The sequence below is a fragment of the Microcoleus sp. CAWBG640 genome, assembly GCF_020883015.1.
Lineage (GTDB): Bacteria > Cyanobacteriota > Cyanobacteriia > Cyanobacteriales > Microcoleaceae > Microcoleus > Microcoleus anatoxicus.
Map to the genome: position 1 here is coordinate 4,923 of NZ_JAHRFC010000044.1, position 40,412 is coordinate 45,334.

The window sequence follows — 40,412 nt, forward strand, 5'->3', positions numbered from 1 at the left end:
ACTGATGTCGAGAGGCTCTGCCTCCCGTGGCCAAGGGTAACAAATTGGAGGCAGAGCCTCCGGATCTGCGTTACCAGGCAGAGCCTGGGAACAAGTGGAAAAAGGCTGTATACCTGGTTCCTAGGCTGTGCCTGGGAACTGATGTCGAGAGGCTCTGCCTCCCGTGGCCAAAGGTAACAAATTGGAGGCAGAGCCTCCGGATCTGCGTTACCAGGCAGAGCCTGGGAACAAGTGGAAAAAGGCTGTATACCTGGTTCCTAGGCTCTGCCTGGGAACTGATGTCGAGAGGCTCTGCCTCCCGTGGCCAAAGGTAACAAGTGGAATTGTTTCCTAATTATGACAAGATAGAAAAAAAATATAAAAATTCAGGAGTTTTGATTCTTGGTAACTATTAAATGTCGGGGTATTACGTTCTCTAATATTCAAGCCATTATCTTTGACAAAGATGGCACTCTAGAGGATTCTCAAGAATTTTTGAGACATTTAGGGCTGAAGCGATCGCGCTTGGTAGATGCCCAAATTCCCGGCGTTGGAGAGCCATTGCAAATGGCTTTCGGTATCGAAGCTGGTAAAATCGACCCCACGGGCTTGATGGCAGTGGGTAGCCGCCGGGAAAACGAAATTGTAGCTGCGGGATATATTGCCGAAACTGGCAGAGGATGGATAGAATCTTTAGCGATTGCCCAACGTGCTTTTGATGAAGCCGACGCAATGTTAAAAAATAGTCCGCCTTCTCCCTTATTTGTGGGCAGTTTAGAAGTTTTGAAATCTCTCTCAGATGCGGGTTTGAAACTGGGAATTCTTTCGGCTGCTACGACTCAAGCCGTGAAAAACTTTGTGAAAAGTTCCGAATTAGGCGCATACATTCAGTTAGAAATGGGTGTGGATTCTGTGCATCTCAATAAACCCGATCCTAAATTATTTTTGTTAGCTTGTGAGAGACTGGGAGTAGAACCCGCAGCAACTTTGATGGTGGGAGATTCAGCGGGGGATATTCAGATGGGCAAAAATGCTGGTGCGGCGGGCTGTATTGGGATTTGTTGGGGGAAGGCGGAGGCTAGTCATTTATCCAAGGCTGATGTGACGATCGCATCTTTGGATGAAATTACAATTTAGTTATTTGTTATTGGTTATTTGTTAGTTGTTGTTGGTTATATCCAATCCGGTAGCATCGTCCTGCATTCATCTCTCTTATCTCCCTCTGTGTCCTCTGTGTTCTCTGCGGTGAAATCATTTTAAAATCTTAATTCATACTCCACAGTTGCTCGATTATCTCCTTGAAAATCAGTGGAACCGCGTAGCAAAACTTCGTCACTCAAACGATAGCGCAAATTGAATTCTGTTGGTTGATTAGCAGACAACACCCGGATGATAGTAGCCGAAAGATTGCGGGTAATATCGCCTCCAATTTCCAATCCGACACCGAGGGAACCGGCACTACCATTTGTGGAACCCGCACTAGCCGTGCGCCCTTCTCCGCTACCAATCCTAGTGGGAAATAGCCGGAATTCCGTTAATCCCGTGGCATTTGTAATCACAGATTGAATGTTGCCAAATAAGCCAGCACCTGCTAAATTGGCGATCGCCAGGGTACTATCTCCCTTACCTAAAGTTTGGATAAAACTGCCACCTAACAGTGCGACAATTTCTATTTGCGATCGATTCGGAGAACTTCTCAACTCCAAACTATCCGCCAACTGAGAAGCTTTTCCCGTTACCAAGGCTTGAACTCGTACACTCCGCACATTCCCAAACAGATTCGGTTCGTCTGCTATTTCCGATGCGACAGAATTTCCCGGAGTCCGAAATCTCGTTACTTCCTGTACCGAAGTTGCTAATCTCACATCCAGGGTGGGGTCTAATCCTTGGGATGGTATAAAAGTAGCAGTTTGGGGATATCCTCGATCGAGCCTAAACTGGGTTGTAAACAAATTCACAGCACCGTTTGTCAATCTAATTGTACCCTCCGGGCGCAGATCGTCAAGAGTACCGTTGACAGTCAAACCCCCAGTCGCCCCAAAACTCAATAGGGGCGCGCTTTTAACTTGAATTCTACGCCCCAAGTTTAACTGCAAATCATTTAAACGGACTTCAAAGGAAGGAGAAGAGGAAGTCGCCGTTGGAGTCGCAACCGCAGGAGAAACCTCAATCGCAGCAGAAGGAGTTTCACCGGAAGCAGCAGCAGCAGAGACTAACTTTGTCGCACCACCTGCGCTAGGTAAAAACACCTCGCCCTCATACAGTTCAATTTTGCCACTCAACTGCGGCCGCAAAGCCGTGCCGATCGCCTGCACTTGACCAATTACCTTGCCACGGTACAATCCTTTAAGGTCCAAACCCAACTTATCTAAATTTACAGCCAAGGGACTAGCCGCATCCACATCACCCTCAGCAAAAGGTACTGACAGCGGAATCACACCTTGGGCGACAATTTCTCCCTGCGACCACTGTCCCCGAATTCCCTCTACCCGAATGCGATCGCCCTCAAAGCGCACCGCCCCAGTCAGCCCTGTGAGCGGTTCTGGGACGGCTTTGGCGCGGACGGTTGCATTTTCAAAATTTGCAATTCCTTGAGCTACAGGGCGTTCCAGGGTTCCTCCCACGCGAATTTGCACCTGTCCCTTGCCACTAACCCAAGTAAGTTGGGGAGTCAAGACATTAATAATGGCCAATCCTTCATTTTGCAAATTGGCCCGCAAATCGATTTGATTGCTATCAGGTTTGACAGTGGCAAAAGGCAACTCAAAGGGTAAACTTCCCTGAACTTCAATCGGTTCGGTTTGAGTCACCAAAGCGCTGCCCCCAAAATTCAGACGGGCGTTGCTGTAACTGAAACTGCCATCGGCTTTTTTAATTGGTTCTCTGTTGAGAGTACCGTCTTGCAAACTCAATTCTCCGGCTAGTTGCGGATTGGCTAAAGTGCCGGCCAAGTTTGCCCGCAGATTCAAATTGCCCGTGACATCGACAAAGGGCAATTCCACCAGTTTTGCTAACTCTTCGACTGGTAAATTTTCCACCCGCAACTGGCCGGATTGAGCTTTTTGGCCTAGTTGTCCAGAAAACCCGATCGCACTTTTGCCCGATCGAATTTCCAGAGGTAAGATAGTTAGAATCCCGTCCTGGAAACCTCCCTCAATGCTGAATTGTTGGGCGACATATTTACCCCAGCGCCAGTTATCACCTTTGACATTAAATTTAGCTTGAATTCCGGTTTGCAAAGAACCGGCTACGGCAATTTCTCCACCAAAAGTGCCTTGCAATTGATCCAAGGGAGGCAAGGGTTCCGATGCTGTGACTGCTTGCTGCTGTTTGAGAATTTCTTCAATTTCTACCAAGCGCTGCAACTGTTCGATTAAAGGGGCTTCGGGGACTCCCACTGCTACGGTTTGGACATCGGCGGCCCTACCGTAAACGGGAGGTTTTAAACCTCTGGCGAAATCTCCTAAATTGAAATATTGCAGGGCGGCTAAAACTTGTTGGAGGTTTCCCTGCTGGATGTTAACTTTTCCGGCAAATTCCGGGTTAGCCCCTGCTTTCACATTCCCAGAAATTAAGTATTGACCGCTGCCTTGGCGGAAAACGCCGTTGTTGAGAGTGGCGCTACCGTTAGCGTAGCTAAATTCTGCCTGGAAACTGTCACCTTTAATATAGCCGATCGCTGGTTGGGCGATCGCAATTTGTCCACTTGCTTGCAAAGTCGCCGGATTCAGTGGCATTTTCCAACCGGGCACGTTAACTTGTCCCGAAACCGTACCAGTTATCGGCCCCAAACCAGCATCTTTACCTGGTGACAGATTCAAAGCTGCGAGAGGGAAATCGCTTAAATTGACTCGCAGAGTTTCGCCCTCAGTTTGGCCGCTAGCCACGGATTCCCCGCGTTTGACTAAGAAAGATGTCGGTAGGAAAGATGGATTTAAAGCTACTTCGATTTTGTCGCTGACGCCGGCTAGACGCAAATCTACACTTTTGCCAGAACCTGCATTCACAGTACCCGCCAGTACGGGGTCAAAAGCTACCTGATTTACGGCTAAATCTCGCACAGCCACATCGCCAACTAAGCTGAGGGCGCTGAGGGTGCCGGTGAGGCGGCCGACAAAATCGACATTCCCGCGCAGGGGGAGATTATTCTCTGAAGACTTTTTGAGACCAATTGGTCTCAAAAATCCGAGTTGTTCTGCCGGTAAGGCTTCCAGGTTAAAGTTGGAGAGTTTGACATTCAAATCTAGATTAGAAATTGAAGGCAATCCTTTACCTGCAAGTTCGACGTTAACAATGCCATTTGCTGTCAAACCGGGAGTTGTAGCGTTCTCAATTTCCACCCGTTTGCCATCCCAATTAAATATAGCCTCAAGAGGTTGTTTGAGAAATGGCAATTCCGAGATGCGAAAACTGCCACCAGCGCGAACATCCTGTAGGGGCGGTGGATGGTGCGTGCCCGCCCGTGCCCCCGTGCTCGATGCGATCGGACCTGATAAATTTAGATTACCGTTAAATAGTCCTCGGAGTAGGGGCAGATTTTGGGCTTGGGAGACTAAACCGGGGGATTGCAAGTTTTGGCGCTGGGATTCAAAGGCTTTCTGGAAGCGACTTAGGGCAATTTGTCCGCCGTTAATTGATGCGCGCCAATTCCCCGATTCGGCTTGGGCTTTGGCATTGACAGTACCTCCACCGTTGGCCAGTCTAATTTGTCCTTCGCCCTGGGCGGTGATGCCGTTGGCGGTTAAGTTATCTACTGTTCCCAAAAGGCGGACTTTGCCGTCGAGATTGCCATCAATTTCTGGTGGTAAATCTGCTGTCAGTAAACCGGTTTGTTTGAGGGTTTGCTGGAGATTGGCTAGGGCGATGTCGTTGGTTTCGATGAATGCTTGCCAGTTGCCGTTTTCTAATTGGGCTGTAGTGTCGATCGCCCCAAGTCCATTGGCCAAAATCCGCGTTTCTCCCCTAGCACTAATTCCCTTTGCTGTCAAGTTATCTAAACTGCCGGCGGCTTGGAGTTGGCCGTTAATTCTGCCGTCAAATCCTGTGGGCAAAGTTGCCGTTAGGGGAAACAGTTGGAGATTGCGGACTGTTTGTTCTAAACGACTGAGAATAGGGCGATCGAGATTAGCGACAGCTTGCCACCGTCCGGCGGCTAATTTGGCCTTAAAATCTACCGTACCATCAGCAATATTTAATTTGCCACTGCTGTTGGCTGCAATCTCAACTGCGCTTGATTTCTCCAGACTGCCACTGACTTTGATTTGATTGGATACTTGTCCGTCAATGGATTTGAGATTACCTATTTTGGATTTGAGGTTGTTGAGATTTGCCGTTGGCTGAGGGTCAGTGTTAAACGCTGAGGCTACATCTAACAAGGGCAACCCTAAATCTACCAAGTTGCGGATGGCAGTGCGATCGGTTTCCGCAATTCCTTGCCAATTTCCCTCTACTAATTCTCCTTGGAAATTAACATTGCCTGAACCCAGATTCAGTTGGCCACGGCCTGCAACATTAATGCCCTTTGCCGTCAAATCGTCCAGACTACCTGTTGCTTTAAATTGACTTGATAGTTGTCCATCAATCGATTTGAGATTAGCTATTTTGGATTTGAGATTGTTGATATTTGCCGTGGGCTGGCTGTCAGTATTAAATGCTGAAGCTACATCTAACAGTGGCAATCCTAAATCTACTAAGCGACCGATAGCTACCCGTTCGGTTGCTGCAATTCCTTGCCATTTTCCCTCTACCAATTCTCCCTTGAAATTGAGATTACTCTCAGCAATATTGAGTTTACCACTACCTCTAACATTGATGCCTTTGGCGGTTAAATTGTCAATAGTTCCCCTAGCTTGAAATTCCCCTGCTAACTCTCCATCAAACGATTTTAGATTGGCAATTTTGGATTTGAGATTGTTGATATTATTGATATTTTCGGGGTTTGAAGTGTTAGGAGTACCTAGGTTCAGGAACGGCAATCCAATATCGATTATTCGATTCAAAGCCACTTTTTTCGTATTACCAAAAGCTTGCCAACTGCCCGATGCTAGTTCGCCATTAACATTCACAATACTGTCAGCTATATTTAATTGTCCTTTAGCTCTAGCATTTATCCCCTTTAAACTCAAATCGTCCAGAGTCCCCGCAGCTTCGGCAGTTCCGCTGAACAAACCTGCTAATTCAGGTGGTAAAGAAAGTCCAGGTACAACTTGCTGTAAACTATTGAGGTTAATGCGATCGCCTTTAATTAAAGCTTGCCATTGACGGCCGACGATGGCTGCATTCACATTCACAGTAGCCTCGCCAATTTTTATAACAGTATTTGGCAAATCCACCGCATTTCCGCCGGCGCGAACTTCGCCACTAGCCGGAAAGTTGCCCTGGGGTGCTTGCCATTGTACCCTAGCTTGAATGTTGTTTAAAGGGCCAAAAATTTGACTTTTAGCTGAGACGCTCCCAATTTTAACTGTAGCAGGAATTGGCAGACTGTAAATTTGGGCGATCGCGTCGGCGGGCAGGTTTTCGGCTTGCAAATCAAACACCAAACCCGATGGTGAATTGTTATTTGCCAAGGCGATATCAATTTGACCTTTACCGCCAATCTTACCACCAACAGCAGGCTCCACCAGAATATCGCTCAAAGTCAAAGCTAAGGATGAAAGTGGGGGAACTGAAGAGAGAGAATTGGGAGTTGGGGCTGGGGCTGTTCTACCTCGTTCTAGTTTAAAGTTGGTGCTAATATTTTTGAATTGTAGGCGATCGACTATAGCTGGTTTGGTGGATGCGATCGCACCTACCATAACTGGCTGTGAAACAGTCCCAGTCAATTTAGCATCTAGCTTGACTTCTCCCGCAGCCACCAAGGGCAATACTACTTTTTGACCTAATTCTTGTTCTAGGGTACTGATAATGTTTGTCGCTGTCACTGGTGGCACATTTGCTACCAGATCGAACTTAGATTGCTCCAGATTGAAATTAGCTCCCGTTGCCACTGTCCCTGCTACTTTTAGAGGTATCAAACCGTAATTAGCAGTCAGACTATCAACTATAATATTAGTCCCCTGAAACCGCACTTGACCGCTACTATTTAGGATTGGCTGTCTCAGCGCTTTAATGGCTAAATCAACTCCTTGAAAATCCGAAGTTCCGGTAATGCCAAATACTTTGTTGTCTCGTAATTGTACAGTTAAATTACCATTGGCTAGACCTCTACCTAAATACACATCAGGAATTCTTAGCAACTGGACTAGGTAAGACAAAGGCAATTTTTGACCTTGCATCTGTATGTTAGTCTGAGCTGTTGTCAACAAAGAATCAGCCTTAATAATAAAATTGTCACTATTGGTAAAATTACCATTTAATTCATAAATAACTCGCTGGTTTTGCTGCGAAAATTGAGCGCTACCTGTTTTAAGAATTACAGAAATGGGCAGAGGTTTTTTTAATCCCCTTGGTGGAGCAGGAGCCAAGACTGCACCGACATTTTCAACTCTAATTGCACCAATTTCGGTTTTAAATAAACTGGGAGATTTCGGCTTGTCGATAGTGGGAATATTAACCCAAACTCCTCGTTCGTCCTGTTCGATATAAGCGTTGGGTTTGACTAAGGTAATATCTAACTTGAGAGTGCGGTCCAACAACAGTTGCCAGAGTGAAAATTGCACTTCCACTGCTTCGGTAGAGGCATAATCGGGATCGGTAGCAGTTGCAGGTAGGCTCGATCGACCAAATCGCAAACTTGTCGGAGAAAATCTCTCCAAACTTCCAATGTGCACCGGGCGTTTCACTAGCTTAGTAACTTCAGTTTCCACCACAGGAGCTAACTTTTCGGGAATCCACCAAGCAGCAGCAGCGGCCGCCCCCACCAGGGCGAAAATTCCCAATCCCGTACCGCTAAGCAGTAGAGGACGCCACCAGCGAACAGTGCGAGGGGGTGCGTGTTGATTTTTGTCATCGGGAGAGTTAGTCATAGATTCGGAGAATTCAGGAAGTAAACTACCCGATGCTAATGCTATCGCATACAGCGCTGGCTTTCAGCAGCCCTAAAAGATGCCCCTCTCATCAGCAAGTAACTCGCCAACCACAGGGATGGTGAAAGCACTGCCCCATTCTGGGCCATATTCAACATTCTACAGTGCCACTTTCTCGCGGGAGTAAGTCTCAGGTCAAAAATCAAAAATCAAAAATCGACCGATCGATCCTAAGATAAAAAAACGCTGGTTAGGAAAGTTTGTAAACTTATGCGAGTGTTCGTCTTACTCTTCAATGCCCGCACGGAGAATGAAGGAATTCATACCATTCAACTCGGCGATCGCAACAAAGTTCTCATGTTTGAGTCAGAAGACGATGCCATCCGCTTTGGCTTGATGTTGGAAGCTCAGGATTTCCCCGAACCTACTGTCGAGGCGATCGACGAGGAAGAAATTAAGGATTTCTGCGATAGTGTCGATTATGACTGGGAACTGGTGCCGGCAGGGGCGCTGGAAATTCCGCCCGAAAACAATGTAACACAGATAGAATGGCAGTCACAGCCGGAACCTAAATCTGATACTGACGTTTCTCAAAGCGAACTAGACTCTATTCGTCGCCGACTCGAAGGACTTTTGTAATATTCACACTTGACACAAAATGAAGAATTTGGAAGAACGGGGGCATCTGCTGACGGAACAGGTGAATGCCAACAGTGAGAATTTAGATCGGCTAAGTTCGATCGAATTGGTGGACTTGTTCAACCGGGAAGATGCTCAAACTTTAAGCGCGATCGCCCAATCCCGCCAACATTTAGCCCAAACTATTGACATCGCCGCTGAGTCTCTGCGTCACGGAGGCCGCCTGTTTTACGTCGGTGCGGGTACTTCGGGGCGTTTGGGGGTACTTGATGCCGCCGAGTGTCCGCCCACCTTCTGCACGCCACCAGAGCTCGTACAGGGGATTATCGCTGGGGGTGCGGGAGCCCTGGTGCGGAGTTCCGAGGATTTGGAGGATCGGGCCCAAGATGGGGAAAGTGCGATCGCCCATCGTCAGATTACGAATCTCGATGTGGTCATCGGGATTACGGCTGGGGGTACAACGCCCTTTGTCGCCGGTGCTTTGCAGGCGGCCCGCCAGCGGGGTGCGAAGACGGTTTTTATGGCTTGTGTACCTGTCGAACAAGTTAGTTTTGAGGCTGATGTGAATATTCGCTTGTTGGTTGGCCCGGAGATAGTGGCGGGTTCGACGCGCTTAAAAGCGGGTACGGTGACAAAAATGGCTTTGAATATTATTTCGACTGGGGTAATGGTGAAGCTGGGTAAGGTTTACGGTAATCGCATGGTGGATGTGGCGGTGACAAACAAGAAGTTACGCGATCGGGCTTTAGGGATGCTGCAAGATTTGACTGATTTGAACCGGGATGAAGCGGGTTTTTTGCTCGAAAAAAGTGGCAAGTCTGTGAAGTTGGCTTTGATGATGCACTGGACTGGTTTGGAGAGGGAAGAGTGCGATCGCATTTTGGGTGAATTTCAAGGGAATTTGCGATCGGCTGTAGCGTCAATTAGTCATTAGTCATATCAATTCCGTTAGCATCGTCCTGTATTAATCTCTCTCTTCTCTTCCTTTGCGTCCTTTGCGCCTTCGCGGTTAAATCATTCCGATGCAACCGGAAACGATATCAGTTGTTAGTAGTCATTAGTCATATCAAATCCGGTAGCATCGGAATTATTAGTAGCCGAAATTAGGACACGGCAGTGCCCATTAGTGTCAACTTAAGCCTGAAAGCCCGCCAAGTCCGTTGGTCATCCCGCCAGTCCGCCAGGGGTTGAAACCCCTGTCTCAAAGCGCAAGTCCTCTCAAAGAGGACTGATGATGATGAGTTCTTGAGTCCTCTTTTAGAGGACTTTAGCTATTAGACAGGGGTTTCAACCCCGGTTGGACTAACGGGCGGACAGAAGGACTTGGTGGGCTAACAGCTTAAGTTGACACTCCTTGGGCACGCTTGAGTATCCTCTATAAATATCGGGAGCGCGATCGCAAATTCGGTACCCTTGCCCGGTGCTGAATTAACTGAAATCGCGCCGCCATGTTTCTCGGTGACAATCTGATAAGCGATCGCCAAACCCAACCCCGTACCTTTACCTACTTCCTTCGTAGTAAATAAATGGTCAAAAACCTTTGCTTTGACTTCTTCATTCATACCCTTACCGTTATCTGCGATCGCAATTTTAACGCTATTATTTTCCACTGAGGTTGTAATGGTAATACAGTTAGGCTTGGCTTGAATTTCCGCAAAACTACGTCCATGATTAGATTCATCCAAAGCATCGATCGCATTCCCTAAAATATTCATAAACACTTGGTTTAACTGTCCGGCATAACATTCTATTTTGGCTAAATTACCATAGTCTTTAATAACTTCAATTTCTGGGCGATTCTCATTAGCTTTGAGACGATGTTTGAGGATCATAATTGTACTATTAATCCCATCGTGAATATTGCAAGCTACGGGGCGATCAGTATCCGCACGGGAGAAAGTTCGCAAACTTGTGCTGATATCTCGAATTCGAGCTACTCCTTCCTTCATGGAAGCAATTAAATTAGGCAAATCTTCTCGAATATATTCAAGCTCAATGGTTTCTATTTCTTCTTGAATTTCTGGGTCTAGTTGTGGGTATTTTTGTTGAAATAGATCGATTAAGCCAAACAAATCGTTAATGTAATCTAGGGCGGGTTTAATATTACCCCCAAGGAAACCAACAGGGTTATTAATCTCATGGGCAACCCCCGCCACCAAGTTACCCAAGGCAGACATTTTTTCACTTTGCACCATTTGTAGTTGGGTTTGCTGGAGTTGTTGAAATGCCTGTTCAATCTGTTGTGATTTTTGCCGTAGCTCTATCTCTGACTCTTGCAAGGCTTTTTGGATATACTTACGTTTAATTGCTGAAGCAATTTCATCAGCAACTGAACTTAATACCTCTAAGATTTCATCATCTAGAGTATGACGCGCAAACATTGCCATTACGCCCATAATTTGATTTTCAACAATCAGCGGATAACCAGCAAAGGCAATCATCCCTTCCCGTTTTGCCCATTCTTTATCGCCAACTCGTGGATCATTTAATACATCATTAGTTAAATGGGGGCAACATTCTTCAGCAATCAGCCCGATCTTAAATTTTCCCACGGGAACACGAGCATGGGGACCATCTAAATGAATGTATTGTCCAGCACTAGCTTGGAGTTTTAAAACATTTTCAGCAGAATTCAAAGTCCAGATGCGGGCAAAGGCTGCATCTAGATGTTGCACAATTGCTTCTGTAGTGGATTGCAGCATATCAGAGAGATTTTCATGAGTTGTTAATCCGGCATCCACATCTGCCCGAAAAGCCAATTTTTTGTTTCGCAACTGAAGTATTGTCAGCATTTGCGCTAATTCTGTTGCTTTTTCATGCTCATTGGCTTCTGAGCGTTGCAGATTTTGGTAAAGTTGGGCATTTTCTAAGGAAATAGCAGCTTGGATACAGAGGAAATTAATTACTGTCAGGCGATCGCTCGTGAATACCCCCGCAGTCATTTCATTTCTTAGGTAAAGAATGCCCGCCAAATGTCCTTGATTGAGAATTGGCAAACACAGCACACTCTTAGGATTACGTTGAATCAGATAATCATCAATAACGGGTAAATCTGTTTGTAAGTTGTCGATTACCACCACAGATTGAGTGCGTTTAACATACTGAATTAATTTGATTGGCACATCAGGATTATCGTCTAAGGGTATTGAACAAAGTTCTGTGGTTTCGAGGGTAGAAATAGCCATCACCTGCCAAGTTTCATTTTGGGGCAGAACCAATATACACTTATTTCCTCCAGAGCTTTGGAGAATAATTTGGGTGAGTTGTCTCAAAAGATCGTCAAGTTCGATCGCACTGGAGAGAGATTGGGCGACTTGGATTACGGAGGCAAAATCTAAGGAATCAAAAATGCTGGTGCTAGAAATTTTAGTGGTTGAGTTCGTAAAATTTGTGAGGGTTTCTAAGGTATTAAAATTAGATTTGGGTGGTTGTAATATCGGCTGGAGCAGTTGGGGATAAAGGGTTTCTAAATTGAAAGTTTTAGCTTTTGCTCCCCATTTCGTATAGCAATAATACGCCTCTTGCATATAGCCAGCGGCAACTTTTTCTTTACCCCAATTGAGATAGAACTTGGCAGCTAGTTCATTAGCAAGGGCTTCATCTTGAATGAATTGGTTAGCTTTGGCGCTGGTAATGGCGCGATCATAAGCCTCGATCGCCTCGGTTTTGTTTCCCAATACCCGATATTGCTCGGCGGCGATCAATTCCCAGCGATGCTGATGATTTGTAGGAGCTAAATCTGCCCAATGCTGCAATTTGTCTTGATGCTGTTGGACTTGGAGCAGAATCGTCTGGCGCTCTTCTGGGGCTGCTGCTGCATACTGAGTTAATTGAATCAGTGCATCATAAAAGGAGTAGAGGGGAATCATAAACAACCCTACACCACCATCTAGGTATTGTGCAGTTTGAACAGAGGTTTGAGCCGCCTCTCGATCTTGTCCAAAGAGATAATAGAGAATAGTTTGGTTTATATACCACATGAACAACGCAAGGCGTTGATTGTTTGCTTGCAGTTGAGGCAGAGATTGTTTCTGGTTAAAAATTTCTCCAGTGAGGAGATAAGGAACCTCAGCCTGTCCTAATAAATTCAGGGTAGTTTGTTGATAAATTTCTTGAAAATCTAGGGCACTTGCTTGTTTGTATTGCTGAATAATTTGACGATAAGCTTGCATTGTTCGGGTAAGTTCTCCTAATTCCTGCCCCGCATGGTAAGCGTAATAACAGGAAGCCATAGCAGCGTAGCAAGCCGTCTCAATATCTCCAGTTTCTAGTCCGCTGCGGTATGCCTCTTGTAGTCCCGGTAGCACTTCCGAGAGGGGAACCTTCCAATGTTTAACGAAGGTGTGAACTACGTGCCAGTTTCGGCATTTTAATGAGGCTAGATGGAGATTTTCTCGAAGGTTTAATGCCAATTCTCCAAACTTGTAACCATTTTCGATATCGCCCATGATGCCACACAGGATTAAGCCATATTCACCGTAAGCAAATACAGAGATGGGACAATTGCCCGATCGGATGGACAATTCAACTCGCTTGAACATCAGCAATGGCATTAAGTTAGGAGCTGACTGCAAGGCAGGAGGCACCAAAGCTGTCAGGATTTCCATCGCCGCCAAAAGCTGGGGATCTGTCATGGTGGGTAAGTCTAGCAAACTACGGAAGGGTTTATCTGCCCATAGCGATCGCGTTATTCCAAAAGCCTGCCTAATATCTTCTTGGGTGGGTTGTTCTGGAAATTCAATCCCCAGGGAGTGTAACACCTGCAATCCAATCTGAATTGCTTCCAGAGATTGCCCTTGGGCTTGGATTCCTAAAATCCGAGTTTGCTGAACCTTGATGTTATCTAGCAACGTTTTTGTCTGTTGCAGCACGACACTCGCCCACTGTTCCATCTGCTCAAAATCGGTGTTGAGATAGCTCGCCTCGGCAATGTCTTCATGGAGTGCTAGCGTCAGGGGATAATGGCTTTCCCAAGCATCTGCTGGTAAAAGCTTAATTCCCATTCCGAGATATTCGCTTGCCCCTGCATAGGCTGTAGCAGTTTTAGCTTTTTTTCCAGCAGTGAGATTTAATTCTGCCAAATTTTCCCGCTCTTGAAGTGATGCAATCAGAGCAATACCAACATTCAAATGATTGACAATTTCAAATAACCGTTCTTCTCTGTCACTGGTAGAGGAATCTCGTAATAGCCGCCCAATTTTGAGATGTGTTGCTTGTTTTTGGTCGTCTGGAATTAATGAATAGGCTGCTTGTTGGATGCGATCGTGCAGAAATCGATATTTTGGATTAACAGGATTCTCAATAGTCGATTTTTCTGTACCCTGAAAGAACTTGTACACCTGACTCGCGGGCAAAATCAAGCCTTCTTGCAAGGCTTTCCACAATGCTGTGGCTGCGTCAGTGGGTGATTGTTCTAAAACGATCGCCAAGGTTGTCAAATCAAACTGATTGCCAATACAAGCTGCTAGTTTTAGTACGTCCTGAGTTGCGATCGGCAACTTCTGCAATTGCAATGCCATAAACTCAACAACATCATCAGTGATCGCCAGCGCATTCACTTGAGCAATATCGCATTCCCAATAGCGATGATCGCCATTAAAGGTAATATATTTCTCTTCATACAATGCTTTGAGAAACTGGGTGGTAAAAAAGGGATTGCCGTGGGTTTTGCGATGGATTAACTCTGTCAAAGGTTGCGCCAATTCTGGTGAACAATTCAATGTATCTGCCACCAGATGATTTGTATCAGTAAAGGCTAATGGTGCAAGGGTAATTGTATTTACGATTGCTTTGTTTTTTCTGAGTTCTGCTACTGTCAAAATAAATGGGTGAGCAGACGACACTTCGTTATCTCGATAAGCACCAAGCATCAGCAAATAGCTATTACCATTCATCAATATTTTGATCAACTCTAAAGAAGCTGAATCAGCCCATTGCAAATCATCCAAAAACATTACCAAGGGATGCTTTTTTGTGGTAAATACTTCAATGAATTTTTGAAACAATAAATTAAACCGATTCTGTGCCGCACTCCCCGATAATTCTGGTACAGTCGGTTGTTGACCAATCACCTGCTCTAGTTCGGGAATTACCTCAATTAAAACTTGTCCATTGTCGCCCACAGCAGATGAAATTTGAGCTTGCCATTGCGCCAGTTCTGTATCAGATTCCGAGAGTAATTGCCCCATCAAATCCCCCCCGGCTTGCACAAACGCAGACAGGGGTATGTTGCGGTTGAACTGGTCATACTTACCCTTGATAAAGTAGCCTCTTTCACGGACGATCGGCTTATGTACTTCATTCACAACTGCTGTCTTGCCGATACCAGAAAAACCCGCCACTAGCAGCAGTTCTGTTTTGCCCTCACTGACGCGGTTAAAGGCACTCAGCAGCTCGATTACTGCGGCTTCTCTGCCGTAGAGGCGTTCGGGAATCAAAAAGCGATCGCAGATGTCGCGCTCTCCTAGCGTAAACCGGACATGATTTCCCTTCTCTTGATATTGAGTCAGACAGAGTTCCAGGTCGTGCTTGAGTCCTAATGCGCTCTGATAGCGGTCTTCAGCATTTTTCGCCATCAACTTGGCGACGATTTCAGACAGCATCGGTGGAATCGCAGGATTGATGCTGTGGATGGCGGTTGGTTGCTTTGCCAGGTGAGAATGCACCAATTCCATGGGATCTTGGGACTGAAACGGCAGTTGTCCTGTTAGCAGTTGGTAGAAGCTGACACCGAGGGAGTAGAAATCGCTGCGGTAGTCGATGCCTCGGTTCATCCGCCCAGTCTGTTCGGGGGAGAGGTAAGCGAGGGTACCTTCGAGAATGTTCGGATTTTGAATTTCTGGGGTTTCGCGCGGCAGCAGTGAGGCAATGGAGAAGTCTATCAGCTTGACTTGCTGGGTGTCTGGGTTAATCAGGATGTTGGCAAGTTTGATGTCTTTGTGGATGATGCGGTTGCGGTAGAGGTGGTGCAGGATGTCGGCGATTTGCAGGGCGATCGGGTAGAATACATCGAGGCACAGGGGTTTGCCCAGCGCGAACTGGCCGAGCGAAATGCCGCCAAAGTCTTCCATGACCATAGCGTAGCCGTTACGGTAGGGTTCGAGACCGTAAGATTGAATGATGCCGGGGGAGTTGAGGTTTTTGGCGATCGTGTATTGATTGCGAAACTGCACGAGTTCGCTGAAACTCGGATGCTCATTACTCAGCAGTTTGATGACAACGGGTTGTTGGTCTGCTTTTCGCACAGCCCGGTACACTAGGGTGCGGGAGCCGGAGTATAGTTGCTCCGCCATGTCATAGTCAAAAAGGGCGATCGCGCTGTGCGTAAGCATAAAACCACTCAACCTATCTAAATGATCGGATCAATCCCCGTCGTAGGGACACAGCACCGTGCCCTTCTTCGTGTCACCTTAAGCCTGAAAGCCCGCCAAGTCCGTCTGTGGGCCCGCCCTGGCGCCAGGGGTTGAAACCGAGTCTCACAAAGCTAAAGTCCTCTCAAGAGGACTGAAGAGAAGAATGTTCAACTCATTAGTCCTCTTTTAGAGGACTTTAGCTATTAGACAGGGGTTTCAACCCCTGTCGGACTATCGGTTTTACCTGATTGTTGACACTCCTTGGGCATTGCCGTGTCATAGGTGTCAACTTTAAGCTGTCAGCCCGCCAAGTCTGCCACGGTTCCCATAGTCCGCCAGGGAATGAATTCCCTGTCTAATAGCACAAGTCCTCTAAAGAGGACTGAAGAACTCATGAGTCCTCTTGAGAGGACTTGAGCTTTGAGGCAGGGGTTTCAACCCCTGCCGGACTGCGGGTTTGACCTTAAGTTGACATCAATGAACACGCTTGAGTGTCCCTACAGCATTTCATAAACCAGGGATATGCTCTATTATCCATTAATAAAAACACTCGATGCAAGCTGACTTTGACTTACACCTTGGACAATTCCCAAATAATTGCTACCAGATTTAATCGCGGTAGAAACAACGCTTGCACTTCCATCCAACTGCAAGTTCACAGACTCAAAAGTCAAGTTGGTAAACCCAATACCATCAGTCAAACCAATTTTATCCCCAGCCACAAAATCGACGATTACATCTGCATTTGCTAAAGTAGTGACCGCAGACAAACCACCGGCTAGAATAAAGGTATCATTGCCACTACCGCCAGTCAGAATATCTTGACCGCGATCGCCCCCTAACAAATCATCGCCATTACCGCCAATCAAGATATCATCTTCTTTGCCACCACGGAGAGTGTCGTTACCGTCTCCTCCAATCAGGCGATCGTTATCATTGTTACCGCTGATAAAATCATTACCAACACCCCCATCAATTAAGTCGGATTCTTTGCCACCGGATAAACTGTCATTACCCCCACCACCATTAATAGTATCCGCACCTTGCATTCCATTAATAGTATCTGCACCTTCTCCTCCGGTGAGATTGTCTTTCCCAGAAAGGGCAAAAATTGGCAATCCCCCAGGACTTGTCGGCAACTGAGCATCCCCACTGTCAGATAAGAAATAATTGCCACCGCTGACTGTATTTTTGGGGGCTGTCGTCGGGCTGCCATCACCTGTAGCATTGGCGATCGGTGAGGTGATAGATGCAGATAGATTTGGGGTAGGAGTGGGAGTGGGAGTGGGAAGAGGAGTAGGAGTAGGAGTGGGAGTAGGAGTAGGAGTGGGAGTGGGAGTAGATATGGGTGTAGTGATACCGTCAAGAGAAGTAGCAAACACTTGCGTCCAATAGTGATTCCAATTTTCAGTACCAGTATCATTGGCTAAAAAATAGTAACCAATGCCAATTTCTTTCAGCTTAGGATCGAGAATATTAGCACGGTGGCCAGCACTGTTCATCCAGGAAGTTACAACTTGTTCGGGTGTAGAAGAACCCGCAGCAATGTTTTCCGCCGCCGCTGAGAATTTATAGCCCGTTGCAGTAATCCGACTGCCGATCGAAGAACCATCTTTTCCGGTATGAGAAAAGAAGTCTTGCAGGGCCATATTTTCGGTGTGATTTGCCGCCGCATTCAGCAACTGAGCATTGAAAGTCAGGGCTGACAAACCAAATTTAGTTCGTTCTATGTTGGTAAGTTCGAGAACTTTATCAACAAAAGATTGATTCGTTGCACTGGCAAAACGTTCAGGGGCCAAACCCCCTTCGTTTAAGATGTCTAAAGGTTGAGTGGCGGAATTATTGATTTGTTCAAACATGGTGAGTTAGAAAAATTGAGATTGGCTTACTTCGTATCTACAACTGCTGTACTTGTTTTCCGTATATCTTCCCGCACAATTTGAATTTCAATCGATTGTCATTTTTGGATTTTAGCTTTAAAAAGCGAATTTCACATTTTCTATTTATCTGGGAATGATTTAACCGCAGAGGACACAGAGGACACAGAGGAAGAGAATAGAGAGGTGAATAATTCTGATGCCAATTAAAATTTAGATTTGAGATTACAATTATTAATGAATCTCAAATCTCAAATCTCAAATCTAAATTTTTCCTAGGCTCCTTTGGCTTCCAATGCAACTTGCTCAACTTCATCTTTAGTCAGAATTTCTAGAGCTGCTTCTGCTTCTGCACCGCCTAGTCGTCTTAGAGCTTGGGCGACTCGGTAACGGATTTGCCAATCTACGTTTCCAGCGTAGGGAAGGAGCAGTGGGAGGGCTCGTTTGTCTCCCAATTCTCCTAATGCACTGATCGCAATGGTTTGGATTAACTCATTATCCGAAGTCAGGGCATTTTCTAACATTGGAAATGCTTTCGGATCTCCCATTTCTCCCAAGGCTGCGACGATGCTGAGTTGAACTAGCCACTCGGATGTATTGTCGTAAACTTGTTGTAAATCTGCTAGAGCATCGGTTAATTTCAAAGCACCCAAAGCATCGGCTGCGGCGGCTTGGACGTCGGGTTCGGGGTCGTTGTTCAAGCTGTGAATTAGTACCTCTAAGGCATTAGAGAGATTCTCTGTGCCGAGGGTTGACATTTGGCTGATGGCGGCGTAACGAACGCGGACGTTTTTGTCTGCGATCGCAGTTTGAATCAGTTTATAGGCGATGGCTGGTTCTAGTTGACGCAGTTGATTGACAGCACGGAGGCGATCGCCAAAATCCTCGGAATTCAGCAATTGTTCGACAGATTCAGGGTTAAGGCTCATGGGTTTTTAAATTTGCTAATTGCTAATTGGTAATTGGTAATTGGTAATTGCCAAAAGTTCACAGATTCAAGATGAGAGTGGCTGATTTTCTGGTCAATTCGTGTTAATATGGGAGCTACTTAAAACTCGGATACCATTGCTCGGACAATATCTCCCCTAGTGAGGATACCAATTACTTTACCATTCGCATCAATCACCGGTAATCGGTGGATCTTGCGCTCGTGCAGAAGTTTGGCTGCTTCTTGGACTGATTTTTCTGGGGTGATGCTAATGGGTTGTCGGCTCATAACTTCTCCTACTGTTTGTCCTAAAGCTTTGTGGAGTTCTTGTTCGTAACGAGATGAATTTTCTAAGTAAATCACGCTGTCGAGTATCATGATGTAAGTGGGGGGAGTTGCACCTGTTTCCTGCCACATCAAGTCGGTTTCGGATATGACACCGATTAACAAATCATTGGCATCTACAACCGGAAGGCCGCTAATCCGGCGAGCAGCTAAAATTTTAATCGCTTCCTTCACGGACATTTCTGCTCGCGCTGTCAGGGGTTCGCGAGTCATTAAATCGGCTACTGTTTTGGACATGATAGGCGTTTTTTTTAATTGTTTCTCTCGATCGATCATATAGCTAATCTCCAATCTAAAATCTAAAATCTAAAATCGGTCGATCGCTCTCAAAATTGTTAAGATATATTAAAAACCGCACAAATCCTGACAGATGCTAGAATCAGAAGCGAAAAAACCAGAATCCCAGCCAGAAGTGCGCTGTATCTTAGTTTGTCAGCACCAATCTTGTCTCAGAAATGGTTCAGCAGCAGTCTTAGCTGCCTTTGAAGCCCATCCAATTTCGGGAGTGAAAGTGGAGGCTAGCGGCTGTCTGGGACAGTGCAATACAGGCCCGACTGTGCGAGTAACACCAGACGAAATCTGGTATTGTCGAGTTAAACCGAGCGATGTGCCCCTAATTGTGGAACAGCACCTCCTGGGGGGAAAGCCTGTCAAGGCGCTATTCAATCCGAGAATTCATCTCTACTATTCATGAAAATCCCAGGAATTGCGATTAGTTTGTTAATGCTGCTGAGTCATTCATCGGCGGTTTTCGCGCAAATTCCAGCAGTTTCAGGGGATATTTGTGTGGTAGACTTAGCTATGAAGATAGATGCGATCGCCAATCGTGCTGAATTTAGCCGATCGCGCTGGGGCATTTTGATTCAACCCCTATCTTCTCCTACGACTCTCTACAGTCGCGACTCCCAAAAATACTTTATTCCCGCCTCAAATGTCAAGCTTTTAACAACAGCGGCTGCTTTACAGAAACTCGGCGCTGATTTTCGGATTAAGACATCGGTTTATAGTGGCGAAAATGGTAATTTACACATTGTCGGTAGGGGCGATCCGAGTATTGCTGAGGCTCAGTTAAAATCCTTGGCTCAGCAGTTAAAACAGCGGGGAATTAGTCGAGTTAACGAGTTGATTGGCGATGACAGCTATTTTCAAGGTAATGCTGTCAATCCGAATTGGGAATGGGAAGATACCCAAGCTGGCTACGGCGCGCCCATCAATAGTTTGATTTTCAATCAAAATGCGATCGAGCTAATTTTATCACCCCAGGCGATCGGGCAACCACTGAAAGTTACTTTTGCTCAACCAAAGCTGACAAATCAATGGCAAATTGAAAATAAGTCTGTGACAGTCGGACAAAATGAATCAGAATTTATTGAGGTTGGCAGAGATTTCGGGCAACCTCTGCTGCAAGTTCGCGGACAGTTGAGATTTGGTGCAGAATCTGAGTCGGCTTACGTGGCAGTGGTGAATCCTGCTCATCATTTTTTGCAACAGTTTCAGCAATCTCTGGAGGCGGAAGGAATTGCGGTTAAACAGGCTTTAGTGGCATCTAATTCTCGCTATTTAAATCAAAAATTAGCAACGATTGAATCGCCACCAATGGCAGAATTGGTGAAAGAAACTAATCGGGAAAGTAACAATGTTTATGCAGAGGTTTTATTGAGATTGTTGGGGAAATCTACAGGTAAGATGCCTGGGCCACAAGAGGATACAATGGAAGTTGGTTTGAAAGAGTTAAAAACAACTTTAACTCAATTAGGTGTAAATCCCGATAGCTATGTATTAGTTGATGGTTCTGGATTGTCTCGCCACAATTTAATTAGTCCAGAAGCCTTGGTGCAAACTTTGAGATTAATGGCGAATTCACCTTCGGGATCTGTTTACCGTGCGTCTTTACCTGTGGCTGGGGAGAGCGGAACTTTGAAAAATCGTTTTACTACACCAAATCGAGTCATTTTGCAAGCAAAAACTGGAACTTTGAACTCCGTTGCAGCGCTGTCGGGATATGTGGAAGTTCCGAATTACGAGCCGCTGGTGTTTAGCATTATGGTGAATCAATCGGATCTGTCTACTGCCAAAGTGCGATCGGCGATCGATGAAATTGTGCTGTTATTAAATCGCCTCAGCCGCTGTTAAAAAAGCCAACTATAGTATGAAATTTTTACAGATTAACTGCGATCGGCTACAATGAAAGCAGAAAAATTAAAACCAGTAGGTTGCTGGAGTAGGCAGCCCGTTTGGGGTGCTTGTATAACCAAAAGGTAAGTATAATTTTCACAATATGAAATTTTTAGATTCCGAACAACAGCATATCTTTGTCGAAACCAACAAAATCCGCTTGCACTGCGTTTCCCAAGGTGAAGGCGAACTTGTCTTGCTCTTACACGGGTTTCCAGAGTTTTGGTATTCTTGGCGTCACCAAATTCCTGCCTTGGCGCGTCATTTCAAGGTGGTAGTCCCGGATTTGCGCGGCTACAACGATTCGGACAAGCCAGCAAGTGGCTATGATTTGGATACGCTGAGTGCAGATATTCGCGGTTTGATCGATCGCCTCGGCTATACAAAAGCTCACATTGTCGGTCATGATTGGGGAGGGGTTATCGCGTGGCATTTAGCTCAAAAATTCCCCGAAAAGCTCAACCGTTTGGCAATTTTAAACGCTCCTCACCCGCAACGCTTCGTGCAAGAAATGGCGAGTAACTTAGATCAACTCCGTCGCAGTTGGTATGTTTTTGCTTTTCAGGTTCCTGGTATTCCCGAATGGTTAATTCAGCAAAACTTGAAAGATTTTGTGCAAAATGTGTTTCAAGGACAAGCTATTCGTAAAGGCTCTTTTAGCGCTGAAGAAACTAAGATTTATCAGACAGCTTTGGAAAAGCCTGGAGTATTGGGGGCTGCGGTGAATTATTACCGGCAGATGTTTCATCCGCAGAGGCTGTGGAATTTGGGGCATCCATGGGAAACGGTGAAGGTTCCTACTTTGGTGCTTTGGGGAGAAGAGGATGCGTTTTTGAGCCACAAACTGGTGGAAGGTTTAGACCGATTAATTTCTGCTCCGTTTAAGCTAAAGTTAGTTCCGAATTGTGGCCACTGGATTCAGCAAGAAGTTCCGCAAACGGTGAATCGAGAATTGCTCAGTTTTCTGAGAAATTCTTCTTCTTTGGTTTTTTGACGGCAAATAATTAGCCCCTGCAATCAATCAGTTGAAAAGAGTCCTGGAGGCACAGCAAAACAAGAGCCCCGACTTGTTTAACAAATCAGGGCTCTAACAGCAGAATAGTGAACTACTCACCGCGATACCTGGTACTCCAGGTATCGCGGGAGCTGCTGTACTCACAGTTAAAAGATTTAGATTTCTTCCAAATCTTCAACATCTTCCATATCTTCTAGATCTTCTAGATCCTCATCGTCCACAGGAGCGACAGAATTAGCAGAAACCACAGCACCAGTAGCAAGTTTTTCTCTGACTAATTTCTCAATTTCATTTTTGAAATCGACATTTTTCTCCATGTGTTGGATTACTTTGTCTCGTCCTTGAGCAATGTTATCGCCGTTATAGCTATACCAAGAACCTTTTTTCGTAATTACTCCCATTTCGTCTGCCAAGTCAGTCAGACAGCCTAAAGTAGAAATGCCTTTGCCAAATACAATGTCAAATTCGGCAATGCGGAAAGGCGGAGCAACTTTATTTTTAGCAACTTTAACTTTCGTGCGGTTTCCGTATTCCTCTGTGCCTTTTTTCAAGGTTTGAATCCGGCGAATATCGAGCCGCACGCTGGCATAAAATTTGAGAGCATTACCGCCGGTTGTAGTTTCGGGATTGCCGTAAGTTACGCCGATTTTTTGCCGCAATTGGTTGAGGAAAATCACGGTACAGCCAGATTTGCCGATGTTGCCGGTGATTTTCCGCAAAGCTTGGCTCATCAACCGGGCTTGCAAACCCATGTGGGAGTCGCCCATGTCGCCTTCAATTTCGGCGCGGGGGACGAGGGCTGCTACGGAGTCAATTACGACGATATCGACGGCGACGGAACGGACGAGTTGATCGACTATTTCTAGCCCCATCTCTCCGGTATCGGGTTGGGAAACTAGGAGATTTTCAATATCGACACCCAAGGCTGAGGCGTAGGTGGGATCTAGGGCGTGTTCGGCATCGACGAAGGCGGCGATACCCCCGGATTTTTGGACTTCGGCGATCGCGTGTAGCGCTAGAGTGGTTTTACCGGAACTTTCTGGGCCATAGATTTCAATGACTCGGCCTTTTGGCAAACCGCCACCCAAGGCGATGTCAAGTGTCAGGGCTCCGCTGGGAATGGTTTCTACCCTCATGCGAGTGGCGTCTCCCAATCGGACGATCGCCCCTTTGCCAAAGCTACGCTCGATCTGGGAAAGTACCGCAGTCAGGGCTTTTTGCTTTTCGGGGCTTTCAGTAATTTTTGTAGACGTATCTTTTTTTGCCATTTGCGGTACACAGGTAGGGCCCTTGCGGAGCTTGTTGATTAACTGTACAACACGTATGTTAGCAGTTATTTTGGGGGTGGGGGGGTTCTCGGAGGATTTGATTCACGATTCTTGATTTTGCTGAAGCTCAGTCTGCTGGCTCATCTGATTTTAGATTTTGGATTTTGGATTTTGGATTTTCTACTGGTTCCCAGGCTCTGCCTGGGAAACCATGTCCAGAGGCTCTGCCTCGAACGGCTTGCATTAAAATTGGAGGCAGAGCCTCTAGATCTGCGTTACCAGGCAGAGCCTGGTAACGAGTAATTTTAACTGGTTTAACTGGTTCCCAGGCTCTGCCTGATACCGAGTAATCGCAACAATTAAGGCAAGCATGGAATCTACAATACGTCAAGACAAATCTGTCGATCGCACTAATTCCCGGTGGCTGCTGGGCTTATTGGCGATCGCTATTTTACTAGGCATCGGATTTCGAGGCTTTGAGCTCGATCGCAAACTTTACTGGCACGACGAAGCATACACCTCGCTGCGGGCTGCTGGTTTCACTAGACAAGAAATCGACGACGAACTATTCCAAAACCGGATTGTTCCCGCGCCGGAATTACAAAAATATCAGCGCATTAAACCAGGAAGTACAGCAGCAGACACAATCCATTCTTTAGCACTAGAAGACCCACAGCATCCGCCTTTATACTTTCTGATGGCTCGCCTTTGGATGCAGGAATTTGGCAGTTCTCTGACAGCATCCCGTACTTTACCAGCACTATTAAGTTTGCTGTCCCTGCCTTTAATGTACGCTTTAGCTCAAGAACTTTTTGCCTCACGTTTAACGTCGTTATTAGCGACAGCACTGTTAGCCTTATCTCCCTTTGATATCTTATTTGCTCAGACCGCAAGGCAGTATAGTTTACTGACAGTAACAGTTATTGGCAGTAGTTTGCTGGTGCTGAGAGCCTTGCGGTTGCAGCGTTGGAAAAATTGGGTGTTGTATGGATTGTCGATCGCTCTTGGTTTATACACCCATCCTTTTTTCATCTTAACACTAATTGCACAGGGCATATTTGTGATGTGTTACTGCCTGTTTTTTGCCAAGACCAAATTGCGAGGTCATGTAATTAATTCACATTTTTTCTTGTCAGTAATAGGCAGCTTGATTATTTATGCTCCTTGGATTTACGTCCTAGGTACTAATCTGCAAAGAGCTTCAGATACTACAGATTGGACGCGAGTTGCTCCCGGATTACTTTATTTGGTCAAATTGTGGATTTTGAGTTTTACGGCGCTCTTTTTTGATTTAGATTTCGGTTTTTATAGTATTTGGACTTTTCTGGCTCGATTGCCATTTTTGATTATAATTGTAGCAGGTATTTACCAAATATTTCACCGCACTACCAGTAGCCATAGGTTATTTATTTTACTATCAATTTTTGTGCCTTTTTTGATGCTAGCATTGCCGGATCTAATCATCGGCGGTAAACGCTCTGCTGTGAGTCGTTATCTGATTTCCTGCTTTCCGGGAGTGCAGCTAGTGGTGGCTTATTTCCTCGCAAATAGTGTCAAAAATCGGCAGCGGTTCTGGGAATTCATTTTGGCTGGGGTATTTACAGCAAGTATAGTATCTTGCGTTGTTAGCGCTTTTGCTGATACTTGGTGGAGCAAAGACGTGAGCTATTTTAATGCTGAAGTCGCCCAGAAGATTAATCAAGAGGCGATCGCTAATCGGTCAATCAAAGATACAATTGTAATTAGCGATCGCGGCAACGATTTTACGAATATGGGCGATTTGCTTTCTCTGAGCTATTTGCTTGACAAAGACGTGCGGCTGATGTTAATGAGTCAGTCACCAGACCTGGAGATGCTGAACAAATATTCGGCTCCCCTGGTGTTTCGGCCTTCGGAAAAATTGCGATCGGCATTTAAACGAAATCAACTGCGGTTAGAGCCTGTATTAGCGAACGCTAGACTTTTTCGAGTGCGGCGAGCTGACTAAACAACATAGTTTTGATTTGTTATTGGTAGGGTAAGTCAGCCCAAATATTTGACTAAATTCAAGTATTTGGGCTGACCTTAAATAACTATCTAGGAATTTTTGTCAATTTCCCCGAAGCTCACTACGACTCAATATTCCCGATACCGACTACGACGAGGAACAGGATTTATTTTCGTTAATTATCTTGCGAAATCCTCATTTTCAAATTTTGACATTCTCAATCTCTTTATCAGACTGTAAAGTAGATTGAGCTAAAGGAGACAAAAGTGAAGGTGGTGGCAGATACAAGGGTTGCTTAACCCAAGAACTACTCAATAATTCCAATATCTGAGTCGGAGTCAGTCGAGCGATACCCAATAATTCAGCAGTCCAAGCCGGGACTGGCATATCAATCAGTTGACTGACAAGTGCTATGCATCCATCTAATACAGGAGTTTGTACTCCTGCGATACGCGCTAAGCTTTGAAGGGGAACAGCACCGTAAGGGACATCCTCTGTTAGGTAGCGATCATCAATAGTATCCATAAACGAGTGTTGATACGCGCTCGTCTGCTGAAGGTTTTCGTAGATTGATAAACCAGACGTATGATATTCAGCTTGATGCCAACTCATCCAATCATCCAGTTTTAGACCGTAAGCTTGTCCGATTTTGAGACGCTCATTGTCTAGAGCCACAATCAAATTAACACTACGAGGTCCTACCTCGTGATAAAACAAATGTGACTCTCCCTTTTCCAAAGTTCGTGCTGAAGTTAACATCAGAGGGATATGAGTAATATCATTTCGTTTCTCCAAAGCAACCTCCAAAGATGAGCCTGCAATCTTTAAATTACTGAACCAAGCCTGCAAAGTATTGAAGATCCGTTCTGTCATCGTTGGTGTTTGGGCGCTGATACAGACTTGACCTTTTTTTGCCTTAATCTCAACTGTGGTGTCTGATTGTAGGCAGCAGCAAAAAGGGCTGCTTGTAGCACTCGCAACGGCTGGCATCTTGGATTCTAAAACGCCACTTGAAAGCAACTGTTGGCGGAATACCCAATCATCCAACCGACTCCCACAGAACAATACAATGTTCATTTCTGAATAAACGTGTCGGGATATGATGCGAGCGTACTCCACTAAATCATTACCGCGACAGCAAATGATTACTGTGGAAGGTAGCCGCCCTAACTGTGCGGATATGGCTTGCATTTGAGCTGAAAAGCTGGCTATTTGATAATTGCCACATAAAACTTGACCTATAGCTTTAATAGTCAATGTTTTGCTGATTGGCAAAAAACGGCGAGAAAACATATGTACATTGACACCTTGGGAACTTAAGAAAGCAGCAACAGCAAAACCTACGTGTCCTCCACCCATCACCATGACATCATTAGATAGGAACTTCATCTAAACCTCCAGTTAATAGCCGAAATTTACGAATCTTTTACTTGCCAGCAACCTCAATTTTTGAGGATTTTATCTCCAGGATGGGTATATATAGCAATCCTAAATGATTGTCTATGTACAAATGTACTGATGAATTTTGGGTAAAGCACATTTACGTTCGTTGTCTTGATAATGATTTAGGACTGCTATATCAGACAAGACCAAAAAGTTCGGAAGCCTTGTCTTTTGCATCATTCGAGTTCATTCCCTTGTCTTGCACCAGGAATTTGGCATAATTATCAGCATCCACAAATTTACCAACAATCTCCAGTTCTATCGGCGTTAAGGGAGGACTGACAACTATGCCACTCTCATCTGCCACTATCAAACTTCCTAAAGTGACTCGTGTTCCCAAGATGGAGATTGAGCAGTCAACTTCTTCTTCCCAAAGCTCTCCGTAGGCTCCACAGCATGTGGTTCCTAATGTCCAAATGGAACGCTCTTCTGGAATACTCTCTACATCTCGCAGCCTGCCACCAATTACTATACCAGCAACTCCTTGTTGGTATAGGCTCTGTTCAACAATGGCACCAATGGGAGTGTTTGGTCCAGCCGAAGGTTCTATTTCAATAGCGACAATTCCTCCTGTCGGTACGTTTACCATGAAGTTGGCATCTTTGGGTTGGCGATCGCCAATTAATTCAAATCGAGCGGTACGCTTGACAACCCCTGTCATCTTTCTAATTCCTCGCTTCGGCTCCAGTCCTAAAATAATTCCTGGTTTCTGTTGCTTTATAAAGCGAACTGCATCAAAAAAATTACTGCTGGTAAGATTTTTCTGTTGAGCCAAGTCAGTAATTGTCAAAATAGATTGGTTACTTGTTTCAGAGGTTATGTTGCTCATTGTTAATCTCTCTAAGAAATCATCATTAACCTACAGGGTGATTTTTAGGGGTAATATCCAGAAGAATTTTCCCCTAAATACTTAGTTAATCAGGACTGACGCACAACTTCTATATGTGTGGTGATTGCAACGAATTTATTGGTCGCCAAAAAGACCTTAAAGACTTGCTAAAATTTATCTCTCTCAATTATCGTGCGCCCATTATTACGGTCGATGGCATAGGTGGTGTCGGTAAAACTGCACTGGTAGTAGAGGTGGCTTATCAGTCTTGGGAAGCCAAACATGGTATCGCCACCGATGCACCAATATTTGATGCGATTATATTCGTTAGTGCCAAAGAAAATTATCTTTTACCTCATGGCATTGTGCCACGACTTCAAAGAGAAAGTACGTTACGAGATATTTTTAGAGTGATTGCATCTACTTTGAAGGATCAAAGCATTACTCAATCGACACCAGAAGACCAACTAAACCGTGTTTATGAAAGTCTGAGCAAGCAGAAAACCTTACTGATTGTCGATAATTTAGAGACTATTGCAGAGAAAAAAGAGGTTTTAGCTTTTCTATCTGATTTGCCACCAACTACGAAAGCAGTCATCACTACCCGCGAACAGGTTGTGATTCATGCTCCTATTCGTTTGGACTGCTTGCCAGAAGAAGACAGTCTGCACCTGATTTTGCAACAAGCTACAGAAAAAGGGGTGATACTGAATGACCAACAGTCAAGAGGGCTTTACGAGCGTTTTGGAGGTGTTCCAATTGCTTTGATTTATGCAATCGGTCAGCTAGCTAGCGGTTATTCTCTAGAAACGCTATTAGATAAATCAAGTCCTCTTCCTGAAGATGTAGCACATTTTTGCTTTCAGAATTCGGTGCAACCGCTTAGGGGACAACCGGCTCACAAATTGTTGGTGTCCTTGGCTATTTTTCACGCAGCTCCTGTCTGGGATGTTGTGACTGAAGTGGCTGGACTCAAAACCGATCCGATTAATGCAAATAAAGGCTTTGCCAGACTTCAGCAACTATCTCTAGTACGCCAGCAAGAAGGACGATATGAGATGTTATCTCTCACCCGCGAATACGCTTTAGCAGAACTTGCTGCTTATTCAGATTTTGAGCAAGAAGCAAGAGAGCGTTGGGTAAGGTGGTATTTAGATTTTGCCCAGCGCTACGGACAACAAGAATGGAACGAATGGCATATCCAGTTCGATCGCTTAGAAGCAGAAGGTGTTAACCTTTTAGAGGTGCTTGAATGGTGTGCTGTTCTGGAACGTTATCAAGATGTTAAAGATTTATGGAAGAGTTTAAAAAATTATTCCCATATCTATGGATATTGGGAAGATCGTCTGTTTTGGATGCAATGGCTAATTGAGGCATCCGAGCGACGCGGGGATTGGTCAATTGCTGTATTTGCTATGTCAGAAAAAGGTTGGACACTTAGTTTGATCGGGCAGCTAGAAACTGCCGAAAAATTTTTATTACGAGCTTGGAGTTTGCATGAGTATGCGATTTTTGATTGTCAGGCTGACTTGGCTAATCATTTAGCTCACTTTTATCTAGAAAAAAAGCAATACGAACAAGCTCTACATTGGTTGAATGTAGAAGAAAACTTGTTGAATAATAGTCCGTTAGAAGGACGTTATTACACTCGCCACCGAATTGCCAATGAATACTATAGGGCTAGGTTTGAGTATGAAACAGGAAAGTATAATACCGCTAAATTAATTTATAAAACAATATTGAAAAAAGCTGAAGATATTGATTGGCAGCGAGCCGTTTATCATATCCAGGGTAAAGTAGCTATAATTGAAATGAAGGAAGGTAACTTGAACGAATCTGAAAATATTTTAAAGAGAGGTTTAATTGTATTAGAACGTAACAAAGACAAACGAGAAGTTTATGTATATCAAAGCTCCTTTGCTCATTTAGAGCAAATACGGGGAAATTATATAGAAGCCCGCAAGTGGGCTACCAAAGCCTTTGAGGGTTTTAATAGCCTTGAGATGAGGCGGGAAGCAGAAGAAATGAACTCATTGCTTTATTCCCTGGAATAAGCAGCGCTATCGGGGATTGTTGCCGAATGATTTGATGGATATTATTGCGGATAATCAACTACACTTTGACAGCGGTACTGAAACTGGTACGGTGTTTCATTTAATGGGTTGTTTGTCGGAATATGGTAAATTGGGATTGACAAGTATTGGCAATTCTTCCCAAGAGGCAGAGGAAATTTATAATAAAGTTGTGAAAGTTCTCGATCGAGAAACGTCATGCTAAATCTGCTGGAATGATATCACCCATCAACCCACAAACCCCGGCGGTTGAAACCGCGTCTACACAAATGAAACCCGACGAGAGCGGGTTGAAGAATCGATCGCACAGTGCTCTGAAATTCCATATTTCTTAGTCCGCGGAGGCGGACATCGTTTGTATAGACGCGGTTTCCAACCGCCGAGAATTTGAATGGTAGCTAATTTGTAGGGGGATAAAGGGGCGAAGAGTCGATGGAACCTGTACGATTGAGAGGCCAAAAACGCACAATTGCCCTACCAATAATATTGGGCTTGGGTACATAGCCCCAATAGTGACTGTCGCAGCTTTGGTTGCGGTTGTCCCCCAGCACCAAGTAAGAGTTTTGAGGTACTACTGCGGGCCCATAGGGATAATGGGGAATTTCTTCAATATATTTTTCCTGTAGGGGCTGCTTGTTGATATAAACTTTTCCCTCTCTGACTTCGACGCTGTCTCCTGGAAGTCCAATTACTCGCTTAATATAGGCATCTTTGATTGGCGGTGGTTGTCCCGTACACAAGCTAGCCGAGTCTGGAGGTGTAAATACGATAATATCTCCTCGGTGAGGATCTTGAAATCGATAGCTCACCTTATCGATAATTAAGCGATCGTTAATTTGCAAAGTGGGGAGCATCGAACCTGTGGGAATGTAACGAGCTTCGGCAACCAGAGTGCGGATGCCAAAGGCTAAGACTGCTGCTAAACCGATGGTCTTAATTCCTTCTATCCAAGGGTTTTCGGTGTCCTGGGGTGGTTTTTCGTCGCCTGACTTGTCTAAACGAGTCATAGAGTATTGTAGTGACTGAACTGGATACCAATTTTGACACTCCCTGTCCGTCAATAGACAGGGATTATTCAATAATTTTACAGTATAAATTTACTAATATCAACAATTAGAATCAAAGAACTCAACTCCCTACTAAACAACTAATAATTTTTAAGGAAATTTATATTTCTTAGTATTCAGTCAACTATTTTAAGTATAAAATGTTTCCTAGCTAGCAAGCTGTTTACTCAATTAATTGTATCTTATGGCTCCCACATCAAGTTTATTGATCCGCCACGCTCGTATTCTTTTGCCGAATGGTGAGTTTTTGCTAGGGGACGTGCAAATCTGCGATGGCAAAATAGTCGGAGTTGCTGCTGAAATTGTCGCATCGGGCGATCGAGAAATAGACGCGAGCGGTTTAACTTTGTTACCGGGAGTAATTGACCCCCAGGTACACTTCCGCGAACCGGGTTTGGAACACAAGGAAGATTTGTTTACGGCTAGCTGTGCTTGCGCTAAAGGCGGTGTCACCTCGTTTTTGGAAATGCCGAATACGCGACCTCTGACCACCACTCAAGCTGCTTTAGATGATAAATTGCGCCGCGCGGCCGAGAAGTGTTTGGTGAATTATGGCTTTTTTATTGGAGCAACCTCTGAAATCTTACCAGATTTATTGAGCGCCAATCCGACATCGGGAATTAAAGTTTTCATGGGTTCGATGCACGGCGACTTATTGATGGATGACGCAGCAGTTTTAGAGGCGATTTTTGCTAAGGGCGATCGGCTAATTGCGGTACACGCCGAAGACCAAGCTAGAATTAATCAGCGTCGTCAGGAATTTGCTGGGATTTCTGATGTGGCTATTCATTCACAAATTCAAGACAATCAAGCTGCTTTGTTGGCTACTGAGCTAGCTGTGAAACTTTCTAAAAAATATCAGCGCCGTCTGCATATTCTGCATCTATCTACCGGAGAAGAAGCGGAGTTTTTGCGCCAAGAAAAACCGAGTTGGGTGACAGCAGAAGTGACACCACAGCATTTGTTGTTAAATAGCAGCGCCTATGAAACCATTGGTAGTTTAGCTCAAATGAATCCGCCTTTGCGATCGCCCCGCGATAACGAAATACTGTGGCAAGCTTTACTCGACGGCGTAATTGATTTTATCGCCACGGATCACGCGCCACACACCTTAGCCGAAAAAGCTCAAACTTATCCAAATACACCGTCAGGAATGCCCGGTGTTGAAACTTCTTTGCCTTTGATGCTGACAGAAGCTATGAAGGGAAGGTGTACAGTTGCTCAAGTTGCTAATTGGATGTCAACGGCAGTTGCTAAGGCTTATAAGATTCCGAATAAGGGTAAAATAGCCCCTGGTTTTGATGCGGATTTGGTCTTAGTAGATTTGGAGAAGTATCGCCCAGTTGTGGGAAAAGAAATGGCGAGTAAGTGCGGTTGGAGTTCCTTTGAAGGTTGGAATTTGACTGGCTGGCCTGTGGTGACTGTTGTGGGAGGAAAAGTGGTTTTTGAGAATGGGAAATTGGATACAAATGTGAGGGGAAAAGCCTTGACATTTGACGCAGATATGTAGGGGAGAAGCATTCGGGACACAATCGATGAAAGATACGCAAAGTATGGTGCCCGAATGCTTCGCCCCTACGGGTGATGGAATGAATCAGGATTGTATAAGGGCAAATCCTGTAATTGCCAATTACCAATCAATTCAATTTGTCGCCCACTATCGCAATAATTTAAACGAATTTGCAAATAATTATCTGGTTTGTAGGGCAATTTTTCCGCCCATTCAATCGCTACAATTCCCAAATCCATTTCTAATCCGTCCCAATAACTTTCTAAGTGCAAAGCCTCCACTTCGTCTGTTTCTAAACGATACAAGTCTAAATGATAAAGAGGAATTCTCCCTGTTAAATACTCGTTAATGAGGGTAAAAGTAGGACTTTCAATGGAATCTTGAATTTCTAAACCTTCAGCGATGCCTTGAACTAAAGTAGTTTTGCCAGCGCCCAAATCTCCTTCTAATAAGATGACAGTGCCGGCGGGGAGCGATCGCCCTAATGTTACACCCAACTGGCGCGTAGCTTCAGCATCGGGAAGAGAAAGTATGATTTTAGTCATTAGTCATTTGTTATTTGTTGTTTGTTATTTGTTGTTTGTTTTAATAACCAATAACATTAGTCAACCGTCAATAACTTAAATATTTTGGGCGCGACTGTACCAACGCAGCAACATCCCAGCTAATCTCTGAGAATTGTGACGAATTAAACCGGTATTTTCATCTTCATCCATGACATTGGCAATCACAATTCGCCTCCCCAATTGCGTTACTGCTTCTCGATCGAGTACCACAGGATAGGAATTCTCCTGAGAATAACGGATCAAAGCCTTTGCAGAAGGGACTTTTCCTTGAACTACTACAGCATCAAATAGTGGCCGGCCGCAAGCACGGTCGATCGCCCGAATATGATCCGCTACCGTATATCCATCAGTTTCCCCCGGCTGAGTCATAATATTGCAGACATAAATGCGCGGAACTTGACTATTGGCGATCGCCTCAGCAATTTCTGGCACCAATAAATTCGGAATTACACTCGTATATAGACTCCCTGGCCCAATAATCATAAAATCAGCTTCCTGAAGCCCTTCCACAGCCCTCGGCAAAGCCGGAGGATTAGCAGGAGTGCAGCCTATTTTGAGGATTTGCCCGTTAGCTTTGGTAATGCTGGACTCCCCCTCGATTCTCCGGCCGTCCGCCAGTTCTGCCCACAAAGAAACATCGCTCAGAGTAGCCGGCAGCACTTCCCCCCTCACGGCTAAAACTTTAGAACTAGCGGCGATCGCCTGTTCCAAGTCTCCAGCAATATCACTCATCGCCGTCAAAAACAAATTCCCAAAACTGTGACCAACCAAACCGTCACCGGCCCGAAAACGATATTGAAACAACTCAGTCAATAACTTTTCCTCATCAGCCAAAGCAGCCAAACAATTGCGAATATCACCCGGTGGTAGCACCCCAATTTCTCGCCGCAGGCGTCCCGAAGAACCGCCGTCATCGGCCACGGTGACAATAGCAGTGATTTTGGCACTATAGTCCTTCAATCCTCTCAGCAAATTGGACAGACCTGTACCGCCACCGAGGGCGACTATTTTCGGTCCGCGGTGCAACCTGCGGTGGTTGAGGAGTCGATCGACCAATTCCTCGTTTCCTTCGGGCATCAGCACTTGAGTAATTGAGTTCAAACTGCGGGTTTGTCCCCACAGAATCAACAAAATCCCGGTGGCGATGACTAGGGGACCCGATATGTAATTGGGAACGACTTCCGCAATCCACGCCAAAAAATTTCTCAATAATTGCAACAAAAAGAAAATGGGAGTCATCCCAGTCCAAATTGCTAAACCCAAACTGGCAAGTACCACACCGCTAGCACTGATCAGCAGCCAGCGTTTCACCAACAGTCCGGGGGATAACCACTTAAACCACTGGTGAACTCGCCCGTTTCGTAAAGAGGAAGGGTAAGGATTTCTGGATTTGGTCACAACCTGTCTGGTTTTAGCCCAAACACGGAGGGCTTTGGGAAATGAACTAATTGACATGGTTAATTAGTCTTAAGGGTATGGGAACAACTAAACCTGACAAATTTAGAATACAAGAGAGTTTTGATTCTGACAGTCAATTTAAGTTATTAATCATTAGTCAAGACTGAGAGAGTCAATAGCTAGACTGATGACTGGGGAATGATAACATCTTAATCGCATCTTATGGATGAGCCGTTAATCGAACTCAAGGGGATAAGTAAGTCCTTCAATCAGACTCCAATCCTTGATGGAGTCGATCTGAAGATTTATCGGGGAGAGGCCCTGGCAATTATTGGTCCTTCTGGGACTGGGAAATCTACGATTTTGCGGATAATTGCGGGTTTGCTGGTTCCAGATGCCGGTGAGGTTTTTGTTCAGGGACAGCGCAGGATAGGATGGGTGGACGACGTGACCGATCCGATCGGGATTGGGATGGTGTTTCAGCAAGCGGCTTTGTTTGATTCGCTGACGGTGGAAGAGAATGTTGGTTTTTTACTGTACCAGCATTCTAAGCTGTCGCGTCGCCGGATTCGGGAATTGGTGGAGGAAAAATTGGAGATGGTGGGTTTGCCCAAAATTGGCGATCGCTATCCAGCCCAGTTGTCTGGGGGAATGCGAAAGCGGGTCAGTTTTGCCCGTGCCATTATGGCTAATCCTGATAATGCTAGGGATAATCCAGAGGTTTTGTTGTACGACGAACCGACGGCGGGGTTAGATCCCATTGCTTCGACGGTAATTGAAGATTTAATCCGCGATTTGCAGAGGGCTCAGGGTGTGTGCAGCACTTATGCGATCGTCACTCACCAAGACAGTACCATCCGTCGCACAGCCGATCGCATCGTGTTCCTGTATCGAGGCAAGGTGCAGTGGGAGGGCCAAGTCAGCGACATTGCGACGACAGATAATTTATTAATTCAACAATTTTTTAGTGGCAGCGTTACTGGGCCAATTCAAGTCATTGGATAGTCAGTTGGCAGTTGGCAGTTGGCAGTTGTCAGTGGTTAGTTGGCAGTTGATAGTTGGCAGTTGTCAGTGGTTAGTTGGCAGTTGATAGTTGGCAGTTGGCAGTTGATAGTGGTTAGTTGGCAGTTGATAGGAGACTGTTGGCAGTTGGCAGTTGTCAGTGGTTAGTTGGCAGTTGGCAGTTGGCAGTTGGCAGTTGATAGTGGTTAGTAGACAGTGGTTAGTAGACAGTGGTTAGTAGACAGTGGTTAGTAGACAGTGGTTAATTGTTAGTATTGTTGGGAGATAGCATCATATGTCACAAACAAACTTTCAGAAGTTAGATGTTTATAAATTAGCCGAAAAATTAGCTGATGAAATTTGGAATATTGTTATAAAATGGGACGCACTAGCCAAAGATACGGTCGGCAAGCAAATTATTCGATCTGCTGATAGTATTGGTGCTAATATTGCGGAAGGAGATGGTCGAGGTAGCTATCAGGATCATCGGAGATTTATCAAGATTGCCAGAGGTTCTTTATATGAAACGAAGCACTGGTTGAGACGGGCTTATACTAGGGAACTACTAACAACTACGCAAGTAGAAACACTCAAGCCAATTATTGACGAACTGTCGCCCAGGCTAAACGCCTATCTAAAATCCATAGGCAACACATCCAAAAAAGATTAAAAACCATCAACTATCAACCATCAACTGCCAACTATCAACTGCCAACCATCAACTGCCAACTGCCAACTGCCAACTGCCAACCATCAACTATCAACCATCAACTGCCAACTATCAACCATCAACTGCCAACTATCAACCATCAACTGCCAACTGCCAACTGCCAACCATCAACTGCCAACTGCCAACCATCAACCATCAACTGCCAACTATCAACCATCAACTGCCAACCATCAACTGCCAACTGCCAACCATCAACTGCCAACTGCCAAAGGAGAAAATATGCGATCGCGAACTGTTAGAGAAGGTTCTGTCGGGTTTTTAATTTTAGTAGGAATCGGCTTATTTGGAGGCTTAGTCCTCTGGCTGCGAGGGGTACAACTAGGGAACCGCAGCTATAAATTTGTCGTAGAATTTGCCAGCGCCCAAGGAATGCAAATCGGCACACCAGTCAGGTATCGCGGGGTTAGTGTCGGTAAAATTAGTACCCTGAAAGCTGGCCCCAACGGAGTAGACGCGATCCTGGAAATTTCCCCAGGTAATTTAGTCATTCCCCGCGATGTGGCGATCGAAGCAAATAAATCTGGTTTAATTGGGGAAGCATCGATCGACATTACACCCAATTCACTTTTACCCGAATCGTTAATTACCGCCAATCCTTTGAGTGCCGAATGTCCCGCTGGAATTATCTGCAAAAATTCGCGCTTAAAAGGTCAAGCTGGAGTCAGCCTCGATGAACTAATTCGCTCCACCGTCCGCCTAGCCAATTTATACACAGACCCCGCTCTATTTAATAATATCAAAGCCCTCACTGAAAATACATCTAATACAGCCAAAGGTGCGGCCAAATTAACTCAAGAATTATCAAGCTTGACAATCTCTGCTAAAGGAGAGATTAAAAGTTTAAGTCAGTCTGTCAAAGGAGATGTTAACAACTTAACTCAATCTGTCAAAGGAGAATTGGGAACTTTTAATCAGTCAATAAAAGGAGAAGTTGGCAGCTTAAATCAATCACTGAAGGGAGAAGCGAGCAGTTTAAATCAATCACTAAAAGGAGAACTATCAGGAGTAGCCTCCGATGTATCTAAAGTAGCAAAGACGGCGGACAGTTCCACAAAAGCAGTATCTGCCGCTGCGATCGATTCAGCTAACTCAGTCACTAAAGCTGCTAATCAAATTACTTTAACAGCTAACGAACTCAATTCCCTAGTTATCAGCAACCGATCGAGTTTAGTTGCAACTCTGAATAATCTCAATCAAGCCAGTCAAGAAATCCGTGTCACCGTCAGCAGTTTGAGTCCGACTATCAATCGAATTAACCAAGGACAATTACTGAACAACCTGGAAGTTTTATCAGCAAATGCGGCACAAGCTGCTGCTAACTTGCGAGATTTATCCGGCAATCTGAATAATCCAGCCACATTCCAGTTATTACAGCAAACTTTAGATGCAGCCCGCGCGACACTTCAGAATGTCCATAAAATCACTGCCGATGTAGACGAAGTTACAGGAGATCCAGCTTTTCGCAACAATATTCGCAAGTTATTAAACGGACTAGGAGGCTTGTTCAGTTCCACGGAACAATTGCAACAGCAAGTGAAAGTAGCTCAAACCTTGGCTCCACTTTCTAGTCAATTGAATACCAATTTTAATCCTAGTGCAACGACGGTAGTTCCACCTGCTAAACCGAGCGTTCTGATTTTACAAAATAAACCAAAATCCCCGGTTGTACCATCGGAAACTGCAAAAAAAATGGAATCAGTTGGCTCTGAAAATAATCCTTGAATTATTGTATCATTGAAAATAGAAAATAAACATTTTTTCAAGCAAACTAAACCTATGACACAAACATTATCAAACCCGATCGCAATCAAGACCAAATATGCTGTAAGTTGGGAAAAGTTACCAGATGACTTTAAATTACCCGACGATCCAGTGGAAAACATCGACCAACCACTTTTAGCCGCCGCCCTCAGAGAAGCCTTGGAACTAGCAGGATTTATCATAGCAGAAATGCTGATAGCTTCTAACTTTGGACTCTGTGCCAAAGTCAATGACAAAACAGTAGTAAAAGCACCGGATTGGGTATATATTCCCTCTGTATTGCCCGCAGCCGCAGGAGAAATTCGCCGCAGTTATACTCCGAATGCGGAGGGGGAATTCCCGGCGGTAGTTATGGAATTTTTATCGGATACTAACGAGGTTGAATATTCCATGAAGCCGACATATCCTTATGGGAAGTGGCGGTTTTACGAGCAAATTTTGCAAGTACCAGTTTATGTAATTTTTGAGCCTAAATCGGGAGTATTGGAAGTGTACCGACTCTCGCTCTCTGGAGAGTACGAGCAGCAAGAACCCGATGCTAATCAGAGATTCTGGATAGAATCAATGGGATTATTTCTGGGGGTTTGGGAAGGCGAAAAATCCCAGAGAAGCGGTTATTGGCTGCGCTGGTGGGATGAGAATGGCAATTTGTTGCTGTGGGGTGCGGAACGGGTGGAACAGGAACGTTTGCGGGGCGATCGACTTGCAGCATACTTGAGAAGTCAGGGCATTGATCCCGATGGAATTTGAAGCAGTGCCTTCGCTAGTTAGACATTGCTTTGTTAGTGAGATATGTAACTTACTGTGACCAATATGATGCAGTGTATCAATTGGTTGACGGGGAGTATGAGTTGATGCAGTTCCGGGGAGACGATATAATTGAATCGGGTGCTTTTCCAGAGTTGAACTTGACTGCTCAACAGGTGTTTGAAGCAGGAATTGTGAATGAATAAGGAGCGAGTTCGCCATGAATACAATAACATTAGAACAAAAGTTAGATCAGGCCTTGCTATTTCCAGGATTAACCTGGGAACAATTCAAGATTTTAGAATCGATGCTGGATATTCCAGGTGTTCGATTGTCATTTTTAGATGGAGTGCTGGAGATAGAGAAAATGCCTGGAAGAAAACACGAAACTGCTAAGGAACGAATTGGTGCTTTGCTGGAAATCTATTTGCTGAAAGCAGACATAGATTACACTCCAACAGGTTCAGTGACTTTGGAAAGCAAAGAAGGTTTAGTTAGACGGGAAGCAGATAAATCTTACGAATTGGGTGCTGATAGAGAACGTCCAGATTTGGCGATCGAAGTTGTCGTCACTAGCGGCGGAATTGATAAACTGGAGGCTTACAAACGTCTGAAAATCCGTGAAGTTTGGTTTTGGGAAAAAAGCCAATTGTCTCTGTATGCTCTCAGAGAGGAAGGATACGAAAAGATTGCTAGTTCGGAATTGCTACCAGAACTTGATATGGCTTTGTTTGTGAGGTGTATGAATATTGCGAATCATGTTGAGGCCATCAAAGAATTCAAAAGTGCGATCGGGATTTGTAGTCAACAATAGATAATACTAGAACCTACATAATTGCTGCAAAAAAGTTTATAATGAGTAGACAACTAATAGGAAGCGCGACCATGACAACAGTCGTTCCCACCCTCAAAAAATCTGAACTCGTATACCCTAGCGCTGATGGAGAACCAGTGGCCGAAACTTATGACCATGTTTATGCAATTTTAACCACTTTAGCAGTTTTAAAACAATACTTAGCCGACCGTCGAGCTACTGTTTTAGCAAACCAATTTTTATACTACGCTCAAGGCTTCCCAAAAGTCCGCGTAGCACCTGATGTGATGGTGATTTTTGATGTAGAACCAGGTGGCAGAGATAATTACAAAATCTGGGAAGAAGGACAAGTGCCGAAGGTGATTTTTGAAATGACATCACCAGGTACTCAATTAGAAGATAAAATCACTAAAAAAGACTTGTACGAGGGGATAGAAGTTCAGGAATACTGGTTGTTTGACCCTAGAGGTGAATGGATTCCTGAAAAATTGCGTGGGTATCGACTGGGGGTAGAGGGGTATCAACTGATTACGGATAGTCGCAGCGAAGTATTGCAATTGCGGTTAGAAATAGAAGGAAAACTAATTGCATTTTATCGGGAGGATAATGGAGAAAAATTATTGATTCTTGATGAATTGGTTTCAGCTTTAAAAGTAGAACGTCAACGGGCAGAAGCAGAACGGCAACGGGCAGAAGCAGAACGTCAACGGGCAGAATCGGAAAGTCAGCGTGCTGCTGAACTCGAATCTTTGCTAGCGCGTTATCGAGAGCAGTTTGGAAAATTGCCATAGGAGAAGTCCATAGATTGCAGGTTTACTGGAGTTTAGACTAAACAGCTATTAAATCGCGATCGTCACTTCACTCAAAAACGGCAACGGTCGCTGGCGACAAGTTATGAGGCTCAACCATAAGATAGAAGTCCAGCGACCGTTGACGTTCTC

General features: G+C 44.9%; 27 protein-coding genes and 2 pseudogenes. 17 read left to right on the forward strand and 12 right to left on the reverse strand.

Translation table 11 applies throughout. The annotated features are described in order from the left end of the window. The first annotated feature begins 381 nt into the window (after positions 1-381). Entirely contained in the window at positions 382-1,116 is a 735-nt protein-coding gene (locus AAFP11_RS19970; protein WP_341738634.1) for an HAD family hydrolase, read from the forward strand. A gap of 119 nt (positions 1,117-1,235) precedes the next feature. Here the strand turns inward: AAFP11_RS19970 and AAFP11_RS19975 are convergent, their stop codons facing one another. Then, positions 1,236-7,946: a translocation/assembly module TamB domain-containing protein gene (locus tag AAFP11_RS19975; protein ID WP_341738635.1), complete on the reverse strand. Its 6,711-nt coding sequence runs from the start codon at positions 7,944-7,946 to the stop codon at positions 1,236-1,238. Between the two features lie 270 nt (positions 7,947-8,216). On the opposite strand from AAFP11_RS19975, the gene AAFP11_RS19980 reads away from it, so the two are divergent. Together AAFP11_RS19980 and murQ are read left to right on the forward strand one after the other, a co-directional pair. Beyond that, complete coding sequence (locus AAFP11_RS19980) at positions 8,217-8,585, forward strand: DUF3110 domain-containing protein (protein ID WP_341738636.1); 369 nt, start codon at positions 8,217-8,219, stop codon at positions 8,583-8,585. Between the two features lie 19 nt (positions 8,586-8,604). Continuing rightward, positions 8,605-9,519: an N-acetylmuramic acid 6-phosphate etherase gene (gene murQ / locus AAFP11_RS19985; RefSeq protein ID WP_341738637.1), complete on the forward strand. Its 915-nt coding sequence runs from the start codon at positions 8,605-8,607 to the stop codon at positions 9,517-9,519. A gap of 397 nt (positions 9,520-9,916) precedes the next feature. Here murQ and AAFP11_RS19990 read toward each other — a convergent pair whose 3' ends face one another. The 4 genes from AAFP11_RS19990 to AAFP11_RS20005 form a co-directional block, all read right to left on the reverse strand. Next, entirely contained in the window at positions 9,917-15,916 is a 6,000-nt protein-coding gene (locus tag AAFP11_RS19990; protein ID WP_341738638.1) for an AAA family ATPase, read from the reverse strand. Between the two features lie 551 nt (positions 15,917-16,467). Beyond that, complete coding sequence (locus AAFP11_RS19995) at positions 16,468-17,796, reverse strand: CAP domain-containing protein (RefSeq protein ID WP_341738639.1); 1,329 nt, start codon at positions 17,794-17,796, stop codon at positions 16,468-16,470. A gap of 293 nt (positions 17,797-18,089) precedes the next feature. Next, a complete protein-coding gene (locus AAFP11_RS20000) occupies positions 18,090-18,743 on the reverse strand; it encodes a HEAT repeat domain-containing protein (protein WP_341738640.1) in 654 nt (217 codons plus the stop codon). A gap of 119 nt (positions 18,744-18,862) precedes the next feature. Next, positions 18,863-19,324 (reverse strand): CBS domain-containing protein, encoded by a 462-nt coding sequence (locus AAFP11_RS20005; protein ID WP_341738641.1) that lies wholly within the window; start codon positions 19,322-19,324, stop codon positions 18,863-18,865. Between the two features lie 133 nt (positions 19,325-19,457). Here AAFP11_RS20005 and AAFP11_RS20010 point away from each other — a divergent pair, with 133 nt between their 5' ends. The 3 genes from AAFP11_RS20010 (at position 19,458) to AAFP11_RS20020 (ending at position 22,256) form a co-directional block, all read left to right on the forward strand. Beyond that, positions 19,458-19,781, forward strand: coding sequence for a (2Fe-2S) ferredoxin domain-containing protein (locus AAFP11_RS20010; protein WP_341738642.1), 324 nt, complete (start codon positions 19,458-19,460; stop codon positions 19,779-19,781). Beyond that, the gene (gene dacB, locus AAFP11_RS20015) at positions 19,778-21,220 is read left to right on the forward strand and encodes a D-alanyl-D-alanine carboxypeptidase/D-alanyl-D-alanine-endopeptidase (protein WP_341738643.1); all 1,443 of its coding nucleotides are present in this window, start codon (positions 19,778-19,780) and stop codon (positions 21,218-21,220) included. The genes AAFP11_RS20010 and dacB overlap by 4 nt, the downstream gene beginning before the upstream one ends. Positions 21,221-21,365: 145 nt before the next feature. Then, on the forward strand, positions 21,366-22,256 hold the full coding sequence (locus AAFP11_RS20020) for an alpha/beta hydrolase (protein WP_341738644.1): 891 nt from the start codon (positions 21,366-21,368) through the stop codon (positions 22,254-22,256). A 176-nt stretch (positions 22,257-22,432) separates the two neighbouring features. Here the strand turns inward: AAFP11_RS20020 and recA are convergent, their stop codons facing one another. Beyond that, positions 22,433-23,545, reverse strand: a complete 1,113-nt coding sequence (recA, locus tag AAFP11_RS20025) for a recombinase RecA (RefSeq protein ID WP_341738645.1) — start codon at positions 23,543-23,545, stop codon at positions 22,433-22,435. A 370-nt stretch (positions 23,546-23,915) separates the two neighbouring features. Between recA and AAFP11_RS20030 the strand changes: the two genes are divergently transcribed. After that, entirely contained in the window at positions 23,916-25,532 is a 1,617-nt protein-coding gene (locus tag AAFP11_RS20030) for a glycosyltransferase family 39 protein (RefSeq protein ID WP_341738646.1), read from the forward strand. Positions 25,533-25,733: 201 nt separating this feature from the next. Here the strand turns inward: AAFP11_RS20030 and AAFP11_RS20035 are convergent, their stop codons facing one another. Both AAFP11_RS20035 and AAFP11_RS20040 read right to left on the reverse strand, forming a co-directional pair. Beyond that, positions 25,734-26,921, reverse strand: a complete 1,188-nt coding sequence (locus tag AAFP11_RS20035) for an NAD/NADP octopine/nopaline dehydrogenase family protein (protein ID WP_341738647.1) — start codon at positions 26,919-26,921, stop codon at positions 25,734-25,736. Between the two features lie 190 nt (positions 26,922-27,111). Beyond that, complete coding sequence (locus AAFP11_RS20040; protein ID WP_341738648.1) at positions 27,112-27,804, reverse strand: hypothetical protein; 693 nt, start codon at positions 27,802-27,804, stop codon at positions 27,112-27,114. A 113-nt stretch (positions 27,805-27,917) separates the two neighbouring features. On the opposite strand from AAFP11_RS20040, the gene AAFP11_RS20045 reads away from it, so the two are divergent. Together AAFP11_RS20045 and AAFP11_RS20050 are read left to right on the forward strand one after the other, a co-directional pair. Next, a complete protein-coding gene (locus AAFP11_RS20045; RefSeq protein ID WP_341738649.1) occupies positions 27,918-29,858 on the forward strand; it encodes an ATP-binding protein in 1,941 nt (646 codons plus the stop codon). A gap of 4 nt (positions 29,859-29,862) precedes the next feature. Beyond that, positions 29,863-30,081: pseudogene (locus AAFP11_RS20050) on the forward strand (peptide ligase PGM1-related protein); the annotation flags it as partial. 193 nt (positions 30,082-30,274) lie between these two features. Here AAFP11_RS20050 and lepB read toward each other — a convergent pair. Then, a complete protein-coding gene (gene lepB, locus AAFP11_RS20055) occupies positions 30,275-30,883 on the reverse strand; it encodes a signal peptidase I (protein ID WP_341730439.1) in 609 nt (202 codons plus the stop codon). A 244-nt stretch (positions 30,884-31,127) separates the two neighbouring features. Here lepB and AAFP11_RS20060 point away from each other — a divergent pair, with 244 nt between their 5' ends. Next, a complete protein-coding gene (locus tag AAFP11_RS20060) occupies positions 31,128-32,453 on the forward strand; it encodes a dihydroorotase (RefSeq protein WP_341738650.1) in 1,326 nt (441 codons plus the stop codon). 65 nt (positions 32,454-32,518) lie between these two features. On the opposite strand, the gene tsaE is transcribed toward AAFP11_RS20060, so the two are convergent. Further along, complete coding sequence (tsaE, locus tag AAFP11_RS20065; RefSeq protein ID WP_341738651.1) at positions 32,519-32,998, reverse strand: tRNA (adenosine(37)-N6)-threonylcarbamoyltransferase complex ATPase subunit type 1 TsaE; 480 nt, start codon at positions 32,996-32,998, stop codon at positions 32,519-32,521. 75 nt (positions 32,999-33,073) lie between these two features. Next, complete coding sequence (locus tag AAFP11_RS20070; protein WP_341730442.1) at positions 33,074-34,474, reverse strand: gluconeogenesis factor YvcK family protein; 1,401 nt, start codon at positions 34,472-34,474, stop codon at positions 33,074-33,076. A gap of 165 nt (positions 34,475-34,639) precedes the next feature. On the opposite strand from AAFP11_RS20070, the gene AAFP11_RS20075 reads away from it, so the two are divergent. Further along, complete coding sequence (locus AAFP11_RS20075; RefSeq protein WP_341738652.1) at positions 34,640-35,422, forward strand: ABC transporter ATP-binding protein; 783 nt, start codon at positions 34,640-34,642, stop codon at positions 35,420-35,422. 292 nt (positions 35,423-35,714) lie between these two features. Further along, entirely contained in the window at positions 35,715-36,089 is a 375-nt protein-coding gene (locus tag AAFP11_RS20080) for a four helix bundle protein (RefSeq protein ID WP_340517935.1), read from the forward strand. Between the two features lie 139 nt (positions 36,090-36,228). Here the strand turns inward: AAFP11_RS20080 and AAFP11_RS20085 are convergent, their stop codons facing one another. Next, positions 36,229-36,351, reverse strand: coding sequence for a hypothetical protein (locus AAFP11_RS20085; RefSeq protein ID WP_341738653.1), 123 nt, complete (start codon positions 36,349-36,351; stop codon positions 36,229-36,231). Positions 36,352-36,368: 17 nt separating this feature from the next. On the opposite strand from AAFP11_RS20085, the gene AAFP11_RS20090 reads away from it, so the two are divergent. The 5 genes and pseudogenes from AAFP11_RS20090 (at position 36,369) to AAFP11_RS20110 (ending at position 40,262) form a co-directional block, all read left to right on the forward strand. After that, complete coding sequence (locus tag AAFP11_RS20090) at positions 36,369-37,871, forward strand: MlaD family protein (RefSeq protein WP_341738654.1); 1,503 nt, start codon at positions 36,369-36,371, stop codon at positions 37,869-37,871. 54 nt (positions 37,872-37,925) lie between these two features. Continuing rightward, the gene (locus AAFP11_RS20095) at positions 37,926-38,660 is read left to right on the forward strand and encodes a Uma2 family endonuclease (RefSeq protein WP_341738655.1); all 735 of its coding nucleotides are present in this window, start codon (positions 37,926-37,928) and stop codon (positions 38,658-38,660) included. A 68-nt stretch (positions 38,661-38,728) separates the two neighbouring features. Next, positions 38,729-38,863, forward strand: a pseudogene (locus tag AAFP11_RS20100) (Uma2 family endonuclease); the annotation flags it as partial. A 14-nt stretch (positions 38,864-38,877) separates the two neighbouring features. Further along, positions 38,878-39,471 (forward strand): Uma2 family endonuclease, encoded by a 594-nt coding sequence (locus tag AAFP11_RS20105; protein ID WP_341738656.1) that lies wholly within the window; start codon positions 38,878-38,880, stop codon positions 39,469-39,471. Positions 39,472-39,542: 71 nt separating this feature from the next. After that, positions 39,543-40,262, forward strand: coding sequence for a Uma2 family endonuclease (locus AAFP11_RS20110; RefSeq protein WP_341738657.1), 720 nt, complete (start codon positions 39,543-39,545; stop codon positions 40,260-40,262). Positions 40,263-40,412 lie beyond the last annotated feature (150 nt).

Bases quoted from the DNA above. Each gene is read 5' to 3' on its own strand.
- AAFP11_RS20095 (WP_341738655.1), top strand. From the start codon at position 37,926: ATGACACAAACATTATCAAACCCGATCGCAATCAAGACCAAATATGCT.
- AAFP11_RS20105 (WP_341738656.1), top strand. From the start codon at position 38,878: ATGAATACAATAACATTAGAACAAAAGTTAGATCAGGCCTTGCTATTT.
- AAFP11_RS20045 (WP_341738649.1), top strand. From the start codon at position 27,918: ATGTGTGGTGATTGCAACGAATTTATTGGTCGCCAAAAAGACCTTAAA.
- AAFP11_RS20000 (WP_341738640.1), bottom strand. From the start codon at position 18,743: ATGAGCCTTAACCCTGAATCTGTCGAACAATTGCTGAATTCCGAGGAT.
- AAFP11_RS20075 (WP_341738652.1), top strand. From the start codon at position 34,640: ATGGATGAGCCGTTAATCGAACTCAAGGGGATAAGTAAGTCCTTCAAT.
- AAFP11_RS20060 (WP_341738650.1), top strand. From the start codon at position 31,128: ATGGCTCCCACATCAAGTTTATTGATCCGCCACGCTCGTATTCTTTTG.
- dacB (WP_341738643.1), top strand. From the start codon at position 19,778: ATGAAAATCCCAGGAATTGCGATTAGTTTGTTAATGCTGCTGAGTCAT.
- lepB (WP_341730439.1), bottom strand. From the start codon at position 30,883: ATGACTCGTTTAGACAAGTCAGGCGACGAAAAACCACCCCAGGACACC.
- AAFP11_RS19990 (WP_341738638.1), bottom strand. From the start codon at position 15,916: ATGCTTACGCACAGCGCGATCGCCCTTTTTGACTATGACATGGCGGAG.
- AAFP11_RS19975 (WP_341738635.1), bottom strand. From the start codon at position 7,946: ATGACTAACTCTCCCGATGACAAAAATCAACACGCACCCCCTCGCACT.
- AAFP11_RS20030 (WP_341738646.1), top strand. From the start codon at position 23,916: ATGGAATCTACAATACGTCAAGACAAATCTGTCGATCGCACTAATTCC.
- AAFP11_RS20020 (WP_341738644.1), top strand. From the start codon at position 21,366: ATGAAATTTTTAGATTCCGAACAACAGCATATCTTTGTCGAAACCAAC.
- AAFP11_RS20110 (WP_341738657.1), top strand. From the start codon at position 39,543: ATGACAACAGTCGTTCCCACCCTCAAAAAATCTGAACTCGTATACCCT.
- recA (WP_341738645.1), bottom strand. From the start codon at position 23,545: ATGGCAAAAAAAGATACGTCTACAAAAATTACTGAAAGCCCCGAAAAG.
- AAFP11_RS19995 (WP_341738639.1), bottom strand. From the start codon at position 17,796: ATGTTTGAACAAATCAATAATTCCGCCACTCAACCTTTAGACATCTTA.
- AAFP11_RS20080 (WP_340517935.1), top strand. From the start codon at position 35,715: ATGTCACAAACAAACTTTCAGAAGTTAGATGTTTATAAATTAGCCGAA.
- AAFP11_RS20090 (WP_341738654.1), top strand. From the start codon at position 36,369: ATGCGATCGCGAACTGTTAGAGAAGGTTCTGTCGGGTTTTTAATTTTA.
- AAFP11_RS20005 (WP_341738641.1), bottom strand. From the start codon at position 19,324: ATGTCCAAAACAGTAGCCGATTTAATGACTCGCGAACCCCTGACAGCG.
- murQ (WP_341738637.1), top strand. From the start codon at position 8,605: ATGAAGAATTTGGAAGAACGGGGGCATCTGCTGACGGAACAGGTGAAT.
- AAFP11_RS20010 (WP_341738642.1), top strand. From the start codon at position 19,458: ATGCTAGAATCAGAAGCGAAAAAACCAGAATCCCAGCCAGAAGTGCGC.
- AAFP11_RS20070 (WP_341730442.1), bottom strand. From the start codon at position 34,474: ATGTCAATTAGTTCATTTCCCAAAGCCCTCCGTGTTTGGGCTAAAACC.
- AAFP11_RS20040 (WP_341738648.1), bottom strand. From the start codon at position 27,804: ATGAGCAACATAACCTCTGAAACAAGTAACCAATCTATTTTGACAATT.
- AAFP11_RS19980 (WP_341738636.1), top strand. From the start codon at position 8,217: ATGCGAGTGTTCGTCTTACTCTTCAATGCCCGCACGGAGAATGAAGGA.
- AAFP11_RS20035 (WP_341738647.1), bottom strand. From the start codon at position 26,921: ATGAAGTTCCTATCTAATGATGTCATGGTGATGGGTGGAGGACACGTA.
- tsaE (WP_341738651.1), bottom strand. From the start codon at position 32,998: ATGACTAAAATCATACTTTCTCTTCCCGATGCTGAAGCTACGCGCCAG.